Source organism: Mycoplasma sp. Pen4 (assembly GCF_014352955.1).
In the GTDB taxonomy this organism is placed as follows: Bacteria; Bacillota_I; Bacilli_A; order Mycoplasmatales; family Metamycoplasmataceae; genus Mycoplasmopsis.
The window spans coordinates 57,672-115,342 of the sequence record NZ_CP060691.1; the positions used below are offsets into that span (position 1 = coordinate 57,672).

Below are 57,671 nucleotides of genomic sequence, written 5' to 3' on the forward strand. Positions count from 1 at the left end.
GTATGAGTAACGATTTGAGGTGAGAATCCTCAACGCCTATTGGGAAAGGTTTCCTGGGGAAGGTTCGTCCACCCAGGGTTAGTCAGGACCTAAGGAGAGGCAGAAATGCGTATCCGATGGACAACAGGTTAATATTCCTGTACTACCTGCAACAAGTGATGGAGTGACGGAGAAGGATAACACTACCCATTATTGGATTTGGGGGTAAATAACAACTGGTGAGATTAGTAAAATGCGGTCTCTATAACCGGGAGTTATGATGCATAGGCTTAATCGCTGAATTGTGTGATTTCATGCTTCCAAGAAAAGCTTCTAAACGTTATAACGTTGTAGGTACCTGTACCGAGAACGGACACACGTTCCCAAGATGAGTATTCTAAGGCGAGCGAGAAAACCAATGTTAAGGAACTCTGCAAATTAACCCCGTAAGTTCGCGAGAAGGGGTGCCAACCTATGGTTGGCCACAGTAAATTGTGAGGGGCAACTGTTTATCAAAAACACAGCTCTCTGCTAAATCGCAAGATGATGTATAGGGGGTGAAGCCTGCCCAGTGCCCGAAGGTTAAGCGGATTTGTTAGCTTTAAGCGAAGCATTGAAGTGAAGCCCGGGTGAACGGCGGCCGTAACTATAACGGTCCTAAGGTAGCGAAATTCCTTGTCGGCTAAATACTGACCTGCACGAAAGGCGCAATGATCTCTCAACTGTCTCAACATTGGACTCGGTGAAATTATGGTCCCAGTGAAAACGCTGGGTACCCGCATCAAGACGAAAAGACCCCATGGAGCTTTACTACAACTTCGTATTGGAACTTGGCCTAACATGTGTAGGATAGGTGGGAGACGGTGAGACTAAGGCGCTAGCCTTAGAGGAGTCGACCTTGAAATACCACCCTTGGTATGTTGAGTTTCTAACCTGCCGCCGTAATCCGGCGGGGAGACAGTGCGTGGTGGGTAGTTTGACTGGGGCGGTCGCCTCCTAAAAGGTAACGGAGGCGTTCAAAGGTACACTCAATACGGTCAGAAACCGTATGTAGAGCGCAAAGGTAGAAGTGTGCTTGACTGCGAGACCTACAAGTCGAGCAGGTGCGAAAGCAGGACTTAGTGATCCGGCTGTACGTCATGGAACGGCAGTCGCTCAACGGATAAAAGTTACCCTGGGGATAACAGGCTTATCTTGCCCAAGAGATCATATCGACGGCAAGGTTTGGCACCTCGATGTCGGCTCATCGCATCCTGGAGCTGGAGTCGGTTCCAAGGGTTTGGCTGTTCGCCAATTAAAGCGGTACGCGAGCTGGGTTCAGAACGTCGTGAGACAGTTCGGTCCCTATCTGATGTGGGCGTTGGAATATTGATGAGAGCTGCTCTTAGTACGAGAGGACCGGAGTGGACGTACCGCTGGTGTTCCAGTTGTTCCGCCAGGAGCATAGCTGGGTAGCTAAGTACGGAAGGGATAACCGCTGAAAGCATCTAAGTGGGAAGCCCCCTCAGAGATAAGTATTCCCTTGAAATTCCTTGTAGACTACGAGGTTGATAGGATGGAAGTGTAAGTGTGGTAACACATTCAGCTGACCATTACTAATAAATTGATAGGTTTAAAAGTTAGAATGTATTCAAGGCATTTTAATGAATTATTAATTACTGTTCAGTTTTCAAAGAATAAACGCCCAAAAGGGCTTTTTTGTTTGCTTTTTTGTGGTAATTTTATGAAATATTCAGATTATTTTATCAATAATTTAATAATAATTTGATATTGAAATTAAAATTTTATTATGAAAATAAAGAAAACCAACTCAATAAGAATTGAGGTAAGACAAAATAAAAGGTATGTAGTTCTTGTAGGACTAGTACCTAATAAAATTTCAACACAGGTTTTTTGTGAGCCTGAAAACTTAAATGAAGAAAGGTTAGAAAAATTCATTTTAAAACACAAAAAAGCAATTAAACAAGTTCAGATTTTACCTTATACCATTGTGTATGTTAAAAATTATTTAATTCAAGAAGCTAAAAAAGACGGATTAATTCCTGATATATTATAAATATTAAATATGAAGCAAATCGAATTTGATCAACACATGAGCAGTGTTATTGATGGTAAAACTGTAATTAAACAATTTTGAGAATTAATCGATTTATTCGATGGAATTAAACAAGAAAAATCAAAAGTGATTCAAGATACTATTATGTATCTTTTATCACTTATAATTGAAAATAACAATACAAAAGAAAGTAATTGATTAGATCGCGCATCATTAAACGATTATTATGAACGCATCTCAATTACTGATCTAAATGCTAATTTAGACGTTGTTGCTAGATATATTGATAAAATCATGAGCAATACTAAATATGCATATAAGCACTTTGATATTTTCCGAAATATTAAAAAAGTACACAATATTTATTATGTAATTAATTACAACTTTGTAAGTGATAATTTTAATTTTATCTATGAAAATGTAATTATAAATAATAAATCAGATGCAAAGCAAATTAACAATTTTAAAGATTCTAAAATCTCTTTAGTATCTAATTGTTTTGGTATTCCTACTTTATATCAAATTCAGGAAATATCAACATTTTATAATCATCCTACACATTGATTTAACATTATCAGATCAATACCAAACAAGGAAGTTTTCATCTTTGTTTTAGATGATTTAAACGTACTAAGAGGAAGCATTATTAATGGTTTAAAAGATTATAACATTAGTGTAATAACTAAAAAAGATAATGCTTTGTTTGATGAAACACACCATATGGGCTTAGCTATCAAAAAAGAAGTTTTAATATGAAATATAAGTAAATTTAAACACCTAAAAATAGCTCATAAAAAGTTTAAAAAAATATGTGCTGGGTCACATAAATTACATTTAAAAGGTCAAGTATATCCGATTGATAAGATACACTCAAATAATGGAATTAATCATATGATTCAAAGCATTGATAAGAAACATAAATTCACTGATGTTTGTCTAAAAATCAAAAATGCACAAGCATTTGAAAGATTACAATGCACAGAATATCATCAAATAAATGAATTCATTTATGTTAATAATTATGCAATTAAAAAACCAGAGCATTTATTCAACTTAACAAGTTGTCGTGAAATACCACTGATTCAGTTGAATATTATTAAACATCTTTTAAATAAAATTAAGCACCTGAAAATTGATGGAAATTATCAAGAAACCATTATGAAGATAGTGTTTCTAGTAACTTGAAATATATCATTTATTTTAAGTGTTATCCATTTAAAAGATATTACAGGTTATTCCAAAATGATTTGTATAAACAATTTATTGAAGTTTCTAGGAATAACAAAATGACACTTTAACCCCTTGCACAAAGGTTTAAAAGGAATTGATGAATTAAATTTAGAAGCATTGATATGTATGCTAAAACTACATGATTTTGCTATTTTGATTCAAGAACTGCTTAAAACTAAAGTGTAAAAATAACCAAAATTACTATATTTATTTAGTGACTTTCACAAGAAAATATTTTATTTTTTTGTGAAAATGTCTTTTTTATATTATAATAATTATGCAATATTTCTTAGTGAATGGGGAATATTGTATTCTACGTAGTAAAATACATAGAATTTAGCATTTATTTTACGAGTTGTTTTAAGCAGTCCAAAGGACTGCTTTCTTTTTGCATTTTTCCAATTTCGATTTATTATTATTAAATAATAATAAATTTAATATAATTCAATTATGTATAGAATTGGTGTTGATTTAACTAATATTAAGCGCTTTGAGAATGTAAAAAATAGTTTTATTAAGAGAGTTTTATCACCTGGTGAATTAGATGAATATCAAAAAATAGAACTAATAGAAAGCAAAATAAGATTTTTAGCTAGATCTTGAGCAATTAAAGAGGCAATTTACAAAGCAGATAACCAATATGCGGATTTTAGAAAAATAAATTTAGTTAAACAAAACCATATATGAACATTTAAAGATTTTGCAATTTCAATTAGTTATGAAGGCGATTTCATAATTGCATTTGTTGTGAAAGAAAATTAATCCAAAGGAGTAAAGTATGGCAATAAATATTAAATTCAAGAAAGTTATCTTATCCCCTGTTTGATTATTACGTGCAATCAAAATATGATGAAAGGCGCGTAAATACAAAAAAGATCCAGCGGCAGTTGATAATTTAGTACGTTATGATTATGTTTTAAAATTAGCTAAAAAGATCTTGAAAATGTACAATGTTGATCTTGTGATTGAAAACTATGAAAATTTACCAAAAAATGGTAATACCTTAATCGTTGCAAATCATAAATCAAATTTTGATCCACTTGCTTTATTAGTTGCACTTGAAAAACAAACACAAGAATTATCAGCTAAAGAAATTGTTCCAACATTTGTTGCGAAACAAGAACTAGAGGAAAATAAAACAATTTTCAATGCGGCAAAATTAATTGACACATTTTTCATTGATAGAAAAAACATTCGTGAAAGTTTAAAAACAATGACAGATTTTTCTAAGTTTGTTAAAGAAAACAAAACATATGGAGTTATTTTCCCAGAAGGAACTAGACACACAGAAGAAGGTTTAGGAGAATTTAAAACAGGTGCTTTTAAAGTTGCTCAAAAAGAATACTTTACTATCTTACCAGTTGCAATTATTAATTCAATTAACTCAGATAATTCAAAACGTAGTGGAAGACAAACTATTACAGTATCATTCCTTAAACCAATTAAACCTCACACATTTATTTCACAAGAAGCAAAATCAATTTCTGAACATGTAAAAAGTTTAATTAGCAATGAAATGAGTAAATATGGCGATAAAAACTAATTCATATTACAGCGAATATACAATCAAACTTAGTCAATTCGATGGACCATTAGACTTATTACTTTCATTAATTAAAGATAAAAAAATTAGTATTTGAGAAGTTAACTTAGTTGAAGTGGCAAATCAATACTTACAAATAATTCGTAATATAAGTTCTGAAGAAATCGATATTGCTGGTGATTACTTGGTTATGGCTGCTACATTAGTAAAAATTAAAAGTAGCTTAGTTGGAAAAGAAGAAATGCAACCAGAAGAGGTTGAAGAATCGCTTAAAGAAAAAGCAAAACTTATTCAACAACTTGTGGAATATCAACAATTCAAAGAAATCAAAGAAGCATTAAAAACATTTGAATCAGATCGTGAAGATATGTTTATTAAAGCTCCTTCAAATGTCGAAGACTTTATTGTTGATACATTAGATGAAAGATTAGATGGTTATTCAAACCCTATTAAACTTATTAGTGTATTAAGAAAAATGTTTGAGCGTGTTTATGCACAACATTTACGTACTACTAAATTAGAAACATTTAACCTTTCACCTGGTGATCAATTCCCATTCATTAAAGGTTTATTAAAAAAACATGAACAATTAACTTTTGAAATGGTGTTTTCACAACCAAGTATGAATCACTTTGTTGTAACGCTTTTAGCAGTTCTTGTGCTTGCCAAACAACAAATTTTAAAAATTGAACAAACTGAAGAATTTGGAGAAATCATCATTACTCGAGGAGAACTTTACGATGAAAAATAAAATTTTAGAAGCATTATTATACATTCAAGGTGATGAAGGATTAACATTAGAACAAGTTAAAGATATTTTCTCACTTTCAACTTTAGCTGAAGCAAAAAAAGTTATGCTTGACTTCCATAGAGATTTCAATGATCAAGAACGTGGTTTAAAAGTAGTTAACTTTAACGATGTTTATAAATTAGCAACACGTGAAACATTTAAAGATTACATCTCAAAAATGGTTACAGTTGTTAAAAAACAACGTTTATCTAATGCTGCAATCGAAGTAGCAGGAATTATTGCTTACAAACAACCTATTACAAGAGGACAAATCGCACAAATTAGAGGTGTTGCATCTGATCAAGTTGTAAATACTTTATTAGTAAAAGGTGTAATTGAAGAAGTAGGTATTTCTCCAACACCAGGTAATCCAGTGTTATATGGTGTTACAAATAAATTCTATGACCACTTTAAATTAACAAGCATGCGTGATTTACCAAAATTAAATGAATTCAATTATGTAGAAGGTGTAGAAAACGAAAACACTGATTTCGATTTATTTTCTAGCCAAAGGGAAGAATAAATTGGCTAAGCCAATTTTTCTTTATTAAACAAAAAAGAAACGGAGCTAAATATGTTTGAAATATTAGCAACAAAAAATGACAATGGAAGAACAATATTTAAATTACTTTGTAAATATCTTCCAGAACTACCACTAAGTAAGATTGAGAAAATCTTTCGTAAAAGTGATCTAAAAATCAATGGACAACGTAAAATCGCAAAATCTTATGTAGTTCAAGAAGGTGATCATATTGTGGTATATGGAGTAGCAAATGTTGAATCTATTACGGATCAAACTTTCGATACTATCTCATACGACTTTAAGTCAATTTATGAAGACAATAACATTCTAGTTATTGATAAGCGTGTTGGAGTTGATATTCATGACTCTGATAATTGTTTAGATAAACAAGTATTATCTTATTTAAAATATCAACCTAAAGACAGCTTTAAACCTTCACACGTCGGAAGATTAGACAAAGAAACAAGTGGTTTAATCATTTATGGTAAAACTTATGATGCAGTTGCTCAATTAAACGAGAACAGCGACAAGATCATTAAAAAATATATTTTCCAAAGTGATATTGATTTAAACAATTACGATGAAAAACACCCACTTGTAGTTGAATTCTTTATTTCTAAAGATGAAAAGAAACGTATGATGAAGGCGACACAAAAAGAAGTACCTTACTCTAAAAAAGCTATTACTCACTTCTATAACGAAGGAAGCAAAAAAATAGCACAGTTAATCACTGGCCGTAAACACCAAATTCGCTTAAGTCTTAAGTATTTAGGTAAACCAATTTATGGCGATAAAAAGTACCTTGGTAAAAAAGCAAGCAGATTAATGTTACATAGTTATTATGTTAAATTATTAGGTTTTAAAGGTGATCTTAAATACTTAAATAAACTTGAGTTATTCAGTTTACCTAAATTTAAATAAAGGAGTCTCAAGATGAAAAATATTACACAAGAAAAATTAAAAGAAATCTGTAGTTCTTTAATGCTTGAACCAACACCAGAAGTGTTAGATAAAATTGTTTTTTACTGAAATGATATTCAAAATCAACTTGAAAATCTTAATAAACTAGATCTCGCAAATGTTAAACCAATGGAACGTATGAATGAAACTCCAATTGTTAATTTATTAAGAGACGATGAACCAGACATGTCTTATAGCATCTCAAAAGAGCAAATTTTAAGCAATGCAAAAGATAAAGATAATGATTACATTATCTTAACAAAGGTGGTTAAGTAATGAGAAAGATTAAAAACATTGGAAACTATGATCAAGCATTAGATGAATTAAAAAACAACACAAATAATGCTGTTTCAGATTTATATTTAAGTAAAGCAAATTCAAAAGATGGAATTTTATCTGGTGCAGTTTTAACTATTAAAGATGTTTTCGCAACAAAAGAACATAAAACACAAGCTTCATCAATGATCTTAAAAGATTTTATGCCACATTACAATGCAACTGCAGTTCAAAAATTACTTGATGCAGGATGTATTCCGGTTGCTAAATTACACAATGACGAACTTGCACTTGGTGGAACAGGAACATTTAGTGCATTTGGTTTAATTTCGAACCCCAAAGATGAAAAACGTTATGTTGGTGGATCATCTTCTGGTTCTGCTGCTACAATGACTAAAAACATTGCTATAGCTCTTGGTTCAGATACAGGTGATAGTGTTCGTTTACCTGCTTCATTCAATTCATTAGTAGGTTTTAAACCATCATATGGTGCAATTAGTCGTTATGGAATGTTCGCTTATGCTTCATCACTTGACACAGTTGCTTACTTTACCCATAATGTTAATGATGCAATTTTAGCATCACAAGCTTTATTTGGTGTTGATAATAAAGATATGACTTCTGTTGCGGTTGAAATTAATAATGTTACAAAAACAAAACCTAACAAAGTTATTGCATTAGATTTTAGCAAATTTGCATATGATTATGTAAATGATTCATTTAATAAATTAATTCAAAAACTAAATGAGCAAGGCGTAGAAGTTGAAATTATCAAACCTAATTTAGATATTTTAAGAGCAATTAATATTGTTTATAAAGTGGTTTCATTCTCAGAAGCATCATCTAATTTAGCAAACTTAAATGGTGTTGCATTCGGAAATAGAGAAGAAGGAAATACATGAGAAGAAGTGATGTTCAATACTCGTTCATCTCACTTTGGAAAAATGGTACAAGAACGTTTAGCACTAGGTAGTTACTTTTTATACACAGAAAACCAAGAAGATATCTTTTTAAAATCTCAAAAAGCACGTCGTGTAATAAAAGATTATCTTGCTTCATTACATTTACAAGCAGATGTAGTAATTTACCCTGCTTCAGCAGGAATTGCTCCATTATTCACATCTAATGAAACACATGATGTTTTAGATTACATTTTAACAGGATCAAATCTTAGTGGAAATCCATCTATTACTATACCAATGGGACAAAAAGATGGTTTAGGTTATAGTGTTGCAATTGATGCAGGTATTTATCAAGATCAAAGTTTATTAGGTTTTGCAGAATATTTAGAAGAAATTATTAATAATTAAGGAGAAAAAATATGACAAATTTTGAAACAATAATCGGAATTGAAATTCACGTAGAATTAAAAACAAAAACAAAAATGTTTTCACCTGCTCCAATTGATTTCTTTGCTGAACCTAATACTGCTGCACACCAAATTGATTTAGCATATCCTGGAACACTTCCACAAGTTAATAAAAATGCCGTTAAATATGGAATTGCCTTAGCTAAAGCATTAAAAATGAAAATTGATGATGAATTACACTTTGATAGAAAGAATTATTTCTATCCAGATTTACCAAAAGGTTACCAAATTACACAATTTTTCAGACCAATCGGAAGTGATGGTGTAGTTGATATTATCACTCCTGAAGGTATTAAGCAAATTGCAGTTGAAAGAATTCATTTAGAGGAAGATACTGCAAGACAACATCACGGTGAAGATGGAACAAAACTTGACTATAACCGTGCAGGTATTCCACTAATTGAAATTGTTACATATCCAGTTATTCGTTCAGCTGATGAAGCTGCCGCATATGTAGATATGATTAAAAAAATCGTTCAAGAATTAAACATCTCTGAAGGTAAACTTGAACAAGGTTCATTGAGAGCTGATATTAATATTTCTTTACGTCCCTACGGTGTAGATAAATTTGGTACAAAAGTTGAAATCAAAAACATGAACTCAACTTCAAATATTAAAAAAGCAATTGAATTTGAAATTGCTTTACAAAGAGAAAAATTATTAAAAGGTGAAATGATTTATCAACAAACAAAACGTTTCGATGATAAAACTAATTCAAATGTTGTTATGAGAACAAAAACTGGTACAACAGATTATAAATATTTTGCCGATCCAAATATTCCTATCATTAAGTTATCAAAAGATTTTATTGATAGCGTAAACGTAAAAGAACTTCCTATTGAAAAATATCAAAGATATCAAAATAACGAGATTCAAGATATTTACATTCAAAGTTTAATCGATGATAAAGCATTAGCTGATTACTTTGATTCAATTGAATATGAAGATAAAAACAAATTATCTAAAGTATTCTTTGCTGAAGTTGTTTCGCTTGCAAACAATCAATCAAAACACGTAACAGAATTAGGGATAGAACCTAAATACATCAACGAAAGTCTTGTTTTATTAGATCAAGGTGTAATTTCAGGTAAATCACTTAAAAAGTTAATTCCACTTTTAGTAGAGTTTGATGGTGATATTAATTTATTACTTGAAAAACATAAGTTAGCTCAAATTTCTGATGTCAACTTAATTACAAAATTAGTTAAAGATATCATTGCAAAAAATGAAACATTAGTTGCAGAATATTCACAAAGACCAGAAAGAGTAACAAAATTCATTTTAGGTGCTATAATGAAAGAAACAGGCGGTCAAGTAAACCCACAAATTTCAAATGATGTAGTGCTTAAGGAATTAGATGAAATTTTTATTCAAAAATAAACCTTCTTCATATAAGAAGCTAGTCAAATTAAAAAATAAACACTCTTTTAAAAAGAGTTTTTATGATAACCTCATTTATCCAGATAAGTTGATCTTCTTATCTAAAATTTATGAATATATTGTTAAAAATATAATTATTAAATTTTTCTCATTCGTCTTGCTCAAAGCAAGAAACGATTCAGAAAAGCGTAAACGTTTAAAGGTTATTGATAATGTTTATAATAACTTTTCAAGTAAGGAATATAACTTTATTTGATTATCAACTGCATTTTATTTATTAATTTCATTTGTCCCGGTTATTTATATTGTCTTTATGTTGAATAGTTTAGTTCAACAATCGGGTATTTTAAGCACTGTAATGGGAACGGAAAATATTAATGATAAATTTGCCTACTTTATTTTAGGGCGTTTTACACCTAATGCTACACAATACTTTAGTTTTCCAACTGCTGCAACATCAGGAGCGCAAGATACTACAGGTGCTTTTTGAAAGATAATGCCTTTATTCTTGTCTTCGTTATATATTTCAAGTAGTGGTTATGCAAAACTTATCTCTTCAAACAACTATATTTATAATCATTCCAAAATGGGTACTTATTGAGGTAATAAAATTAAAGGTTTATTCATTGTGCTTGTTGTATCGGTTTTATTCTGATTCATCTCTCTCCTAGATATAATCATCGAACAATCAATTATTAATGTTAATCAAAGAATGTTAGGAACTCAGGAAGTTTCATTAAGTTGATTTAATAGTTTTATTTATTACTTGTTAATGATTATTTTTTTAGTGATAATATTCTTGGTTTTATTTAAATTAACTCCATCATTTAAATTGTCATTTAAGTCTATCTACAAGGGAGTTATAATCTCTGTAATACCAACTATTTTATTGGCCGCATTATTCAATGTGATCACACCACATTTAAAATATGATAAATTCGGTGGTGCGGTTGGTTTCTTCTTTACAATTGGTTTTTTTATTAACTGATTTGTTTACTTCATGTTCTTAGGTATTACATTTAATAATGCGTACTACAAAAAATATGTAAGTACTAGAACTATCAACAAACGTAATTGATTATTCTAAACATGCCCTGTGCATGTTTTTTTGTATTTAAAATATCTCAAATAAAATTCCAAGATATTATCAAATAATTCTTGCTTTTATAAACTAGTTTAGTTTATAATAAGAGTAATTTATAAGAAGGGATAATAAATGAAAAACAATAATATACTTAAAAAATTAACATTATTAGCATTTTCTGCTGCAACTGCATTACCATTATTTTCTATGGTTGCATGTAGTACGGGAAATGATAACAACAATAATAACAATAGCAATAATGGCAACAATAATAACAACGGTAATGATCAAACATTACAGAATCAAAAAAATGCTGCTATAGCAATTGTTAATGGTTTAGCAAACTTACAACAACAAACAAAAGATAAATTTATCGCATTAATTAATGAAACAAACACAAACACTGCTTTAGAAGAACTCATGAACAACATCAAAGCATTTAATGTAAAAAACAAAGAGTTTCAAGCATTATCAGAATTATTAAAACCTGAAAGTATTAAAGTATTACTTTCAAGAACCGGAAACCACCAAGAAAAAGCACAAGCAGAAATTAATAAAATTGTTCCACAAATAAATTCAGAATACCAAGAGTTATTAAATTCAGGTAAACCAAATCCAATGGGATTTGATTCAATTTTTACAAAAATTAATGACATTAGATCATTATTAAAAATGGATGACAAGACACTTGAACTCCAAAAAGAATTATTCAAACTTGACTTACCACAAGAAATTATTAATTATTTATATCAAAATGATTTTCTTAATGCTACATCAATCGAGCAAGAGGAACAAGTGGTTAAAGTTACAGCTCAAAAATATGTTACTGCATATGCAGGATTCAATGCAGCATATAATAAAGCAATGAAATTACTTAACGATAATAAAGATTTAACTTTGAGTAATGAAACATATTCAAGAATTCTTTCTGAACTTGTAAAAATTCATGATGGAATTTTCACAAGCACAGATCAAACATCATTTAATCTTGAAAACACAAATTCAAATACAGAAAAGATTAATCAATTAATCACTGAATTAGAAAATGAAATTAAATCAAATAAAACAACAGAAGGTGATGCTACTCCTGATCAAGACGGAAATGTTACATATAAAGATGTTAAATACATTAACATTGAATCACTTTTAGCACCTAATTACCCAATGAATGGTACTGAAATTAAATTTAAAGCAGATGTTCCTCATGATGTAAATATCTTCATTCCAAGTAAATACAAAGAATTAAGTGTTCTTTTCCCTGTTGGATACAACATGAATGTTTATGCGCCAGCATTAACAACTCTTGGAAATGATGTGTTTTCACACACAGGATTAAAGAAACTTATTGCTCCTAAATTAACAACAATTGGTACAAATACTTTTGCTGCAACTCCTCTTGCAGGAAAAACAGCAGAACAAATTGCTTCAGAAAACTCTGAAACGCCAGCACCAACAAACCAAGGTGGTAGTGATAACGGCTCGGGATCACAATCTGGTAATTCAAACGGTGCATCAAACACAGGTGATTCAAATCAAGGTAATAATTCACAACCTGAAAATACAAATGGCGGGGCAACAGAATCTGAAACTGGTCAACCTGAAACAGAGAGCATATCTAGTTCAACAACAGAAACACAACCTCAACCAGAACCTTCTACAGATGTAACTGTTTTACCAGAATTAAGAGAATCATATGAAAAAGCTCAAGATCTTAGAAATAAAACTAATAAATTAATTGAAATTTCTGGTCCACAAGCAAATAACTTTAAACCAGAATTACAAAAATTAAATGAGTTAATTAATAGTATTGAAAAAACCAATGGAAATTTAAATCCTTCAATGATTAATTCATTTAAATTAAAAGCAGATGGTATTTACAATACAGTTAATAGGTTTGCTGGTTTTGTGGCTCCAGGTTTAAATTTAAAAAATATGGACGAAAAAACCAGAGATTATGATCAAACATTCGCTGAAATCAATCAATATTACAACAAGTTTGATGAAATGATTAATGAAACATATGACATTGATTTAAAAAATACATTCTTACATAACTTAGAGCTTCACAAAAATGGAATTAATACTTATAAAGCATTTGGTTTAAATGGATTATATTCTGTTAAAACCCTACTTACTGCAATGAAGAATGGTTACGAATCGGATAAAACTGCATTTGATCAATTCAAATCAAAGTTAGAAAAATTTGCAACAGAAAGAGCTAAAGGCGAAGAATTTATAAAAACATTTGTTTACCCAAAAAACATTTCAAGTTATTCTGGACTACATGAAGTTGATTGATTAAACAAAGATACAAACATGGCCATTTTTAATGCTTTTGCTAAAACATTATCTGCTCCTGAAGAAGGTGATTACTTCCCCGCAACAGAAGAAAACCTTGCATATAATCCGATTTTTGAAGATCAAGAATTAATGACATTAATTACTAAATACCGTGGAATTGCTAGAACAGAATTATTAGCAGGTCGTGGTGAATATGGAAGCAATGTTACACCTGCTGATATGCACTTTGATGAAGCGGATATTGATAAATTTGACAAATTAATTGCATTTAATGATTCATATACAAGAATAGAACTTAAAAAAATTAACAAGCTTAGAAAAGCATTAGGATTAAATGAATTAATTGATTTATCTCAGACTCTTACAAAACGTCAAAAAATAATGTTAATTATGCAAAGTATTTTAGGATATGAAGCTGGCCTTATTACAAAAGAAAATCAAGATGCTAATCCAAATAAAAAAGTTAAAGTTTACAATCACGTTTATGCAAAACAAACAAAAGAAGAAGTTGTAGATCAAATAAGACGTTTATATGGTGATAATTATTATTCAACCGCAAATGCTCCATTACGTTCTGCTCCATCAGTTGGTGTTACTGCCGAATTCTTATCATCAGTGTTTATGAAAACATTAATGGGTGAAAGATTATCATATGAAGAAAAAGGTTTAGATGAAGGTGATTTTGGGCACTTAATTCAATTAGTTGAGGTTAATCGTGATGCCTTTTATGCAGCGGTAATTGTCATGGATGAAGGACCAATTCCACAAGAAAGTTTTAAATCAAGAAATAATTATCGTGTGATGGTACAAGATATGTATTTCAGTAAAAATGAAGTTTATGAGAAAACATTAAAGTTTAAGAAAAATGTATAAAAAAATAACAAAAAACTTTCTTTTTAAGAAGGTTTTTTTGTTTTTTAAGATTTTATTTATATATTCTATTTGAAAAAAAAAAAAAAACATTTCCATTTAACAGAAACCATAAATTAATTATAATTGTATAGATACAAGAATTAAAAACATTTCAATTTAATATGAATAGGAGATTTCCTTCATTAAAACAATCTCCCGGCACCTAGTTCTTTATCAAGACATATGGCAATATTTTATTTTTGAAATCACTAGATAAATCTAGCCACAAAATTTAAAATTTTATATTTTACATTAATACTTATATTCATTACACACCTCAATCCTAAGTACAAAACACAATCATTGAGATTTAAATTATCTTTAAATTTTTTAAAATTATTCATCAATTCACTATTATTAATTATTTTCACTATAAGAATATGCTATGCATATTGGTTTTCACATTTCTGTGTTCTTTTTTATATTTAGAACCAAACTCAAATATCGAATTATTCATTATATATAATAATAAAAATCATTCATTACTCACTATGGTAGATTACGAACGCCATATTATAATTGGTTAGTTTACTAGTTTTAATTTTTTGTATAAGTAACATTTATTTAGTTGCGAAAAGAGCAAAGCAGAAGGAGTTTTGCTCTTTTTATTATTCCGTTTATTATAGTAAAATGTTTATATGAAACATTTTAAAACAAATCACTATCAAAACTTTATTGCAAAGCATCATGTGAAACTTAAAAATGAAATTATGCAACATACCAAGATTCTTGAAGGTGATAATATGATGCGCAAGTTTAGAACAAAACAATTACTCTTTTATGGCGTTATTATCTCAATTGTTGCTTTTATTATATTTTTAATTCCATTTTTTGCATACTTAAACTTAATTACAGGACATAATGAGACCGCTGGAACAATTATTATCGTAGTAGCAATGACGTTGTTATTTATTATGCTTGTTTTTAGTTATGCATTTAAATTAAAACCAAATGAAAAGACTCGTTTAAAGACCTTGATTGAGACATATAATAGTAATTTAACTTCAGTTTATAAAACATTGATCAAGAGTAATTTAAGAGCTATTCAAGACATTGATTATGATATTGCACATAATGATATGCGTAATATTACTATTAATAATGATTTAACAAGCAAATTAAAGCCTAAGAAATTATCAAAAAATCATCAAATAACCAAGCGTAGTGCAAATTACATTATCGACTTAGACAATACTACCTTAGTGATAAAAAACATTTTATGACAGGATAAATATCTACTCGACTCAGCATCAAAATATAAAGTAGATAAAAAAACAACTGCTGTAATTATGCAAAGTAACATTGATTTGAATTTTATTTATAATGCGCCAAAAAAATATGATTTAAGTGATTATGTAATTGCATCAAATAATAAATTGTTAGCATACCAAAATAACTTAAGCCAAGATGATTTAGTTGAAATAAATCATATTTTAAGAAGTGCTGAAAAACATTTAAAACACACAATTTTTGATAGTCTTCAAATAAGAATGACAAATAATAATATTTTTATTGCTTTAAATAATAAGGATTCATATCTATTCGATAATAACTTATGCAAACATAAGAAAAGTATCAAAAAAATCTTAAAGCAAGCGGAAAAAGATATTATCAAACATATGTATTCTATTGACTTCATTCAACAAATTTATCAAAATTTGCATAATAAAACTGAGCTTTAAATTGCTCAGTTTTTAATTATTTAATTGTAAATAAGTGTTTTCCAACATTTGCGTTAGTTTGTAATTCATCGATATTTTGCATAGATGAATCAGCTGTTAATGCAAAGAATAAGTGTTTATCAACGTTTTCATTTGTGAATCTTGTTAAGTCTAGCTCGAATAATTTATCTCCAGCTTTAACTGTTTGGTTTAATGTAACAAATGATTCAAATCCAATTCCATCAAGTTTATAACTATTTAAACCAAATAACATCATTGCTTCAACACCACTTTCAACATTGCTAAAAATGATTTGTGTTTTGTTTGCTGGAAGCATTGTGATTTTTGCATCAAAAGGTGCGACAACTTCTACTGTCTTAGCATTTGCGTCAAATGCAATTGCAAAACCATTACCAATAAGTCTATTTGAGAAGATTCCATCATTAATTTTATCAAATGAAACAACTTCACCATTAACAGGTGCCAATGCTACTAATTCGCTTACAGGTGAGACTTTTTCACATTTTTCAGCGTTTGATTCGTTTGTTGAATCACTTGTTTGAACACGACATAATGATGCTAATTCTTCTTTTTGACATTTAATTAATTTATTTAATTCTTCTGCATCATCAAATTTAACTTGAACGTGTCTTGCAGCATCAAAGATTTTTACATCTTTTGCTCCCGCTTCTTTTAAACCTTCAATATTAACAAGTGATAAATCTCTAACGTCATATCTTAATTCTGAAACACTATTGTTGTATGATAAGATGTTTTTAACTCCGCCAAAGGCTTCGACTACTTTTACAAGTCCTTTTGTATCGTTAATTGCGCATTTACTCATAATAACTCCTTTTTATAAGTATTTAAAATATATGTATATTTTACTTCATTTTAAGTAAAAAAATACATTTATTATATTTATCGATGTATTCTTCTTTTGAACTTATGAGCAAGTGTTTTTGCTATTTTGATATAAAAATCAAGTATATAATTTTATACTTGACTTAAAACTATTATTCTTCTGTCTTTGTAATTGCATTATTTTTGCTTTTTGATTTGTTATCTATTTTGCGTTTGTCTGCTCTTAGACTATTTATAGCGGGTCTTAAAATGTCTAAAAGATTATTAAACATTTTTTCACTATTTTTTGATCTTGCTTTTTCTAACTTTATTCTGTTTGTATCGATTATGGTTTGCGCTTTCGTTTGTAAATCACTATATCTTGCTGCTTTGTAATTTGCAAATTTTTCTATTTCTGATCAAATTTTTTCAACTTCATTTGTTATAGCTCAATAATCTCTTTTATAATTATCATTTTCTTCATCATTGTTCACTGTAAAAGTATTTTCTTGTTTTTCTTTTTCAGCTTGTCGCCTTTCTATTTCAATAATTTGATTAATTTGATGATTCTTCAAAGCTTCTCTTACCGCAAAAAATATCAAAATAAGAAGGATAAAAGCAACAACTCCGATCACAACATATGATCACGGGAAAGCGTCTTCTTTATCTAATTCATCAAAAAATCCATTTCATTGTTCATTGTTCATTGTACTATCTATGGCCATCTTTAAACTCCTTTAATAATTTAAAATTCACTATAATTTCATTATATATGTGTTATTTAAGAAATAAAAATAAAAAAGTATTTTGAGTGGAACATATGGAATTTAATATTTTAATAATTTTCACTTTCAAAACATTTACACCTTAGACATAGTTTTAAAAGGTTTATATGAACATTTTTGATAATCTCGTTTTTAGTATATTGAACTAATTAGGAATATAAAAAAGATCAAGTTTTAGTGCTTGATCTTTTTAGTATCCAAGTTATTACTAACTAAATAATGTAGATAACAAATGTGATAATAAACTTCTAAGACCTCGTCTATTTAAATCACATTAAATTGTCATCCGATTCATCATCTTTAGAAGATAATTCATCAATTGAAAAGTATGAATTCAATTCTTGTGTTTCCACAACTTCTTTTGAATTTTCTAAGTCATTGAATGATTCTGTTCCTAACTCTTCTTGTGTTTTTTCAAGTTTTGAAATGATTTCATCCTGAACGATTGTTGGTTCAGTTTCGGGTTGTGAATTTGTTATAGCAATGCTTTCAAGATTATCGATAGTGTTTTCAGGTTGAATTTCTGAAGACACACCAGAAGCAATAACTGCAATTTGGAAAAATTGAGCATTATTTTCTGTTTCCATAATTTCTTGTCCTATTTTACAGTCATCAATGTATTCGTTGCCATTTTCGGCAAGGTATTCATGCACTGCTTGGATTGCAGATTTTATTTCTTTATTTGTTACAGATTTATCATGTTGAATGTTAATTAATAATTTTTTAGCAGATTTTATATCATGTTCATATAAATTCTGCTCAAAAGCTTTTTTCACAGCTTTTGTAGCACGATTTTCACCTGTAGCTTTTCCTAATCCTACAATTGTAAGACCTGCGTTAGTTAAAGTGTGTTTGATATCTGCGAAATCAATATTGATTGTACCCACACGATTAAGAATATCGTGAATAGCAAAAATAATATTTTTTAATGTAATGTTTGATAATTTTAATGATTCAGCAAATGGAATATCTGGATGTTCTTCTGATAAACGTTCATTCGAGAGAACAATATATGAATCAACGTTTTTCTTAAGTTCTTCAATTCCTGTATTTGCTACATTGGTACGTTTTTTACCTTCATATAAGAAAGGAGTTGTTACAAGAGCGATTGTTAATGCTCCTGATTCTTTTGCAATTTGAGCTATTTTTGGTGATGCACCTGTTCCGGTACCCCCACCAAAACCAGCAGTTATAATAACAACATCTGCGCCATTAAGTGAGTTCTTAATGTCTTCAGTTGATTCATTTGCTAATTGTGCTCCAATTTCTGGATTCGAACCTGCACCAAAACCTTTGTTGTCTTTACCTAGCGGTAAACGATTTATACATACACTTTTATCTAAAGCTTGTACATCAGTATTTGCGACAATAAATTCTACATTTAGAAGTTCTTCATCATACATCATATTAACTGCATTATTACCTGCGCCACCAACACCGATAATTTTTAAGTTAATTGAAGTTGAATTTGATGCTTTATTTTGCTCATTATTAATTGGGAACATAATAATAACCTCCTATGTTATTTTTGTGAACGCATAATTAGATGTTTAAATATTCTTGTAAAGAATGTTTTTTGACTTTTTTCGTGTGTGTAGTCTATTCTACTTGCGATAGTATTATTTAAGTTAATTTCTGTTATTAGTTTATTGGTTACAATTGTAACTTTTTCGATAATTTTATCTTCTAAAGCAAATAAAGTAAAGTTATCTTCTTCATTAGTTTTAACTAAGTTAAGTTTAATGAAATTAGCTTTTTCAGAGTATGCTACCTCTAAATCTTTAATCATTCAAGCCAATTCACCACTAAAGGCAAGTGATTCTAGTTTATTGATAAATGCACTCTTTAAGCATTTTGTTTGATAATAACTATTAATATAACTTAAAATTTGTTGTTTAAAGTTTTGGTATTGTGCAATGATGTCTTGATATGTTTTATCATTTGGATAAGTCTCAGCATTTGAATCTTGTTCAAGTGCTTCATATCTCATCATGTTTAGTACACATTTTTTGTCCAATTTGTATTTTTGTGAAACAAAATTAACAAAGTTTGCAATACCTTTATTTATTTTCTCATATGTTAAAACTGTACCGTTTTTGACTACGTACAAGGTTAAATAGTTTCAGTTAAGATCCACCACCAATGTTTCGTTATCTGAAGCATAAAAGTCCATCGCAGTAATCTGAGATTTAACATATACATTTAATTTAGCCTTAGATTTAAGACTAAATAAAATATCTTTCAAATGTTTGATTTCGATAGATGAATAATCAGTTTTAAAAACACTTAAATATTGACTAAGTGTGTCAAATTTTTTGTTTTGAGGAATTTGTTTATACTCTTTGATAATCTGATTATTTTGAGTTTGGTATCAAATAGGTTGAAGAGTTACCAAGTCTTCAAGTATTTGAGATTTTTTTAACGCTTGAATTCTACTGTTGAAAAGTTTTTCCAAATTATCAATGTTATTTGTTTCAATACCACTTGATTTAAGGGTATTTAGATAAACTGTGTGTGATAAGTTGTTGAATAAATTATCATCAAAAACAATGTTTACAGTTAGTTCACATTTGTTTTTGAGTGTAGAATGCATGATTCTAATTACTTCACGATATCAAAGCAAAAATGTGTCTGCATTGACAAATGAAATTGAGTTTTGAATTTCTTTTAACTCAATGTGGAAGTAATTATTGTTCTTATAATTGATTAAAGAGAAATTTGAAAAATTACTACTTACGTGAAAGTTAGCAAAATATTTTTCCATAATTCCTCCTTAAACTTAATTAAAATAGTTTTTTGATAACTCTTAATTTAGCACTACGAGAACGATTATTTTCTTCGATTTCTTGTTTGCTTGGTTTGAGTTGTTTTACTTTAAATCTTTTCTCTTCTTGAATAGGCATCTTTGAAGGTATCTTTGATTCAGTTATTTTTTTAATAAAGTCCTTAACCATTTTATCTTCAATAGAATGGAATGTGATGATGCTTAATGTACCGTTTACTTTTAATAAACTTAATGCATCATCAAGAAGAATTTGGAGTGAATCGAGTTCGTTATTAACTTCAATTCTTAAAGCTTGGAAAATAGCTTTGGCAGGATTTTTTTGTCTTAATATAGCTGCCGGATAAGCAATTTTGACAATTTCAACTAATTCTAAAGTATTTGTAATTGGACGATTTTCTACAATGGCCTTCGCAACTCTTTGAGGGAGCTTTACATCAGCGTATTTGTGTAAAATTTTTGTCAATTCTGCTTCAGAATATGTGTTAACAACTTCATAAGCTGTTAATTGTTGATCTTGATTCATACGCATATCTAATTTAGCATCTTTGTTATAACTAAATCCACGCTCAGATTGATCAATTTGAGGTGATGAAATACCTAAATCAGCAATAATTCCATCAACTTGTGAATAACCTAACTCAATTAGTTTGACTTTTATATCTTTAAAGTCACTCTTAACTAATGTGTAATTGTTAGCGATTGCCTTTAATCGTTTATCTGCTTGTTCTAAAGCATAACTATCTTTATCGAAAGCAATTAATCTTCCATTTTGATTTAATTTTGCAAGTATTGCAGCTGAATGTCCACCCATACCAGCGGTTAAGTCTACATAGACTCCATCCGGTTTAATTTCGAGTGAATCAACTGTTTCATTTAACATTACTGAATAATGTAACATTATGATTCTGATATCAACTGCGCTAAAGCAGCGATATCATCTCCTGTGATTTTATTTGTGATTTCATCATATTTCTCTTTCGATCATAATTCCACAAGTGAACCTACTCCAACGAAGATCACTTCTTTTTGGATTGATAGTTGGTCAATGATTAGTTTTGGCAGCATTACTCTATTTTGATTATCAATGGTTAATTCAAATGTATTACCCATGATGTATCTTGATAAAGTACGAACTTTGGCATCGAAACGTGATTTGTTTTCAATGATTGAAACATATTCTTGGTATGCATTTTTTGATCTAAGTTCGGCATTGCCATCAAAACCGATTGTTAAGTAGAAAATAGACCCAAGTTGATCACGAAAAACAGGTGGCATTACCACTCTATTTTTATCGTCGATATTTCTTAGTTGTTGTCCGTACATTTCCACTATCTCCCACTATCTACCATATATTTTACATTACGTACCAAAAAAGTCAATATCTTAAAAATTTATTTTTTAAAATTTCCATATTTTGTTTCATGTTTTAAATCATCAAAAAATTAAAATTTTTGTTCGTTTTTTTGATTTTTTATACTTTTTGTCAAAAAATCTCCCTTTTTGTTTAAAAAATCAATTTTTAATTTGAAAATTTTAATTCCACAAAATTCAATTTTTTCAACAAAAGCACAAAAAATCCATGAGTGGAAAACTCACGGAAAAATTACTTGATTATTTGTGATAAGTGATGTTGTTTTTGATGGTGAAAGCACGATAAATTTGTTCAACCAACATCACGCGAAACATTTGGTGTGGGAAGGTCATTTTAGAGAAATTTACTTTATTGTGAAACATTGATTCATCAACACCGTTTGAACCACCAATCACAAATGTAACATTATCAATATCTAGAAATAATTCACCAAATTTTTCAGATGAATATTGTTTACCTTGCAATGATAGATAAATAACTTTAGAATTTTTAGGAATTTTTGCAAGGATTAATTCTGTTTCTTTTTTAATTTTAAGATCAATATTGTCAATTTTTTGCTCTTTGATTTCGATTAAATTTACTTTGGAAAAATAAGAAATCTTTTTAACATAATCATCATATAAAACTTGAAATTCTTTTGAAAGTGAACCAACTGCTATAATGTTTAATTTCATTATTTACGTCTTGATTCAATGTAGAACATTAGCATTTGAATATCTGCTGGATTAATTCCGCTAATTCTTGAAGCTTGACCAATTGTTAAAGGTTTGATTCTATCAAGTTTTTGTTTTGCTTCAGTTGCTACATTTGGAACATCGAAATAGTTAATGTCTTCTGGAATTTTAAAGTTTTCAAGTTTAATCATTTTAGCTGCTTCATGTTCTTGTTTCTTGATATATCCATCTAATCTAACCATAATTGTAAGTTCATTTTTAAATTCAAAATCCCCCACAACATCTTCGGCAGCAACATCAGGACGAGCAAGGACCCTAAGCATATTTACACCATTTTCAATTCCGTGTTTGATTGCTAAATCTGATTTTGATGATAAATATGTATTTTGAAGTTCGTTAATTTTGTCTTGAATTTTTTGGTATTTATCAACAACTTTTTGATACTGTTCATCAGTGATTAAACCCACCTCATAGGCATATTTGCTTAATCTAATATCTGGATTATCATTTCTTAATAATAAACGATATTCTGCTCTTGAAGTTAGCATACGATATGGTTCATTAGTACCTTTTGTCACAAGGTCATCAATGAGCACTCCGATGTATGCATCATTACGGTGTAGGATTATTGGTTCTTTATTTTCTAATTTTCTAACTGCATTAATCCCAGCGATTAAACCTTGTGCAGCTGCTTCTTCATAACCTGAAGTTCCATTAATTTGACCTGCTGTGAAAATATTTTTCACAACTTTAGATTCTAATGTTGGTGAAATTTGTAATGGATTAAGTGCATCATACTCGATTGCATATCCTCATTTTTGTACTTTACAGTTTTCAAGTCCCGGGATTGTTCTAAGCATTTGATCTTGTACTTCAACAGGCATTGATGTTGACATACCATTAACATAAATAATTGATCCATCTGTGGTTTCTGGTTCAAAGAAAATTTGATGTCTAGGTTTATCACTAAAACGCATAATTTTATCTTCAACTGATGGACAATATCTAGGACCAATACCTTCAATTAAACCTGAATACATAGCTGATTTTTCAATATTGTCACGAATAATTTTATGAGTTGCTTCGTTTGTGTAAGTTAAATAACAAGAAATTTGTTTTTCTAATTTAACATTTGAACGGTTTGAGAATGTTAAGAATGTATCTTGTAATTCTTCTTTTTCGACTTTAGAAAAATCAATTGAATCAGCATATACACGAGCTGGTGTACCAGTTTTTAATCTTTGTAATTCAAAACCAAGTTTTTCTAATGATTGACTTAATTTTGGTGTTGTTTTTTGATTATCTGGACCACTAATTGTAATTTCTGAACCACGTAAAATCCGAGAGTTCATATATGTACCAGTTGTGATGATTAAAACATCTGCTTCAAGCATAATATCATCCGCTAATTTAAGTGCTTTAAATTGTTTGTTTTCATCAACGATAATTTCTTCTGCTATTGATTCGATTAAAGTCACATTAGGATGATTTTCTAATGTGTCATGAATTAATTGTGAATATTTATCTTTGTCAATTTGTGCACGTAAAGCTCTAACCGCTGGACCTTTTGATTCATTTAACATTTTAATTTGAATCATTGCTAAGTCAGAAAAATACCCTTGAACTCCACCAAGAGCATCAATTTCACGTGTAATAATTCCTTTTGCAGGACCACCAATTGAAGGGTTACATGGCATCATTGCTAATTTACTCAAATCAAATGATACTAAAGCAACTTTATGACCTGTATTAGCAAGTGCAAAAGTTGTTTCAACTCCAGCGTGACCACCACCCACAACAATGGCTTCAAATTTGTTATTCTTTAATTTATCTATCATAATGTATTTATTTTATTACTTTTTTGCTAAATTCTTCATAAACTTACATGATATTGTTGTTTTGCTTAAATCTAACAAGTTAGATTTAAAATGTTGGTTTTTTAGAATGCAAAGGCATAATAAAAAACCAAAACCGCTTGGATTTTGGCTTATTTACTAATTATTATAATTTAACGAAGTGTTCAACTGTTCTAACAAGTTGTGAAACGTATGACATTTCATTGTCGTATCATGAAATTAATTTGTACATTGTTCCATCTTCTGTTTGAATTTTTGATGTTAATAATGAGTCAAAGATTGAACCGTAGTGTGAACCGATAATATCTGATGAAACGATTGGTGCTGTTTCGAATTTAAGTGTTTCACTTGCTGCTTCTTTCATTGCTGCATTGATTTCTTCAACTGAAACTTCTTTTCCTAAGATAACTGATAAGTCAACAACTGATCCTGTAATTGTAGGAACACGCATTGCTGAACCATCTAATTTACCTGCTGCTTGTGGAACAACAAGTCCAATAGCTTTTGCAGCTCCTGTAGATGTTGGAACCATGTTTTGTGCTGCTGCACGTGCTCTTCTCATGTCTTTGTGAGGAGCATCTTGTAATCTTTGGTCTGCTGTGTATGAGTGGATTGTTGTCATGTAACCAAATTTTAAGTCAAATTTGTCAACAAGAACTTTAACAACTGGTGCTAAACAGTTTGTTGTACATGATGCAGCAGAAATTAATTTATCTTCTGAATTTAAGATTTCATGGTTTACGTTGTAAACGATTGTTTTAACATCTTTGTCAGATGGTGCAGAAACAACAACTTTTTTAGCTCCTGCTTTAAGGTGTTTTTCAGCTCCCTCACGTTTTGTAAAGAATCCTGTTGATTCAACAACAACGTCAATACCTAATTCAGCTCATGGTAAGTTTTCAGGATCTCTTTCTGATAAAACTTTAATTTCTTTACCGTTTACAACGATGTATCCGTCTTTAACTTCAACTTCAACTGGTAATGAGTGGTAAGCTGTATCGTATTTTAATAAGTGAGCTAATGTAGCTGGGTCAGTTAAATCGTTAACTGCAACAACTTCCATATCTGTTGATTGTGTTTCTAATAATCTACGTAAGAATAATCTTCCGATTCTACCGAAACCGTTAATTGCAACTTTTTTCATTTTATTCCTTTCATGAATTTTTAATGGTACTTAAAAAATATTTTTTAAGTAAGATTTTCTATATTTAATCTTACGTTTTAAATTATATTACATTTTAGGCAGTATATCGAAAATACAACAAAATCATTTTTGAAGCTTTTTTGATTTAAAAATCTGATTTTTTATTAAAAAAACAGCATATTTGCTGTTGTTGATAATTATTTGTTGATGTGGTTTCTGATAATAACATCTGCGATAACTTTAACATTGTCGAATTTTGGATATCATTCTAAATCAATTAAAGTATTTTGAGGAACGATTTCATCAAAACAAACATTTACTAATTTATCAAAACTTGTTTCAGTTGAGTTATCATCAACTCCAGGAACGAATTTTGTTGCATCCATAAATTTTTCAATTCTAATTGAAAGGACTTTAACTTCATCTCCTTCTTTAATAATTTCATCAATTTGATTTTTATTTCCTTTGAAGAAATCTAATTCATTAGGGAAACGTAAGTCATCGATAAGGAATAAACTATTAATTCCTTGTTCAGAAGATTCTTTAACGATTGTTTTGATACGATCAAAAACTTTTCTACATCATACGTTAGAATCAATTTTTCTTCCAACTTCTCCCATTGCGATTCAAAGAGGTCTAACGATTTCTTTATCTTTTCCATCTCATTTAATTTCATCTAAGATAGGTTGTGTAATTTGTTTAATAGGTTGAGCGAAAGATAAAATGTGGATATTTTCGTTGAATTGCTCTTTTAATTTTTGCGCTAATTCATTTGATAAAAGACCTTTTCCACTTCTTCTCTTACCGTTTATTAAAATAATAAGATGTTTGTTTTTCATATAAGTGTCATCCTTTCATACTTAATAAGAAATTAAGTTTTTATAACATGATATTTGAAAACCAATTCTAATGCTGCTTTTTTAAAATTGGTGTTAAATTTATTATATAAATAGTAATTAAAAAAACAAAGGAAAAAATACGTTTTTTTATGAGAAATTTTCACACTGAAAAATCAAAAAAATTTATTCATCTATTTTCTAGATATAAACGTCAAAACTGCACAAAAATTTATGAAAAATATTTTATTTTCATCTCTTTCATATCATATTTTTCTACAAACAAATAAAAACTTTTAACACTATAAGGTAGTGGTATAGATATTTTTTGTAATAATATTTTTTCAACTTATCATTGTTTCTAAGGTATTATTTTGTAATTTGTGGAAAATTACCACATATTTTTAAAAAAATGATGTTGATTTGTATATATTTTCTTTTTAAAAAACACAGTGATTTTCACTGCATTTTTACGTTGTTTTTTAGTTGAAAATTTTAACATCTAAATCACCATGATCATTGATGTAATATTTAAATTCTTTTGCTTGAATTTTGTACTCAAAATCATCAATATTTGTGTGTTTTAATCTAACTAAAAACATAATACATTCATAAACCATAATCATAGCTCTAACATCATTTTCACAATAAAGTTTTAATGATGGAACTATATTTTCATTTCATAATGTATCACCAATTGTGCCCGCATTACGTTCCATAGCTTTTTGCATTGCCATAGTACCTTTTTGAATTTCTAATTCAGTATATGGAGTGATTAATGTTTTAAGTTGAATTTGTTCGTGAGTGATAAATTTTTCTATTTTTTTAATGCTATAAAATCTCATTAAGTAGTCAATGTTTATTAAGTTTGATGTTGAAGCAACTGAATGATTTACAAAATCTTCAGTGTCTTCAAAAGGTTCATAAGAAATAATTTGATTTGTAGTCTCATCTTTTTTAAAGAAAACGTAATCACTTAAATTAATGTTTCCGATTAAGTTTGAAAGTGAAATTGTCGAATAACTTTTAAAACAATCAGCAAGGTCAATTGTGTTGTTATTGATGTGTAGAACAATATTTTCAAGTGCAAAGATTTCTTTTGAATTAAATATTTCTTCATATTCAGCAATAAAATCAAAATCATCTTGAGTAGTAGGTTGATTGTAAAGTTTTTTACGTGCCAATTCTAAAATCTCTCTATTTCTAGAATTTTCATATGTTTTGTTATAAACAACATAATAATCTGCATTATCTGCATAAATTTTAATTAGCATTTTAACCATTTCAATGAGTTTGATATCTTTAGTGTCAATAACAATATTCTCGGCATGAGTTTGTTGTCCGTTTTGTGTTACGATCACTGAAACTTGGTTTACAACTTGGTTATAGGAAGGGACATTGTCTATGATAGGATAAATTCCCATAAATCCTTCATAGTCATATCAACAAATACGTGCATCTTTACGATGAATATCTTTAATGATGTTTAATGATTCAATATTAATAAAATTAATATCCTTTTTAAGTTGTGAAACTCTTGAAACAATATTTTTAAGGTTTTTCATGTTTTTTGTACCCACTGCTTTTGCAGAGTAATAATCATATTTTGCACCTATGAGATAGTTTAAAAGGATCATTTTTTCTTGACTTGAAAAACTTGTTGGCAATGTGATATCACCATTAATTTCATCACGATAATGTATTTTGTTTGTTAATCATGTATCTACTTTTGTTTCATCATAGTCATTTGGAATGTTGAAGAAATATTTTATGGCATGATAATTTCATTGTAATTCATTATTAAATTCTCTGTAAGCTTTTGCAAGAATTTTAATGTAGTGATTAAAAGGTTTGAGTTGAATTATCTTAAACTCTTGTGTTTTAGGTGTAAATGGTAAAAATCTAGTAAGTATTTCACTGTATGAATTTGTTTTAATATCATATTTATCATGACTAACTAAATCGATTTTTTCTTTGTCAATTACAATTCCGTCATTTGGAATAATTCTTAGTTTAGCAACGTTGATAAATCTAAAGTTTCCATTAACATCAAATGAACCATTATATGAAAGCGAAATATCCCCGGTTTTTTTCATGATGTATTCAAGTAATTTAATTTCATCTGGAATTTTTTTATTTGTTGATAAACTAATTGATTTTAATGGGTTTGCTGCAAATGATTCAAAGAATTTAATTTCATCTTTTTTAACTGTTTTAAGTGTTGATGAAATTGGATCAATAATGATAACACTAAAATCATTTACCTCAACGTCACAGTTCTTTAAGACTTGAAATGTGTAATAAAATTTGTAGTAATTTTGCGGTTTTACACGCGAAACATATTCTAAATTTACTAATTTTTTAAAACGTTTATCAAATACTAAACCGTCTGTTCTGAAATCAAGATCTAAGTCATCTACATTTTCGATAAAGTTAAAAGTTGGATTGATAATAAGGTCAATTTCAGGATCTTGTAATGCATCAAGTGTTTTTGATACTTTTGCTTCATAATTTTCATTTTGACGCACATACATAATTCTTTTTAAGTCTGTGTTATAGTGTTTAATGTATCAATTTAATGCGTCTTGTTTGAACTTAACATATGAATCAATTCTGATGTTGATGTACTCATTACTAATGTTTTCAAAATTAATCATATGAGTTGGTTTAGCACTTAATTTAAGTTCTACTTGGTCTTCAAAGATATCAAAGTTTATATCATGAACCGCAAGTGCTTCAGAAATTTTATCAATAGTATCAGATCTATCATCTTCTTCATCTAATTCCTCAGCCATATTACGGTGATCTTCAGGAGAAAAACCTCAATAGTCGTTATATTCTTTTTCAACAATTTTGTCTGTAAAGTTATCTGTGTTGAAAATAAAAGCTGGATTGTTGTAGAAAATTTTCTTGAAAATATTTCATTTAATAATTACTTGTTTTGCCATTAATCTTGCACCTCGTTTATATGTAACATAATTTTAATATATTTAATCAGATAATAGAAAAATCAGACTAAATTTAACCACCTATAAAAACTACTTTTCCCACATTTAATGTTTTTTGATTATAAAAAATTCTTTTATTTTTTAATATATTAAAAAAATAAAAAACAAACCATTGCAAAAAAATAAAAAGGTATAAAATAAAGTTATGCATTCCATAAAAGAGAAGTTCAGAAGGCTAACATATAGTGCTCAATATGATTGGATATTTTTAATCATATTTTTTATTATTGGAGCCATTTTAGCGAGTTTATCGTTTATTAACTATGGAATTTTTCTTGGATTTGCAATAGGAAGTCTTTTAATTTATGTTTTTTTTAAATTAAATTGGTTAATTTCTTACTTCGTTTTAAGAAGTAAGAAAACTAAATTGTATGCAATATTTATTTTGAAATCAGCATTATATTTTGGTTTATTAGCTGCAGTTATTTTTTCAACTTACGCTATAAACAAAATGTATTTAGACAATCCTAATAACTATCATTTCAGTGATGTTTTTAATAAACCAATTAACATTTTTGGAATGGTGGGGGGCATATCAATTGGATTCCTAACTTTAATAGTTCACGAAATTATTAAAAGGAGTTGAGTTGATAAAAAACTTTAAGGAAAGGAGGCTTATTGAATGACAGAATTTGTTACAAAACTAGCAGAAGATAACTCTCAAGAAGTTTCAGGTATAGGAAAATATATAGAAAACTGAAACCAGCCACAATTACTTTCATTGTTAGTAACTGTATTAATTGTTCTTGTAATTAGCATGATAGTGTATGTTAAAGTTTCAAGAGTCAAACCAAATGAAGCACCAAAAGGTGTTGCATTAATTGCTGAAGCTTATGTAGGTGTATTCGATAATACATTCGATGAAACTACTGGTGGTGAGAGAATTCAAAAATCTAGACTTTACATTTTTGGTCTTGGTACCTTTATTTTTATAGGTAACTTGATCGGAATGCTTGGTTTTGAACCAATAGTAACATCTTATTCCGTGCCATTAACTCTTGCTTTAATGAGCTGATTGGGAATTTTAATCTCGGGTGCAATTTATCACCGTTGAAGATACTTAAAAGTTTTCATCAATCCACTTGAAATTGTTGGTAAATTCTCTCCTTTGGTTTCATTAAGTTTCCGTATCTATGGAAATATCATTGGGGGTGCAACGGTTCTATTTCTTTTCTACTCTGTTTTCGGTTGAGTATGAACTTTAATACCTGGAATTGGAACGGTGACTGGAGAAAATGGACAAGTAGAACTTCATAGATGATATTTTTTAGCAGTGTTTTTCTCACCTGCTTTACATATGTACTTTGACTTATTCGGTTCAACATTACAAGCCTACTTATTTACATTATTAACACTTGTTTATTGAACTGTTGAATCATCAAATGAAGAAGCAATTTTACCTGCCGACAACGACAATGCAGAAGTTGCAAAAGTTAAACAAAGAAGATGGTTTAAAAAAGCGCAAAAACTTAAAGTTGCGCATGACACATATTAAAATCTCGATTTGAGATTTATCAAATTATTAAAAAATAATTAGGAGGATATCATGATTATTACTAAATTATTAGAAGAAGCTGGAACAGCGGTTGCTGGTGCTGTTGAGAAAACAAAAGATGTTGCAACACAAACAACAGAAACAACACAAGCAACACAAGGGAACAGCGATTCATTATCAATGGGGCTTCTTGCTGTTGGTGCTGGACTTGCTGCTATCGGTGTTCTTGGTACAGGGGTTGGACAAGGTTATGCTGCTGGTAAAGCTGCAGAAGCTGTTGGTAGAAATCCTGAAGCAGAAAACAAAATCCGTACTATGTTAATTATTGGTGCTGGTATTGCTGAAACAGCTGCTATTTATGCTTTCATGATTGCGTTATTATTATTATTAAAAATATAACCATTAACAACATAATAAAACCATTATGACAGAAGTAATTACTAAATTATTAGAAAAAGGAACAGATGCTATTGATTCTGCAGAACAAACTGCAGGACAAGGTGTTCTTGAAAAATTTAAAGCTTTAACACCATCGATACCATTAATGATTGCAACATTGATTGCATTTGGTATTACAATTGCTATTCTTGTTTATTTTTTCTATAAACCAGTAAAAGCGATGATGAAACGTCGCCATGATTTCATTCAAAGCAACATAGATGAATCAATTACTAATAAAGAACAAAGTCTTGTTAGATTGAATGAAGCAAATGACAAATTAAAAGATGCGCATAAACAAGCAGACATCATAGTAACAAAAGCAAAAATTGCAGCTGGAGAAGTTGCACATAATTTTACAGAAAAAGCAAAAGCAGAATCTAAACGTATGTTAGAAGAAACTACACAAGATATTGCTTCACAACAAAGAGAATTTGATCTTAAATCTAAAGAATATATTGTGACTGTAGCAACTCAATTAGCAGAAGAAATTCTTAAGAGAGAAATTACACCACAAACACAATCTGAAATCATTGAACAATTCTTAAAATCAGAAACAACACCAAAGGAAATATAGTTTATGTATATTAAACGTAACATTTCTGCTTATGCTGTTGCTATTTACGATTTAGTTAAAGAACAAGATATGTTCGAAGCAACACAAGCACAATTTGAATTAGTTAAAGAAGTTTTTGATAAACACCCAGAATTCATTGACTACTTTAAAAATGATTCAATTGATGAAGAAGAAAGACTTAAATCAATTGATGATGCATTTGGTGGTATGCACTGAATTGTTATTAATACACTTAAAGTAATAGTTCAAAGACGTATGGCACCAGCAATTAAAAAGATCATTATTGAATACTTAAAACTTTCAAATAATGAATTAAGAATTCGTTTTGCCAAAGTTGTTTCTGCATTTCCTATTTCAGATGCTGAAATGGATCTTATTCGTGAAAAAATTCAAAGTGTTACACGTAGACGTGTAGTGCTTAAAAATGAAGTTGATCCATCATTAATTGGTGGAATTAAAATTGTTTCAAAAACAGAAGTTCTTGAAATGAATATTTTAAATGACTTAACAAAAATTAAAAATTCAATAATTAAAAAAGAAAAAGAAAAGGAGGTGTTATAGAATGGCTATCAGATTAGATGATATTTCTGCGATTATCAAAGATAGAATTGAAAATATGGGTAAAACTATTGACCGTTCAGAAATTGGACAAGTTATTTCTATTGGAGATGGTATTGCTGTTGTATCAGGACTTCAAAAAGTTCGTAACTCAGAGATTGTTATCTTTGAAAACGGTGTTTACGGACTTGCATTAAACCTTGAAGAAGAAACTGTTGGGATCGCTCTTTTTGGTGATGCAAACTCAGTATCTGAAGGTGATACAGTAAGAAGAACTGGTGAAGTTATCTCTGTTAATGTTGGTGATGCATTACTTGGACGTGTTGTTGATGCTTTAGGTCAACCAATCGATGGTAAAGGTCACATTAATACAACTAAAAAATCTGAAATCTTTAAAGTTGCGCCTGGGGTTATTACACGTGAAGAAGTTAACCAACCACTTGAAACTGGTATTGTTGCTATTGACACCATGATTCCAATTGGTAAAGGACAACGTGAATTAATCATTGGTGACCGTCAAACAGGGAAAACAGCTATTGCAATTGACACAATTATTAACCAAAAAGATAAAAATGTTAAATGTGTTTATGTTGCAATCGGACAAAAGAACTCAACTGTTGCTCAAATCGTTAATAAACTTAATGAATTTGGTGCTTTAGAATATACAACAATCGTTGTTGCAGGAGCTAGTGAACTTGCGCCACAACAATATATAGCACCATATACAGGGGTAACAATTGCTGAATATTGAATGTCACAAGGTAAAGATGTTTTAATCGTGTATGATGATCTTTCAAAACATGCTGTTGCATATAGAACATTATCATTATTATTACGTCGTCCACCTGGTCGTGAAGCATACCCTGGAGATGTATTCTATTTACACTCACAATTATTAGAAAGAGCTGCAAGACTTAACAAAAATTATGGTGGGGGATCAGTAACTGCCTTACCAATCATCGAAACACAACAAGGTGATATTTCAGCTTATATTCCTACAAATGTTATTTCGATTACTGATGGACAAATCTTCACGAAAGAAGCTTTATTCAACTCAGGACAACGTCCAGCTGTTGATGTTGGATTCAGTGTTTCTCGTGTTGGTTCAGCAGTGCAAACAAAAGCAATGAAAAAAGTTGTTGGTTCATTAAAGCTTGAACTTGCACAATTTAATGAAATGCAAGCCTTTGCACAATTCGGATCAGATCTTGATGATTCAACAAAAACAATTCTTGAACACGGAGCAAAAGTTTACGAATTACTTAAACAAGAACAATACTTTGCTATTTCACAAGCTGCACAAGTTATTATTCTTGTCGGAGTTAAAGAAAGACTTATTAACCCATTACCAAAAGAATACATTCACGAATACCGTGATACTGTATTAAGTTACATCAAAAAAGACCCTGAAGGTATTGCTATCTACTCAGATATTCACACAACAGGTCAATTATCTGATGAAAACTATGCAAAAATCGTTAAAGCACTTATTAAAATCGTTATGGACATTGTTGTAACAATTCCTGACTACGATCCAAAAGCACACAAACCTGTTCCAAGCAAATATGATCATATTGTTAAAGAAGTAAGTGAACAACTAGGATTTTCTAGCACAACAAACGAAAAATAATTATGGCAAATTTAAATAGTTTAAAAAACAGAATTAATGTTATTGGGAATACGCGTAAAATCACAAATGCTATGCAACTTGTATCAACTGCTAAATTACGTAAGCTACGTACTGAATACCAATCAGTAAATGCTTATTTAGCAACTTTAACAGATACATTTGATGAATTATTCAAGCATGCATCACCAAAGGATTTTTATGCTATTTTCCCTAAAAACACAGATGTTAAATCTAACCTACACATTGTTATTAGTAGTGATCTTGGATTATGTGGTTCTTACAACCATAACGTAATCAAATTAGTTAAATCACAATTAAAACCAAATGACAAAATTATTGTTGTTGGAACAAAAGGTTACACCTTATTACAAGGTGCTGGTTATATTGATCAAATCATCCAAAAACACACTGACATTGGTGAAACAATTACTTACCACTTAGGTAGTGTTATCGGTAAAAAAGCATTAAGTCTTTACAATCAAAAAGAGATTGCAAACGTTTATCTTTACTATACAGAATTTATTAACAATATTAATCAAGAAGCAGTTCAAAAGAAATTATTCCCTTTTGATATTCAAGAGAGTTCAGAACAAAATGGCGCTCAAACAATTGAGTTTGAACCAAATTCAGAAGTTGTACTTAAAAACTCTATTCCACTTTATTTAGCAAGTATGGTGTATTGTTTAGGTACTACTTCAAAAATTTCTGAAATGGCTTCAAGAAGAAATGCTATGGAAAATGCCACAAATAATGCAGATGATTTACAAAAAGAATTACGTCTTGAATTTAATAGACGTCGTCAAAGTAATATTACTCAAGAAATCACTGAAATTGTGGCAGGTGCAGATGCAACATAATTTTAAAGGAGGTATAAATGGTTAAAAATCAAGGTACTATAGTACAAATAGTTGGACCAGTTGTCGACGTTAGATTTGACGAAGGCAAACTCCCTCGCTTAAACAACGCTTTAACGTTAGAATTCGAAGGTGATATTTACACATTCGAAGTCGCACAACACATCGGTGATGATACAGCTAGAACTATTTCAATGGTTTCAACAAACGGACTTCAAAGAGGTATGAAAGTTGAAGATACAGGAGCACCAATCTCTGTACCAGTTGGAAATGCAGTTTTAGGAAGAATGTTCGATGTTTTAGGAAACCCAATTGATGGTGGAACAAGACCAGAAGGATGTGAAACAAACCCAATTCACGCACCAAGTCCTTCATATGAAGAACAAAAAACATCATCAGAAATTTTAGAAACAGGTATCAAAGTTATCGATTTACTTATCCCATATGCTAAAGGGGGAAAAATCGGATTATTCGGTGGGGCTGGAGTTGGTAAAACAGTTCTTGTTCAAGAGTTAATTAACAACATTGCTACAGTTCACTCAGGACTTTCAGTATTCGCTGGAGTTGGAGAAAGAACACGTGAAGGAAATGACCTTTACTACGAAATGAAAGCTGCTGGAGTTTTAGATAAAACAGCACTTGTATTTGGTCAAATGAACGAACCACCTGGAGCACGTATGCGTGTTGCATTAAGTGGTCTTACAATGGCTGAATATTTCAGAGACAAACAAAATCAAGATGTGCTTTTATTCATCGATAATATCTTCCGTTTCACACAAGCTGGTTCAGAGGTTTCTGCCTTATTAGGGCGTATGCCATCTGCTGTTGGATACCAACCAACACTTGCTACAGAAATGGGAGCATTACAAGAAAGAATTACATCAACACGTAGAGGATCAATCACATCAGTTCAAGCAGTTTATGTTCCTGCTGATGACTTAACTGACCCTGCTCCTGCTACAACATTCACACACCTTGATGCTAAAACGGTTCTTGACCGTAATATTGCAGCTTTAGGTATTTACCCTGCTATTGACCCACTTAACTCATCATCAAGATTACTTGACCCACTTGTTGTTGGTCAAGAGCACTACGACGTAGCACAAGAAGTAGTTGCTATCTTACAAAGATTCAAAGAATTACAAGATATTATTGCTATTCTTGGTATGGGAGAACTTTCAGAAGAAGATAAAAGAATCGTTGCACGTGCACGTAGAATTAGAAACTTCTTATCACAACCATTCCACGTTGCTGAAAAATTCTCAGGTATTAAAGGACAATATGTTCCATTAGATGAAACTATCCGTAGTTTCAAAGTTATTCTTTCAGGTGACTTAGATGAATATCCAGAAGATATCTTTAGATATGCTGGAAGCATTAACGATGTTATTGATAGATATAACAAACTTAAACAAGAAAATAATGGAATAATAGTTGAAGATCAAAAAGAATCTGATGAAGCACAAGATGAAAACACTTCTGAAGAAATTACAAATAATGAAACAAATGATGAAGTTGTTTCAAACGAAACAACAGATGATGAATCATCATCAATTAATACTCCAAATAGCAATCTTGATGAAGATGGTGAATAATGGCAAATAACAATCAAAAAGGTGTTCAAAACCAAGTATTGTTAACTATTACCGCTCCAACAGGTATTTTCTACCAAGGTTATACTGATATTGTAACCGTTAAAACTGCTTTAGGTTACATCGGTTTACAAAGCGGGCGTACTCCTTTATTTACAAATATTGAAGTTGGGAATTTAACTATTGGTTGAGATAATAAACCAGATACAGTTAAATGCTATATTGGTGGTGGTCTCATTTATGCAGACAGCAAAAAAATCAATATTTTAACTGATAATATTATCAATGTTAAAAACATTGATCTTCAAAGAGCTTTACGCGAGCGTGATATGATCATCAAACAAATTGAAGAAGCATCTCACAATGATCAAGTTAAACGTTTAAAACTTGAATCAAAACTCAAGAAAACTCTTTTCAAAATTGATGCATACAATAACTTTAATAAATAATATTTAAACAGTCGAAAGACTGTTTTTTTGTATATAAAAATTACAACCACAAAGGATTGTAATTTCAACTATTCAAATGTTGCAATGATATTATCTAAATCATCTTGTGTAAGGTCATTTTTGTTCTTTAATTCTTCAAGTAATTCTTTATTAGTTTCAATGTTATTTAGAATCTTACCTTTTTTATCTGTGATATTAAAGAATGATTGCAATGAGACAAATAATGTAGCGCTTACGTTTATTACTGCAATTGTGATGAATAATGACATAATGAAGTTATCACCAGAGTTGTAACGCACTGAGAACAAGGTTAAAACAACCGTGAGAGATGCAACAAACATTGAAAAGATGTTTAGGAAAACAAATAACGATGTACTTCTAATGTACTTTCATCTTATTTTTTCTTGCTTTTGTTGCAATGTAAGTTCTTTAGTTTTCTCTTGTTTCATTTTCAACTCCAAATAATTGTTCTTTATTTAATTTGTCATATTGTAAAATACCTAGAACTCTTTCATATAAAGCAAACACTTTTTTATCTATGTCATTGATGTTTTTGTATATTGATAAATCAGATTCAAACATAATGATTTCTAGTTTAATTTTTTGAATAGCTAATTTTTTGGCTTGGTATTTTTTATTAACTACAAAGAAAGATAAAACACCACTAATAAAACCGATGAATGAGTTTATTGTTGTTATCAAAATTGGATAAAAACCAACACCAACTAAAACATGATTAAATCAAGGATTATTTGTTTTTCTAACTTCGTATTTATTGCTACCAGCAAGATAGTAAACAGCAACTACACCAATTATAAAAGCTGCAAAAATTGTAAGTAAGTTTAAGAAATAGTAAAGACTTAAATAAAGATAGTATAAGCGTTTATTATCTTTGTAAATTTTCTTGATTTGATTAAGTAATTTGTTATCTTGCATGATGATCACCTTTGCTTGTAAAGTGTTCGGTTATTATGTCTTTAATAATCAATTTATTTTTTACGCTAGCACGTTGTCATAAACGATCAACAAATTGTTCGAATGTTTCATCATTGATTTGTTTAGCATCGTGTTTATTTTGAATGTACTTTAAAGTATTGTAAATTCTACGGTAATCGCTTTGTCGAGTGTTTTGCTTATATATAGCAAGCGTGATTGTTAATGTAAATGATGTAATGATTAGTATTACAAGAGTTATAAGCATGTAAAATGAAGCATAAAAAGGTTTGCTATCTTGTATTGTATTATTATCTCTGTAATTTATTAATTCCACTAACGTATAGATAGCAAGAGAAATAGTAGATATATTTAAAATACCAATTATTATTGAAAATAATCAATCTAAAATTCTATATGTTAGAAATTTACGTTCATCTACCTTGATTTTATGTTGAAGAAATTTAAATATTTTATCCATATTTTTATTTTATAACTTTCATAAGCATCATATCGATGATAAATAATGAATTTTGCACATATTATCATTGTTAAATTTGATTGAAAAGCGTAAAACAGGACACAACCGGCATAAATCTATCGGAATGTCCGATTTGATTTGGTCCGGGCTTGTTTTTTTTTTTTTTGGTAAGCTTATAAAAAAGTGAATAAGTGCTTATTTAAGGGGTAAAAGTGAAAAATACTGATTTAATTTTCGATATTTTAGAAGGAAATTCAGAAAAATTAATTAAAAAACTTGATGATAATTCAATCAAGTTAATTTATGGTTCTCCTCCTTATCCCAATGCTAAACGAAATTATGGAATTTGAAAGACAGATGAATACTTAAAAACTATTGATAAATTTTTATCTAAATGTTTACCAAAGTTAAGGGATGATGGTTTTATAGTTATTAATGTTAAAGCAAATAGAAACCCCGGTAAAAAAGGTTCTTTCTCATCTGAGCGATCTTTAATTATTGAAGAATTAATGTTACACATGAAAAAGAAACTCAAATTATACTGTGTTGATATTGAAATATGACTTAAATCTAACCCAGTACCAACTGGTTTAAGAGTAGCTTGCCAAGATGCTTATGAGTATAATTTATGATTTTCTAAGTCTCCAGAATGACAAATTAATATTGATGCTATTAGAAATGAATATCAAGGTTCATCATTAAAAACCTATGAAGCGACAATATTCAAACCAAGAATTAATGGGTTAAATTATGTTGCTAAAGAGAAAAAGATTAAACCGAACTCAAAGGGTTGTTTACCAAAAAATGTTTTTATCAACAAAAATGATGAAATGATAAATTCGTTAATTAGCAACTATCAATTGCAAAAAGAAACATTAAATAGTTATTCTAATGTGATTTATGGTGCAACATCAAGTAGAAGTTTAAATCACCAAGCAATACAACCGGAATACGTACCCCAAAAATACATTCTTGCATGCACAAATGAAAATGATATTGTTTTAGATCCTTGGTGTGGTAGTGGAACAACTGGAGTTGTAGCAGTAAAAAATGGAAGAAAATTTATTGGTTTTGAAATCCTTAGTGAATATGTTGAGTTATCAAATCAACGAATTAGTGAGGTATTAAAAGATGTTGACGAACATTAAGTTTTCAAAAAGACGTTATGTAAAAGATAAAAATGATTTTAATAAAGAAATTTTTCAACCTTGTTTAACGAATTCAAATGTTTTCAATTGATCTAGTTGCTATTTTCGTTCAACAGTATTTTTAGCAATAAGAGATGGTTTGGTAGAATTTATCAAAAATAATAATGGTAGAATGAAATTAATTTGTAGTCCATTTAATGATTTAAAAGATCTAGAAGTAATTGTGAGTTCTAACCAAAACACCTTAAATAAAGATATTTTGGACTTTGATTATGATATTCAAATTGATTCGATACTAGAAAAGTTAAATAGTGAAAATCCAGACACTACTTTATTATTATCTGAATTAATCAGAATGGATTTAGTTGAAATTAAGTTTGTAGTACCAAAATCTGAAGATGACACTATTAATATTGATCACAGAAAATTCGGTTATTTTAAAGATGAAAATAATAATTATATTGGTTTTACAGGTTCTATGAATGCAACTTATAAAGGGATACATATAAATGGAAATAATGAAGATATAAATATTTATGCCGATGAAGAAGAGGCAAAAGAAATCAAAGACGACTTTGATAATATTTGAAATCAAACTGATGATAAAGTAAATGTAATAGAATATGATTTTTTAAATAATTTAATAGTAAAAAATTCAATTGATAAAATCAAACAAAAAAATTTAGATTTAGAAACTTTAATAAAAAATGCTATAAAAGAACATTTTAAAAACGATAGCAAACTCGTAACTCATAAAGTAGATAAGCGCAAATTAAGACCTTATCAAGAATTAATTCTTAAAAATTGAAATGATAATAATAGAAACGGTTTAATTGAAATGTGTACCGGTGCCGGAAAAACTTTCACCGCACTTAACGCAATGAAGCAAGCAATGGATGAAAAGAATGAAACTGTTGTTGTTTTAGTGCCTAGAGAATTACTTTTTAACCAATGATATAATGAAATAAATAATTTTTTCAATAATGATATTAAATTCAAATTAATTGGATGTGGAAATGAATTTAGTCGATCATCATTAAAAATTTTTCTTGATAGAACAAATATTAAAAGAAAGTGTGTTATTAGTACATATGTTAGTGCAGTAAAACACTCTATCTGAAATACATTAAATACTAAAGATAATATTTTTCTTATTTGTGATGAGGTTCACAATATAGGATCCTTAAATAATAAAAATTTAATCAATCTTAAAGCAAAAGCAAAAATGGGTCTTTCAGCAACTCCAAATAGATTTTTTGATCCTGAGGGTACTGAATTTATAAAAAAATATTTTATCAATGAAATACACCCAAAATACCAATTGTCTAACGCAATAAGCGATGGATATCTAAGTAAATATTTTTATTATATTTATAAGGTTAATTTAACTGATGAAGAACAAAATAAATATGCAGAATTAAGCAGTGATATTTCAAGGATGTTAAGCAAAAAACAAAGAAGCGATAAGGAAGAAGAAAAGTTAACTAACAAAATAATCAAAAGAGCAGATATTGTTAAAAAAGCAAAAAATAAAATTTATGAAGTTCAACACATTATCCAAGAAAAATATCAACAAAATCAACATTGATTAATATATTTAGATGATAAAGAACATATTGATGAATACTATAACATCCTAAGTACAATAACAAATGATCTATATAAGTATTATTCAGAAATGGCAAATAAAGAAGAAACATTAAATACTTTTATTCAAAATGGCGGAATTATTCTTGCAATAAATTGTTTGGATGAAGGTGTGGATATTCCAATATTGGATAACTTGATATTAGTTGCTTCATCACAAAATTATAGACAGTATGTGCAACGAAGAGGTAGAGCATTAAGAACGCATGAAAATAAGCCATATGCTAAGATTTATGACTTTTTAACACTACCAGATAGTAATTTCTATGTTGAACCCCGCTTTGTATTAAATGAGATAAATAGAATTCAAGAATTTGCTAAAGATGCAGTTAATGATTCTTTAATCCTAAATGAAGTTGAGATTATTTTAGCTGAAAAAGGTTGAAAAACACTGAAAGATAGAAATCCAATAATTGCAGACATGGAGGAAAAAGAAAATGAATAATAAGAACACAGAAAAATACGAAAAAGTATTCAAAGAACAAATTAAATTGATATTAATTGATAAGTCGAGTGATGAACAAGATGAAATTTTAAAACTTTTAATGGAAATAACTGATTTAGAAGAAAAAAACCAATTTATTCCCGAGACAGAAAGAACACAAATTAAAAATGAAATTGAAGAGATGGTGGAAAATGTTTCATATTAAAGAAATCAAATTAAATAATTTTATAAGTTATTATGGAAATGATAATGTTTTTAATTTCGGTGAGAAAAAAGGTGTTTCAATTATTTGGGGTAAAAATGGTATAGGAAAAACAACCATTATAAAAGCACTTAAATTTGTTCTTTATGGTAAAACGAATTATAAAGAAACTGATTTTTATCTAAATATTTTAAATAACAAGGCAAAAAAAGAAAGAAAATATCATTTCTCTGTAATTCTATCATTCCAATATAATGAACAAGATTACACACTTATCAGAGAAGTTAAACCGGGTCTATTAAATAAAGAAGACACCATACCTGTTGATGATAATTTCTTTCAAACTGATTGACTTTTAATGTGCGACGGGAAAAATTTAGCTAAAAGAGATGCTGAAAATTTACTTCGCTCAATTGCTCCTGAAAAAATTTCAGATTTCATTTTCTTCCAAGGTGAAACAATCACGAAATTTTCGGAAAGTTTGCTAAAAAACAAAAATAGTGCTGAAATTGTTTTGGCTATTAAAAAAACACTTGGTGAAGAAGTTATTAAAAACTCACTTAATGATTGTAATTCAATTATAAAAAACCTTGAAGATAAACAAATAGAGGAACTTAAAAAAATTAAGAAAAATAATGAAATTAACAAGAATATTGAAATAAAAAAACAATTAATTGGTGAAATAACAGAAGACATAAAAAGTCGTTTAGAACATCGTGATCAAGTTGAAGCTGAAATAGAAAAAATCAAACAACAATTATCTCAAAACGAAGGTATAAACCGGCTTATTGATGAAATTAAAAATACCGAGAAAAACATAGCAATTAACAATAATAGAATCAAAGAAACAAAAAATGAAATTAAGGAAATGTTGAGCAAAAGATTTAATGACTTTACTTTTAAACAATATTCAAAAATTATGAACGATTTCGATACCTCTGAAGAATTTTCTAATTTAAAAGAGATGGAACTAAAATACACTAAGAACACAAATGAAAAAATACAATACGAAATGATATTAAAAGAAAGCAAATGCAACGTTTGCTCTCATGAAATAGATGAAAAAAGTAAACATAATTTTGAAAATAAAATAGATAAAATCAATGAAGAATTACAACAATTTGAAAAGAATAATTTCAAAGACAAAATATCAGAATGAAAATTAAGAAAAAATAGAATCCAAATTCGTTTATCTTCAATTCAAAATCCCAAAAACATAATTGAAGATATTGAAAATAAAACGTTTACTATTTCTGATTTGATTGAAGAAAATAATAAACAAAATCAAGAATTAAAGAAATTAAAGGAAAAAAGAAATACTATTGATATTCCTGATGAAGTAATAAAAAACTTAAATTCTGATTGCATTAAAAAAGAAGCTACATTAATCAGTTTGGATAAGTCCATCTCAGATTTAAAACAAAAATTAGAAATCAACAATACAGAATTAGAAAAACTAAAATCTAATCTAGTTTTAGATGACCACGAAAATAAAATGAATACTATTAATAAAAAAATTAGATTGTTAAAAGATATTAAAAATATTTTAACTGCTTCTATCTCTCATTTTAACACTCAAATGATACAAAGAGTTGAGGAAGATGCTAATCACTTCTTTTCAAAAACAGCTTCTTTAAAAGCAATGAGCAGAATTAAAATCGATTACAACGATTATACTGTAAAAGTTTTAGATCATAATGGTGAAGATGTTGCAGATATTTCGACTGGTTACGAAAATGTTTTAACGATGTCGATAATTTATGGAATGCATAAGAATTCTAATCTAGTTGGATCTATTGTTCTAGATGCTGTTGGTTCAACATTGGATAAAGAGCACAAAGAAGCAATTTTAAGTTCTCTTAAAGAGTTGTCTCAACAAGTTATATTATTAACATTTGAAGATCAAATTATAGATAATTTTAAACGTACAAATCAGTCTGAAATTGTTAAAGAATTTAAAATTTACAAAGATGATAAAGAAAATGACAAATTATATGAAACAAAAATCGAGGTAATTAAATAATGAGCGAAATTTCAACACAATTTGCAATTACAAAAAATAATGAAGAATTTGCAGACAAAATGATTTCAACAGGTTTTTTTCATACCAAAGCTGATGTTGCGAAATACGGTGCATTAATTGCTATTAATAAGAAATTATTTAAACATCGAGAAAATACATTTAAAAATGTTATTCCAAATAAAGACACTGGTCTTTTACCTGGTACAAATTGAAATGTTTCAAGTATCGATCCAGACGGGATTGTACAAGGCATTATTAGAGAACTTGAGATACCAGAAGCAGAGAAGAATTTTGATACAGTTAAATTATTAAGATGAATGATTATTTTAGGTTTAAACTGACTTGAATCTAGATATAGAAATGAAAATTTCAGTCAAAATTCCGTGATAGATTTTTACACAATTTTAAAGGAATTAAATTAGTGAATATTTAATATGATTAAAAGAAAAATAAATAAAAATATTTATATTTTTAACATGCTTGATAATCCTAATTGTATAAAAAAATTACCATTAGATTTATATGATACATATTATGATGATGAAATTACAAGTGAAAAAATATTGCAATTTTGAGATTTTGAATTAACACCATCTAAAGAAGAGAATTTAAGAATTTTTACAAAAATAAACAATGATTATTTATCAATTCATTCTTTACAAGTTCAATTTAGTAAAGTTGTAATAGAGCGTCTAATAGAAAATGGTTTCAATACAATCGAAGATTTAGCAAATGATTTTGCAAATGGATTAAAAATCAATTATTTATTTGGTGATAAGAAATTAATTAGCTTGCGTAATTTTGTTATTGAATATTTCAAATTAAATAATAAAGATATAGATAATTTGCAGGAATCCACAAATCATGAAGAAAACGTTTTAAAAACTAAAAAACTTTATACATTTGATTTATTTATTAATGAGTTTTCAGGACAAATGCCATATATAGATTTATTTGAAAAATATATAGTAGATGAAAGAACAATGAATGACTTAGCATATTTAGAAAGTGCAACATCAACAACTATAGGTAATCGACTACAAAAGTTTATTAATATTATTAAGAATTCAAACATTTATTTTGAAAATGAAGAAAAGTTTACGCCTATTTTCAATGAATACAAAATTTCACAACAGCATATGAGCATCATTGATTTAGATGATTCAAAACTTTATAGATATTTGAAACTTAAAACAAATACAAAACCTAAAAAAGAGATATTAGATTACTTAAACGAAAGAGGAACAAAGTCTCAATGAGAAGAGTATGCTAGAATAACGAATAAATATTTTATAGATGGTAAAATCTTCGGCAAAGTGGGTGAAGTATTTACCTATTTCATAGTTAAAAAAGATTTAAAATATTTCAATCTTGTTGAAATATATCCAGAGTTTTATTCTTTTTGTTCTGATAATAACATTCAACTAGAAGTTAAACAAATAGATTCATTTGTGTGCTCAGATAACAATAGGACATTTTTAGGTTATATTGAAAGAGAAGAAAATATTTTTAATCTAGGATCACATAATTATGTTTATTTCAACCATAATGATTTATCAGATGATTTTTTAAATATATTGGAATTATTTTTAAAGTCAATTGATGCAATAATGAATATCGAAAAATTCTTTAACATCTACAAGAAAGAGTGTAATGAAAACAACATTGAAAGCGCTGAATTACTATTTCAAATAGCTAAGCTCAAATTTGCAGATAAATTAAAACATGATGTTGACTTTGTAAGAGTACCAACAATAACTAAAAAGAATTTTGATGCAAGAAGTTTTTATACTCAAAAAATCAAAGAATTGTCACCAATTAAAATCAATGATTTCAAAGAGTATTTAGAAGAAGAATTTTGCATTGGTAGAGATTCATACTTTAATAATGCCTTAGAATATATCAAACCATTCATAAAAGGTGATGAAATATTTTATTCAGATGAAATGCTAGAATTCATGGAACTTGATATTAAAAGATATCAAACAGAAATTGATAAAATATTATCTTTTCTAGAACAAAATAATGGTTTTGTATCTAGAGAAAAATTCAATCAATTTATTATTGAGAATATCAATCCTGAAGCGTCAAATATTATTCTTAGCAACAATAATTGCAAACAAATAAATATCAGAATAACAAATAATTTAGTTTACAAAACTGACCAATATTTAAATATCAAAGATCTTTTAACTACTTATTTCACCGAGAAAAAAGTTCTAACTTTTAGTGATAGCGATTTAAATGAAGTATTTAATATTGATTATTTATATAACACTTTTTATTTTCAAAAAACAAACTTTGATTTTAAACCATATTTACTGAAATCGTTAATTCACAATAATAAACATTTTAATATGTATTCTTTTGATATAGATTTTGAAAAACTTTATGTCATAGGTATAAAAGTACAAGAACATCTAGAAAATACTAATCTAGTTTATGTTAATTACGATGAAGTATGCAATGACTTTCATAAGTTTCTATCTCCTGATGAGATTTCATGTATTCAAAAATTAGAAAATATTGAAGATTATTTATTTTTTAGATATTTAATTTATGTAACATCATGTTTATCAAGGATTTCTAATGCTTTAGTAACTAAAGAAGATTATAAAAGTAAAATTTGCGTAATATCATCTAAATATAAAAATATGAATAACTTTTATTCATTTGTTAAATTTTGCATAGAAAACTGCGATAAAAATAGCGATCATAATGGTGTGAATGTAAAAGAAGTTGAAAACTATATTTTAAGCGAATTTAAAACTAAAATAGATGTTAAAAAAATATTGAACCATTTTTCTGAAAAACAAGAATTTAAGATTGAAAATGATTTTATACATAAAATTTAATGAATACTACTCAACATTTTTGTGTTGAGTTTTGTTTAATTTTTACCTTATTTCAAACTTTGTGTATTTTTACTGATATCCCAAAAAAGATTAAATAAAGTGTATTTTCTCCAAAAATGTGGAACTTTTTGTGGAACAAAATACACATTTTTTGCAAATATTGGCAAATTTAATAAAATAAAAGTGTGTGGCAATGTTTTCCATGCACAATATAATCGCAGAAATTGTGAACCTATCATGACTTGGGAATCACAAAAAACATTATTGTTTTATAGTAATTTTAGCAGTAAGCGATACTGCATATGTTTATTGTTTAGTATAAAATAATCTTCTTAAATTTAAATTTCTTAAGATAAGAAAACATATTACAGAATAATTTGATATTGTAAGAAGGTTATAACTAATCAAACATAATAAAAGCCGAAAAAAAGAAATAAATAGCTAAGCACAAATTACATTCTTTATGTTTGTAATTTGTGCACTTTTTAATTCTATATTTTAGGCATAAGAAACTATTTTGTATTTGTTTATAAGTTTAATTTGTCGTCATAAAAAAACTACTTAATTTTGTGTTTATGATGATTGCATTCAGTTTATATTTATTTTTAAATTAATATTGAATTTAAAGATTAAAGATGGCATATGGTTGTAAAAATAACAAAATTTGCGATATTAAAAATATGAAAAAATGAATTATTTTCCACAAATAATGGACAAAATAGTGTATTTTGCTAAATATTTCTGAATTTAATAAAATAAAAGTGTGTGATAACGTTTTCATACACAATGTGACGCTAAAAAGTAAAAATTAGTTATATCACTGAAAAAAAGTATTCTTTTACTTTGATAAATTAAATATCAATATTAATAGCATCTTTTGTGTTATGGAAAGGAAAGGTTTAATATGGGTATTAAAATATCAATTTCAATAACTATAAAATCTCAGCCATTGGGTCAATTTATAAAAGAACGTCTTTTTAACCAAAACAATAAAGATTTCATAAAGAGAAATTGAATTATCTTATTTATCTTTTTACTAGAAATAATCGGTTTTGTTTTATTCTACAATTATTATTGACCAAAAGTAAGAGATAGTAGTTTTCCAAATGCTTCACCAGGGAACAGTGTTCCGGCTTCGCTAGGATATAGAGATGAACCATATTCAATAACTGGTACAGAAACGATTATTTTAACTGCAGATATTATTTACACATCTATCTTTGTACTTTTCTTTAATTTCTTGGTTTTATTTATTCTTACTTATAACTTTAACTATTTTGCTAAAAAAGGAGTGAAATATAAAAGTTATAGACTTCCTGCAAATACATTTTTGATATTATGATTAGTTATTAATGTAACATTTGTAATTATTTACAATAACTATTTTATGGAACGTAAGATGCGTGCATTTACTGATGTCGAAAATAGTAGAATACTATTTCACTTAAGCAATTCGTTTTTTGCATGTTTATCAATTCTAATCTCATTTTATATCTCTAAGAAAATTTCTCAAAAAACTCAAAAAACATGAATTTCATATGTTATTTTTGGATTTTATCTTATGAGTTCGGTTATTATTTTGCTTGTTCTTTCAATTAAAGCGTTTAATCATTTTAATTCATATGACTGAGAAAAATTCTCGCGCCCAGGAAATAATTTAACATACCAAAACATGATTAAAGATGAAAAGTTATTTGCTTCTGTAACACCATTTATTGTATTACTCAATCCTTTTAGCTCTGTTATGTTCGTGCAATTCTACAAGTTTGCATTCCACTTCAATGCCTTTTATATTGCTTCTGATATTCTAACGAACATATGAAGAGATAAGTCATTCGATCAAACACCTATTTACTACTTCAAAGCATGCTTCATATCATACTTTACAATCTTATTAGCAATGTTATCGATTGCTTCATTTGATAAAGATAAGATTTTAAATATGCTCCATGGTATGAGAAAAATATATTATAAAATAACCACTCGTTTTAAGAGAGTTTCTAGCAATTAATTCGACATAATAAAAAGTGAAAAATAATAAATAACTAAGCACAAATTGCACTCTTTAAGTTTGTAATTTGTGTTCTTTTTTTAACTCTATATTTTAGGCATAAAAAATTCATTTTACATTTTGCACAACTTTCACTTTACAAATTACATAGATTTCATTTTACATTTTGCATAACTTTCACTTTACAAATTACATAGATTTCATTTTACATTTTGCATAAAAATATGATTTAAAAAAGATAGACCACAAAGATAAAAGTTATTTTGCAATCGAAGTCAAATTAGGTGGCGATGATTCCATCAATAAAGGTGCAGAAAATCTATTAAAATTCAAAGCAAAATGCGAAGCATTAAGAGATAAAATACTAAAAAAAGATATGAATATCGTGAGTGAGCACCTAGCAAAATGATTATTATAACAGGTGTTGGTTCTTATGCTTATAAAAGATCTGATGGTGTTTATGTTGTGCCAATAAATGCCTTAAAACCATAGATTAAACAATGTGTTATGAATTATAAAATTCTAGCGTGTAGTATTCGCGCTAGAATTTTATATTCTAAAATAAATCAATTTAATAAGCATGAAAATTCTCAAGGAATATTTGAAATATCTATTAAATTTCTGAATAATTTTTAGCAATAATTTGTATGAAAAAACGATTATAAAAATGAGGTTTTAAGCAATCTAATTCACTTTAATTGTGGTTTGTTTTTAGACCTAAATTTAAATGGTTTTTGTTTTTGGTAAAAAATTACTAGCAACTACTTTTAAAAATATAAAAAACCAATAACATTACACCATAGTAATAAAAGGAATTATCAAGAACTGTTTTGTATCAACAAAATCAAATTTTAGAAAATGAACAAATTTTGAACTGAGTAGTATTTTTTTAGTACTTTTAATAATTAAAATTATTAATTTGTTATATGATAAAGGTATGAAAAAACCATTAAGCAAAAAACAGAAAATAATTATTGGTTCTACCATAGGTGCATTAGCGCTTCTCGGTGGGGTTACTGGTGGGGTTTTAGCTTCAAAAAGATCTCAAAGCGAGACAACCACACAGACTAATGATTATGAAAAACAAATAGATGAATTAAATTACATTTCAGAAGGGATAAAGGAAAGATATAAGGAACAAATAAACAACCTTGCAACTAATGAAGAAAAAAATGAATTTCTTAAAAATATCAAAAAGAAAAATATGCAAGTAAAAGAGTTTATTGATTTCTTTAATAGCAATAAAGATTTAGAAACAAGAAACAATTATAAGTTCGCTGATAAATCCAAACAAGTTCAACTCAATGCAATTATTGATGAAAAAAATAAAAATATTCAAGACGATAAGTTATTAGATGATGCATTTGATTTTGGTAATTTAAAACAAAATTTTCTAACAAGATTATCCGAATTAAACGGTGATGAAAATTTAGAAAAAGTATTCAATGAAATTGATAAATTAGATGGTTTTGCATCTAATCAAAAAGAAAATATTAAAACTAAAATATCAAATTCAAATTCATTAAGTGATGCACATAAAAAACTAGCACAATATCAAGATTCAAACAATAAATTAAACGTCATTAAAATCAAGATTCAAGATGCTGAGAAAAACCTTAAGAGCGATATTTTTACAGATGCAGCAAAAGAAGAATTATCATCATTTATCAACTCAACTAAAGCAAGAATAAATGACACTGATATTGATGTTTTAAACTTTGATAAAGAGGCAAATGATATTGAAGGTGCAATTAAAAAGTTACAAGATAGCATTCAAGATGAAGATATAAAAGTTGCTTTAAAATCACAACTTATAACTCAAAATAACATCAAAACATTTGATAACGAAAATGAAACAATAACTGTAGAACTTATTTTTCCAGATGACTTAGATATTCAACAGGTTGAAGTTGTTTGGTTTAAAAATGGTACAAAAGTTGAAAATGAAGATGATACTTATATTATTATTTTTGAACCGGAAGAGTTAACTATTAATGTTGCGCCTCAAATTATTTACAAAGGTAAAACAGTTAACTTAAATTCAATTATTTTAACTAAAACACCTTGACAAAATAGAAATAAAACATCAATTACAAATAAAGTTAATTCACTTGAATTAAGTGATGAAATAAAACAAGAATTAAACTCTAGAATTGAATCATCAATTTCAAAAGAAGAAGCACTTGGAGTAGTTGTATTAGCAACTGAAACAAATAATTTATTTAATGTAATTGCAACAGATGATTTAAAAGATGATGTTAATTATAAATTAGCTTCAATTGATAACCAAAATAACTTAAATACAGCGATAGAAAATATTAGCGCATTAAAAATTGAACCAAGCAATATTAACTCAACAAGCATTCAAAACCTAAAATCTAGATACAATGTTGCTAAAAATTCTTTAAATGGTAGAAGTAACTTACAAAATAGTATTAATACAATTGATGAATTAAACAATTTATCTGATGAAATTAAAGCTACTGGAAAATCACTTTTAAATGAATCAAACACACTACAAGGTTTAAACGATAATGTTGATGCTTTAATCAATCAAAATAATGTAACTAAAACAGCTTTTACAAACTTAGAAAAAGCAAATGAAATAAAAGAATTAATTGCTAAATACGAAAATGAAACAAAAACAATGATTGTTGAAAAAATCAAATCTGATTGAGAACATTCATTGAATATTATTGAAAATGCTGATTTCATTGATAAGACAAGTAAAAAACTACTTCATAATAGTGATGAAAATATCACTACGTTATCTGAGTTTAATCGCTTAAGCGAAGGGATAATTAAGTTCATTACAAATAAAAATAATTTATTCAAGATTTTACAAGAATTAATTCTTACAAATAGTAATGATGGTTATTTTGTTAGCGAAAACGAACCTGTTTCAGTTTACATTGATAACTTACCTAAAGATTTAAAATTCCAAATTAGCACATATAAATGAGTTGTTGATGAACAAGTTATTAATGATTTAAATACTAATGTAATTACATTTGCACCTGCAGAAACAACTACTAATCATGATGTATATCTACAAATTACTGGTTCATATGATACAGAATCATTCACTGATTTCAAATTACCAGTAGTTGTAGTGCACAAATTTAGATTGCCTGATAATATAATTAATCCACTTAAAGAGGAATTGAAATCATTATCAGCACTTGATACTAGAATCATTAATGATTTTGAAATTAAACTTGAAACAAGTTTAACATCAGCTTTAGCAACACAAGTATTAAATGAGGCAAAAGAATTAAATACGAATGCTATGCAATTAGCAGAGATTTATCAAAGATACTCTGAACTAGATAAAAATGCTAATAATTATAAGTTTTCTACTCCAAAAATCAAGACTGATCTAACTGTAAATATTTATCAATTAGAACAATTACTTGATACAACTAAAACTAAATTAATTATTAAAACAAACAAACAACAATTAATGACTTTAAAAAGCGATATTGAGAGATTAATGAATTCTTTCAATGGTGATGCTAATTTCACAGATATTAACTCAAAAATAAATAAATTTGATTATTTATCAAACAACCTTATAATGCTTGCACAAAGTGAAATAAAAACTGCAAGCGATTATGAAAATCTTGATTCAATATACCAAAAATGAAATGGTAAAAATCAACAAACTATTAGTGTGATTAGCATCTTAAATGACGATGATAACTTACAAAATCAAATAAGTTCATATGAAAGTGATGTTAACAACAAGTTAATACCATTAGAATTAAAATCAGATTATCAAAATAAAATTCAAAAAGCAAATGAAATTCTTGAACAAGTTCAAAACAAAGACCACTCTGTTTTAAATAATCAAGATACAAATATTCAAGAAATTTTTGATCAGTTATTAGCGGCAAAAGGTAAATTAACTCAATTTATTAATGAAAACTTAGAATTAAAAAATGCATTAAACACAATTCGTGTATCTGCAAGTAATAATGGTGAATTCGATGATAACAACACTAATATAGTAGTATCTCTAAATCAAGAGAACAAGAATCCAGATTTAAATGTTACAAACATAAAATGATATGTAAATGATTCATTACTAAATTCACAACCATCATTTAATAAGGACCAAACTCTTGAAGATAAAAAAGTTTATGCATTAATTTCAGGGAGTTACAAAAACCAGACATTCTCAGATGCAAAAACGAATGTAATTACAATTCTGCCAGCAACATGAGCAAATAAGAATAAAGATTCTTATTACAATGAAATAGCCTCATTGAGCAATCTTGATGAAACACTTAGAAATGTTCATATAAAAGCAATAATGAATTCAGCAAATCAAGAAACTGCAGACCAAATTTTAAATGATGCCAAAACACAAAATGACTTAGTTTCAAAAATTATTGAAGAAATTCAAAGAACAACTAACAGAAACCAAGAATATGTTTTTTCAAAACCAGAAGTTAAAAGTGCATATGATGCTAAACTTAATGAACTAAAAACACTTCTAACAACCGATTATTCAAAATTATTAGTAAATGAAACACCTAATGTAATCAATGAATTATTAAGTGAAATTAAACGTATTTCATATTCATTTGATGGGGAACAAAGCGTTTCTGAATTAACACGTTTAATTAGAGAAAATCGCAAATTATTGCCGAATAATATTAAGAATGAAATAAATAACCAAATCGCAACATTAAATGATTACAACACATTCATTGAATTCAAAGACAAAGCTATATCTGAGACAAAATATGCACAAAAGTTAGCGAAATTACTCAAAACAACAAGAGAAATGGGTGATGCAATAAAACTCAAAAACAAAATTGCTAATAATAATTCAATTCCTAATGAATTAAAAGAAAAATTAAATAATGCAATTCAACACGCAAATGATAAATTTGATGTTTTACATGTTGAAGAACTTTTTGGTCCATCGAGAGAGATTAAACAATTAAAAGATTTTAATCAAGATTATGAAGAGGAATTAAATGCACTCACAACGGTATTAACTGAAGTTGAAAAAAGCATTAGTAATTTAAATGATGCAAATCTTGTTGGGGTATTCTTATTAAATAATGCAATTTCTGATTCATTTGGATATGCAGATTCAGTTAGTTTATCAATCAAAAAACCAGATTACATTAATGTTTCTACAGCGAGATGAATAGTAAACGGCAAAGAACTAAGAACATTATCATTTAGTTCAAGCGCTAAACTAACTCAAGCTTTACAAAGTAGTGTATACCAACGTTTAGGTGCTGAAGTAAAAGTATTTATCAGTGGTACAGATGGTAATGGAAGAAGTTTTAATGACTATGTGTTAGGTCCAATCACTATTCACCCAATTTCATTACAAGATTACAATATTAAAAATCAAGCAATTATTAGTGATATTGATAATTTCACTTTTGAACTTAAAAACAATTACAAAGAACAAATCAAAAATGCTAAATCATTTGAAGAAATTGATCAAATAATTGATAATGCCAAAGATCAAAGTAAAAACCTACAACCAGGTGGTAGAACTTCATTTATTTTTGAACAATTCCTTACTGGTTCAATAGACGATAGAAAACCTTATATTTATGCTTCAGAAGACTTAAAACAAGCGCAAACTGTAGCATTAAGCCAATTATTAAACTTATTGAATAATGATCATTCAAAATTTGCTAAGTATATTAGTAAAAAAGGTCTAGAAGATATAAGAAATAATATTTATCTACAAAAACAAAACCTTGATGGTGATGATAACTTTAACCAAGCATTAACAGATATTCTTATTCAAGCAACTAATTTAAGCACTGATTTACAAAATAAAATTAATGACGAATTATTAAAAACAAACAGTTATTCATCATTAAGAAACAAAGTGACAGACATAATTTCAAAAAGTAATGATGTTGCAGAAATTAATTCACTAATTAATAAAACAAATCAATTATTAAATAATATTGATGTATATAACAACCAAACTAATAACATCATTGATTTACCAACAAATATTAAAGATGATTTATCATCTAAATTAAGTGTCGCAAATAGTATTTTAGATAATAGAAAATTAAATTCATTTGATGCTAATACATCTATGACAAAGGAAAATCTTGCTAATGTATATAAAAGAACATTAAGTATTTATGAAAATCATAAATTCTTAAATAATGCTCTACATTCTGCAAACATTACAGTTTCAAATAATGGAAACTTCATGAATAAAAGAACACCGGTTACATTTACATTATTGGATATTCCTGGAATTCGTATCTCTAATTACGATTGATATGTAAATAACTCGGTTTCACGTGAAAAAGGAAATCAATTAAATATTTATTTTAGAACTGCTTCAACAGTCCAAAATGTAAACAAACTTGTGCTTTCTGGTTCATATAAGGATGTTACATTTACAGATTTTGAATTACCAATTAACAAAACCGTAACTCGTCCAGCAAAACTTGATGATGCATATGTAAATGAAAAAGCAAGTATTCTTGATGCTGAAAAATATACAAATGTATTAGTACTGACAGTTATACAAAAACTTAAAAATGATATTAAGGACGAATACTTTGAAACTTCAGTTGAAGAAATTTTAAATGATGCTAATTTATATGTTGAAAGTGTAAGTACATTTTTATCAATTGATGAAGAATTTAAAGACTTAGACAATCCACCTTTAGATATGAAATATGCACCAAATGAATTGGTTACAAAATTCTTAAACCAATTAAATAGTGGTAAGAAATTATTCTTAAATGCAAACAAAACAAAATTTTCAAACCCATTCATTACAGCGCTTGGTGTATCTATTAAAGTTAATGAGTTAAAAGAACTTAGAAAGCAATTAAATGGTGAGCAAAGATTGAATGATGCGTTAGCTAAAATTGGTACATATACTCTTTTTGATACTGTGACAAAGGCACAAATGAAAGACGAAATAGCTAAAACAGAAAATTTAATTGAACTCGAAAAATTAGAAAACAAATATCAAACAATTAATGATAATGCTGATTTATTTAAAAATAAAATACTTGAATTATTAGCTAATATCGAAAATACAACTAATGGTTTAGCAAAACGCATTGAAGAACACCAAAGTAATAATCCACAATTTCCAATTCCACCAAAAATGATGGAACTTTACCAAAATGCTTTACAAACAGCAAAAAACTCAATTAATCCAGATGGAACAATTAATAATATTCTTCAAATTGAACAAGTTAAAAATGATTTAGAAGATTCATACAATGAACTTGAACAATATTTAATTGATAAAGACAGAATTTTAACAATTCTTAACGCTGCAAGAATTGAGTTGATGAATAATGGTTATTCAATAGCAAATGCTGAAAACTTTAGTGCAAAATTAATTCTTGATGATGAAGTGAGTTTATACCAATTCCAATGATTCACAGGTGATAAAGAAATATATAATACAAATTCAAAAACACCAACTATACCACTTGAACTTATTAATTTAGACCAACCAGTTTCATTATTGATTTCAGGTTACTTAAATAAAGTTTCATTCGCAGATTTTAGGATAACAAGCGACTTAACATTTAAAGTTAATAACCCATTAAGAAATATTACAATTAGCGCATCAAATAATGCAACTTTAGTAAATAATCAAGCTACAATCATTGCTTCAAGTAATGATGCTTCATTAAGTTATCAATGATACTTCTATGGTCATGAGATCGATGGCGCAACAAGTCCGACATTAAATGCAACTCAAGTCGGTCCATATAAACTTTTAATTAAGAATTCTGATAATGTTGAATGATATACAAATGAAGTTTATATCTCAAGCCTTGAGTTGGTAAATAATCAAGATAAATTTAGATTAATAGCAAGTAAAAACATTACATTTAATAATGGTTATATTGAAGATCTTGAATATGTTACAAGAACTCCAAACGATAATTTCTATGAAACAGATTTATTAAGAGATTATGGTAAATATGGATTTAAATATCCTGCGTGAAACTATAACTATGAAGCAGATGGAAACAGAAGATCATTCTTAGATATCAATGGAGTTAGAACAAATATTTCTAACTTAGTGCTAGAAGAAAAAGTTCCTGGAACAAAATTAAAATTTAATGATCCATGATGAATTAAAGAACAAATTAGAAATGGTACATTAAAACAGCACCCGGCCGCAAAAGAGTTTTATCAAAGAAAAATAACCCCTGATACAAAAAGTTTAACAAGAAGAATGGGTATTTCGGCTGATGTTTATGGAGTTTATAATACGGGTATTTATGCAGTCCCTGGAGAAGTTGTTGAAATTCAATTCTCTTCTGAGACAATTAAGAGATTTAAACGTTTTAATAGAATGCCAATTACAGTTATTATTAACCAAAACTATTGAGATAATAGACCTTTTAATGATAGTGGTAGAATTTCAAATCGTTATCCTTTCTTACAATCTACATTTAGGTTTGACTTAAACGAAATCGATTCGAACAGGACAATCAAAGTTGCTTCACCATTTGGTGGTCCAATATCACTATCAATTGATGCTGATTTGAATTATGGAAATGATAATTCAGCAATTTATGATTTAACAATTAAAAATGGTATCGAAATGCTTGCATACTTTGATGGTAAAACAACAAAAGAAGATTGAGATGCACAAATTCAAAAAATTAAAAACGGTGAATTAAATGCTCCAGAGATGGCTATTCAAACACAATATGCATCTATTTTAGTTCCGTGAACAGGTGATAATGCAGTTGGATATGAAAAACTTGATCGAATTGTGTATCCTGGCGAAGTTATGAAAAAGTGAAATAGCTTTTATGAAGGTTCATTTAAATGAAATAGATATACAGCACCATATTTAAGACTAAATTATTGTGATGATATTTGAGGGGGAGCCGGTGCCTGAGGTGGTGGAAATAATTTATATGCGCCAACTAGTTGGGGCGGAACATATCTTAGAGGTAATGTAGAATTTTCAT

The 57,671-nt window shown here is 28.3% G+C and carries 43 protein-coding genes, 1 rRNA gene and 1 pseudogene (2 of these 45 cut by a window edge); 31 read left to right on the forward strand and 14 right to left on the reverse strand.

All coding sequences use genetic code 4. From position 1 onward, the window contains the following. The 14 genes from H9M94_RS00260 to H9M94_RS00325 form a co-directional block, all read left to right on the forward strand. Positions 1–1,599: ribosomal RNA gene (locus tag H9M94_RS00260) — 23S ribosomal RNA — on the forward strand; it begins 1,291 nt to the left of the window's first position. Positions 1,600–1,768: 169 nt separating this feature from the next. Next, positions 1,769–2,035, forward strand: coding sequence for a hypothetical protein (locus H9M94_RS00265; protein WP_187469605.1), 267 nt, complete (start codon positions 1,769–1,771; stop codon positions 2,033–2,035). Between the two features lie 9 nt (positions 2,036–2,044). Beyond that, positions 2,045–3,451: a hypothetical protein gene (locus H9M94_RS00270; protein WP_187469606.1), complete on the forward strand. Its 1,407-nt coding sequence runs from the start codon at positions 2,045–2,047 to the stop codon at positions 3,449–3,451. Positions 3,452–3,715: 264 nt separating this feature from the next. Continuing rightward, on the forward strand, positions 3,716–4,027 hold the full coding sequence (locus H9M94_RS00275; protein WP_187469607.1) for a 4'-phosphopantetheinyl transferase superfamily protein: 312 nt from the start codon (positions 3,716–3,718) through the stop codon (positions 4,025–4,027). Between the two features lie 16 nt (positions 4,028–4,043). Beyond that, positions 4,044–4,808: a 1-acyl-sn-glycerol-3-phosphate acyltransferase gene (locus H9M94_RS00280; protein WP_187469608.1), complete on the forward strand. Its 765-nt coding sequence runs from the start codon at positions 4,044–4,046 to the stop codon at positions 4,806–4,808. Continuing rightward, positions 4,792–5,559, forward strand: coding sequence for a segregation/condensation protein A (locus tag H9M94_RS00285; RefSeq protein ID WP_187469609.1), 768 nt, complete (start codon positions 4,792–4,794; stop codon positions 5,557–5,559). The genes H9M94_RS00280 and H9M94_RS00285 overlap by 17 nt, the downstream gene beginning before the upstream one ends. Next, positions 5,549–6,121: an SMC-Scp complex subunit ScpB gene (gene scpB, locus H9M94_RS00290; protein WP_187469610.1), complete on the forward strand. Its 573-nt coding sequence runs from the start codon at positions 5,549–5,551 to the stop codon at positions 6,119–6,121. Before H9M94_RS00285 ends, scpB begins: the two co-directional genes overlap by 11 nt. Before the next feature lie 51 nt (positions 6,122–6,172). Beyond that, the gene (locus tag H9M94_RS00295; protein ID WP_187469611.1) at positions 6,173–7,042 is read left to right on the forward strand and encodes an RNA pseudouridine synthase; all 870 of its coding nucleotides are present in this window, start codon (positions 6,173–6,175) and stop codon (positions 7,040–7,042) included. Between the two features lie 12 nt (positions 7,043–7,054). Then, entirely contained in the window at positions 7,055–7,357 is a 303-nt protein-coding gene (locus H9M94_RS00300) for an aspartyl/glutamyl-tRNA amidotransferase subunit C (RefSeq protein ID WP_187469612.1), read from the forward strand. Continuing rightward, positions 7,357–8,667, forward strand: a complete 1,311-nt coding sequence (locus H9M94_RS00305) for an amidase family protein (RefSeq protein WP_187469613.1) — start codon at positions 7,357–7,359, stop codon at positions 8,665–8,667. Before H9M94_RS00300 ends, H9M94_RS00305 begins: the two co-directional genes overlap by 1 nt. A gap of 11 nt (positions 8,668–8,678) precedes the next feature. Further along, positions 8,679–10,106, forward strand: a complete 1,428-nt coding sequence (gene gatB / locus H9M94_RS00310; RefSeq protein ID WP_187469614.1) for an Asp-tRNA(Asn)/Glu-tRNA(Gln) amidotransferase subunit GatB — start codon at positions 8,679–8,681, stop codon at positions 10,104–10,106. Next, on the forward strand, positions 10,084–11,193 hold the full coding sequence (locus H9M94_RS00315) for a YhjD/YihY/BrkB family envelope integrity protein (RefSeq protein ID WP_187469615.1): 1,110 nt from the start codon (positions 10,084–10,086) through the stop codon (positions 11,191–11,193). Before gatB ends, H9M94_RS00315 begins: the two co-directional genes overlap by 23 nt. Positions 11,194–11,322: 129 nt before the next feature. Next, entirely contained in the window at positions 11,323–14,364 is a 3,042-nt protein-coding gene (locus tag H9M94_RS00320; RefSeq protein ID WP_187469616.1) for a GA module-containing protein, read from the forward strand. A gap of 677 nt (positions 14,365–15,041) precedes the next feature. Further along, entirely contained in the window at positions 15,042–16,085 is a 1,044-nt protein-coding gene (locus H9M94_RS00325) for a hypothetical protein (RefSeq protein WP_187469617.1), read from the forward strand. 16 nt (positions 16,086–16,101) lie between these two features. Here the strand turns inward: H9M94_RS00325 and H9M94_RS00330 are convergent, their stop codons facing one another. From H9M94_RS00330 to H9M94_RS00380, 11 genes are all read right to left on the reverse strand, one after another. After that, positions 16,102–16,908 (reverse strand): PTS glucose transporter subunit IIA, encoded by an 807-nt coding sequence (locus H9M94_RS00330; protein ID WP_187469618.1) that lies wholly within the window; start codon positions 16,906–16,908, stop codon positions 16,102–16,104. A 172-nt stretch (positions 16,909–17,080) separates the two neighbouring features. Then, entirely contained in the window at positions 17,081–17,632 is a 552-nt protein-coding gene (locus H9M94_RS00335) for a hypothetical protein (RefSeq protein ID WP_187469619.1), read from the reverse strand. A gap of 320 nt (positions 17,633–17,952) precedes the next feature. Further along, positions 17,953–19,197 carry a cell division protein FtsZ gene (locus H9M94_RS00340; RefSeq protein ID WP_187469620.1) on the reverse strand — a complete coding sequence of 415 codons (1,245 nt, stop codon included), beginning with the start codon at positions 19,195–19,197 and terminating at the stop codon, positions 17,953–17,955. A gap of 17 nt (positions 19,198–19,214) precedes the next feature. Continuing rightward, complete coding sequence (locus H9M94_RS00345) at positions 19,215–20,456, reverse strand: MAG3720 family protein (RefSeq protein ID WP_187469621.1); 1,242 nt, start codon at positions 20,454–20,456, stop codon at positions 19,215–19,217. A gap of 19 nt (positions 20,457–20,475) precedes the next feature. Then, a complete protein-coding gene (rsmH, locus tag H9M94_RS00350; protein WP_255483462.1) occupies positions 20,476–21,375 on the reverse strand; it encodes a 16S rRNA (cytosine(1402)-N(4))-methyltransferase RsmH in 900 nt (299 codons plus the stop codon). Next, positions 21,375–21,800, reverse strand: coding sequence for a division/cell wall cluster transcriptional repressor MraZ (locus H9M94_RS00355; protein WP_187469623.1), 426 nt, complete (start codon positions 21,798–21,800; stop codon positions 21,375–21,377). The genes rsmH and H9M94_RS00355 overlap by 1 nt, the downstream gene beginning before the upstream one ends. A 288-nt stretch (positions 21,801–22,088) precedes the next feature. Continuing rightward, entirely contained in the window at positions 22,089–22,523 is a 435-nt protein-coding gene (locus H9M94_RS00360) for a 23S rRNA (pseudouridine(1915)-N(3))-methyltransferase RlmH (RefSeq protein WP_187469624.1), read from the reverse strand. Continuing rightward, positions 22,523–24,349: a tRNA uridine-5-carboxymethylaminomethyl(34) synthesis enzyme MnmG gene (gene mnmG / locus H9M94_RS00365; RefSeq protein ID WP_370576691.1), complete on the reverse strand. Its 1,827-nt coding sequence runs from the start codon at positions 24,347–24,349 to the stop codon at positions 22,523–22,525. The genes H9M94_RS00360 and mnmG overlap by 1 nt, the downstream gene beginning before the upstream one ends. A 175-nt stretch (positions 24,350–24,524) precedes the next feature. Further along, positions 24,525–25,523 (reverse strand): type I glyceraldehyde-3-phosphate dehydrogenase, encoded by a 999-nt coding sequence (gene gap, locus H9M94_RS00370; RefSeq protein ID WP_187469626.1) that lies wholly within the window; start codon positions 25,521–25,523, stop codon positions 24,525–24,527. Positions 25,524–25,720: 197 nt separating this feature from the next. After that, a complete protein-coding gene (locus tag H9M94_RS00375; protein ID WP_187469627.1) occupies positions 25,721–26,362 on the reverse strand; it encodes a hypothetical protein in 642 nt (213 codons plus the stop codon). Between the two features lie 479 nt (positions 26,363–26,841). Further along, positions 26,842–29,307 carry a UU173 family protein gene (locus H9M94_RS00380; RefSeq protein WP_187469628.1) on the reverse strand — a complete coding sequence of 822 codons (2,466 nt, stop codon included), beginning with the start codon at positions 29,305–29,307 and terminating at the stop codon, positions 26,842–26,844. 205 nt (positions 29,308–29,512) lie between these two features. On the opposite strand from H9M94_RS00380, the gene H9M94_RS00385 reads away from it, so the two are divergent. The 9 genes and pseudogenes from H9M94_RS00385 (at position 29,513) to H9M94_RS00425 (ending at position 36,960) form a co-directional block, all read left to right on the forward strand. Continuing rightward, the gene (locus H9M94_RS00385; RefSeq protein WP_187469629.1) at positions 29,513–29,971 is read left to right on the forward strand and encodes a hypothetical protein; all 459 of its coding nucleotides are present in this window, start codon (positions 29,513–29,515) and stop codon (positions 29,969–29,971) included. An 18-nt stretch (positions 29,972–29,989) separates the two neighbouring features. Further along, entirely contained in the window at positions 29,990–30,862 is an 873-nt protein-coding gene (locus H9M94_RS00390) for a F0F1 ATP synthase subunit A (protein WP_187469630.1), read from the forward strand. A 51-nt stretch (positions 30,863–30,913) separates the two neighbouring features. Further along, positions 30,914–31,261, forward strand: coding sequence for an ATP synthase F0 subunit C (atpE, locus tag H9M94_RS03605; protein WP_255483464.1), 348 nt, complete (start codon positions 30,914–30,916; stop codon positions 31,259–31,261). 25 nt (positions 31,262–31,286) lie between these two features. Then, entirely contained in the window at positions 31,287–31,877 is a 591-nt protein-coding gene (atpF, locus tag H9M94_RS00400) for a F0F1 ATP synthase subunit B (protein WP_187469631.1), read from the forward strand. A 3-nt stretch (positions 31,878–31,880) separates the two neighbouring features. Further along, on the forward strand, positions 31,881–32,438 hold the full coding sequence (atpH, locus tag H9M94_RS00405; RefSeq protein ID WP_187469632.1) for an ATP synthase F1 subunit delta: 558 nt from the start codon (positions 31,881–31,883) through the stop codon (positions 32,436–32,438). Between the two features lies 1 nt (position 32,439). Next, the gene (atpA, locus tag H9M94_RS00410) at positions 32,440–34,065 is read left to right on the forward strand and encodes a F0F1 ATP synthase subunit alpha (protein WP_187469633.1); all 1,626 of its coding nucleotides are present in this window, start codon (positions 32,440–32,442) and stop codon (positions 34,063–34,065) included. A gap of 2 nt (positions 34,066–34,067) precedes the next feature. Continuing rightward, complete coding sequence (gene atpG, locus H9M94_RS00415) at positions 34,068–34,922, forward strand: ATP synthase F1 subunit gamma (RefSeq protein ID WP_187469634.1); 855 nt, start codon at positions 34,068–34,070, stop codon at positions 34,920–34,922. A gap of 17 nt (positions 34,923–34,939) precedes the next feature. Then, positions 34,940–36,337, forward strand: a pseudogene (atpD, locus tag H9M94_RS00420) (F0F1 ATP synthase subunit beta); the annotation flags it as partial. 176 nt (positions 36,338–36,513) lie between these two features. Further along, entirely contained in the window at positions 36,514–36,960 is a 447-nt protein-coding gene (locus H9M94_RS00425) for a F0F1 ATP synthase subunit epsilon (protein ID WP_187469636.1), read from the forward strand. Positions 36,961–37,028: 68 nt separating this feature from the next. Here H9M94_RS00425 and H9M94_RS00430 read toward each other — a convergent pair whose 3' ends face one another. From H9M94_RS00430 to H9M94_RS00440, 3 genes are read right to left on the reverse strand one after another with little or no spacing between them, the layout of a single operon-like run. Then, positions 37,029–37,409: a hypothetical protein gene (locus H9M94_RS00430; RefSeq protein WP_187469637.1), complete on the reverse strand. Its 381-nt coding sequence runs from the start codon at positions 37,407–37,409 to the stop codon at positions 37,029–37,031. Then, the gene (locus tag H9M94_RS00435) at positions 37,390–37,896 is read right to left on the reverse strand and encodes a DUF4231 domain-containing protein (protein ID WP_187469638.1); all 507 of its coding nucleotides are present in this window, start codon (positions 37,894–37,896) and stop codon (positions 37,390–37,392) included. Before H9M94_RS00435 ends, H9M94_RS00430 begins: the two co-directional genes overlap by 20 nt. Beyond that, positions 37,886–38,374, reverse strand: coding sequence for a hypothetical protein (locus tag H9M94_RS00440; protein ID WP_187469639.1), 489 nt, complete (start codon positions 38,372–38,374; stop codon positions 37,886–37,888). Before H9M94_RS00440 ends, H9M94_RS00435 begins: the two co-directional genes overlap by 11 nt. Before the next feature lie 212 nt (positions 38,375–38,586). Between H9M94_RS00440 and H9M94_RS00445 the strand changes: the two genes are divergently transcribed. The 8 genes from H9M94_RS00445 to H9M94_RS00480 all read left to right on the forward strand — a co-directional run. Then, positions 38,587–39,522 carry a site-specific DNA-methyltransferase gene (locus tag H9M94_RS00445; protein ID WP_222931577.1) on the forward strand — a complete coding sequence of 312 codons (936 nt, stop codon included), beginning with the start codon at positions 38,587–38,589 and terminating at the stop codon, positions 39,520–39,522. Continuing rightward, entirely contained in the window at positions 39,506–41,614 is a 2,109-nt protein-coding gene (locus tag H9M94_RS00450) for a DEAD/DEAH box helicase family protein (RefSeq protein ID WP_187469640.1), read from the forward strand. The genes H9M94_RS00445 and H9M94_RS00450 overlap by 17 nt, the downstream gene beginning before the upstream one ends. Continuing rightward, a complete protein-coding gene (locus H9M94_RS00455; RefSeq protein WP_187469641.1) occupies positions 41,607–41,819 on the forward strand; it encodes a hypothetical protein in 213 nt (70 codons plus the stop codon). Before H9M94_RS00450 ends, H9M94_RS00455 begins: the two co-directional genes overlap by 8 nt. After that, positions 41,806–43,839: an AAA family ATPase gene (locus H9M94_RS00460; RefSeq protein ID WP_187469642.1), complete on the forward strand. Its 2,034-nt coding sequence runs from the start codon at positions 41,806–41,808 to the stop codon at positions 43,837–43,839. Before H9M94_RS00455 ends, H9M94_RS00460 begins: the two co-directional genes overlap by 14 nt. Beyond that, on the forward strand, positions 43,839–44,261 hold the full coding sequence (locus tag H9M94_RS00465) for a hypothetical protein (protein ID WP_187469643.1): 423 nt from the start codon (positions 43,839–43,841) through the stop codon (positions 44,259–44,261). Before H9M94_RS00460 ends, H9M94_RS00465 begins: the two co-directional genes overlap by 1 nt. Positions 44,262–44,273: 12 nt before the next feature. Next, positions 44,274–46,694 carry a hypothetical protein gene (locus tag H9M94_RS00470; protein ID WP_187469644.1) on the forward strand — a complete coding sequence of 807 codons (2,421 nt, stop codon included), beginning with the start codon at positions 44,274–44,276 and terminating at the stop codon, positions 46,692–46,694. Positions 46,695–47,598: 904 nt separating this feature from the next. Next, complete coding sequence (locus H9M94_RS00475; protein WP_187469645.1) at positions 47,599–48,705, forward strand: hypothetical protein; 1,107 nt, start codon at positions 47,599–47,601, stop codon at positions 48,703–48,705. Positions 48,706–49,642: 937 nt separating this feature from the next. After that, a protein-coding gene (locus H9M94_RS00480) for a M60 family metallopeptidase (RefSeq protein ID WP_187469646.1) crosses the window boundary here: on the forward strand, positions 49,643–57,671 show its 5' portion. The gene runs 2,108 nt beyond the window's last position; the window shows 8,029 of its 10,137 coding nt (coding positions 1–8,029); it begins with the start codon at positions 49,643–49,645; its stop codon lies off the right edge, out of view.